Source organism: Curvibacter soli, assembly GCF_029211125.1.
Classification (GTDB): domain Bacteria; phylum Pseudomonadota; class Gammaproteobacteria; order Burkholderiales; family Burkholderiaceae_C; genus Curvibacter_A; species Curvibacter_A soli.
In genome coordinates this window covers 1-45,156 of the sequence record NZ_JARGEN010000033.1, presented here as the reverse complement: position 1 = coordinate 45,156, position 45,156 = coordinate 1, and the positions used below count along the sequence as shown (strand labels likewise).

36 protein-coding genes are annotated in these 45,156 nt (G+C 64.8%); 26 read left to right on the top strand and 10 right to left on the bottom strand.

Annotated elements, in window-relative coordinates:
* Positions 1 to 201 precede the first annotated feature (201 nt).
* From PY257_RS08355 to PY257_RS08285, 15 genes are all read left to right on the top strand, one after another.
* Positions 202 to 2,859 (top strand): CHASE2 domain-containing serine/threonine-protein kinase, encoded by a 2,658-nt coding sequence (locus PY257_RS08355; protein ID WP_275740850.1) that lies wholly within the window; start codon positions 202 to 204, stop codon positions 2,857 to 2,859.
* A gap of 15 nt (positions 2,860 to 2,874) precedes the next feature.
* Positions 2,875 to 3,660, top strand: coding sequence for a Stp1/IreP family PP2C-type Ser/Thr phosphatase (locus PY257_RS08350; protein WP_275740848.1), 786 nt, complete (start codon positions 2,875 to 2,877; stop codon positions 3,658 to 3,660).
* Between the two features lie 53 nt (positions 3,661 to 3,713).
* Entirely contained in the window at positions 3,714 to 4,358 is a 645-nt protein-coding gene (locus PY257_RS08345) for an FHA domain-containing protein (RefSeq protein ID WP_275740846.1), read from the top strand.
* A 42-nt stretch (positions 4,359 to 4,400) separates the two neighbouring features.
* A complete protein-coding gene (locus PY257_RS08340; protein WP_275740844.1) occupies positions 4,401 to 6,653 on the top strand; it encodes a CHASE2 domain-containing protein in 2,253 nt (750 codons plus the stop codon).
* A gap of 151 nt (positions 6,654 to 6,804) precedes the next feature.
* Positions 6,805 to 7,593 carry an MBL fold metallo-hydrolase gene (locus PY257_RS08335; protein ID WP_275740842.1) on the top strand — a complete coding sequence of 263 codons (789 nt, stop codon included), beginning with the start codon at positions 6,805 to 6,807 and terminating at the stop codon, positions 7,591 to 7,593.
* A gap of 208 nt (positions 7,594 to 7,801) precedes the next feature.
* Positions 7,802 to 8,299, top strand: coding sequence for a pilin (locus PY257_RS08330; RefSeq protein WP_275740840.1), 498 nt, complete (start codon positions 7,802 to 7,804; stop codon positions 8,297 to 8,299).
* Between the two features lie 53 nt (positions 8,300 to 8,352).
* Positions 8,353 to 9,222: a hypothetical protein gene (locus PY257_RS08325; protein WP_275740838.1), complete on the top strand. Its 870-nt coding sequence runs from the start codon at positions 8,353 to 8,355 to the stop codon at positions 9,220 to 9,222.
* A 78-nt stretch (positions 9,223 to 9,300) separates the two neighbouring features.
* A complete protein-coding gene (locus PY257_RS08320; protein WP_275740836.1) occupies positions 9,301 to 10,458 on the top strand; it encodes a hypothetical protein in 1,158 nt (385 codons plus the stop codon).
* 43 nt (positions 10,459 to 10,501) lie between these two features.
* Positions 10,502 to 11,683, top strand: coding sequence for a glycosyltransferase family 2 protein (locus PY257_RS08315; protein WP_275740834.1), 1,182 nt, complete (start codon positions 10,502 to 10,504; stop codon positions 11,681 to 11,683).
* A gap of 21 nt (positions 11,684 to 11,704) precedes the next feature.
* Complete coding sequence (locus PY257_RS08310; protein WP_275740832.1) at positions 11,705 to 12,997, top strand: glycosyltransferase family 4 protein; 1,293 nt, start codon at positions 11,705 to 11,707, stop codon at positions 12,995 to 12,997.
* Between the two features lie 30 nt (positions 12,998 to 13,027).
* Entirely contained in the window at positions 13,028 to 14,542 is a 1,515-nt protein-coding gene (locus PY257_RS08305; protein WP_275740830.1) for a lipopolysaccharide biosynthesis protein, read from the top strand.
* Positions 14,543 to 14,588: 46 nt separating this feature from the next.
* Entirely contained in the window at positions 14,589 to 15,485 is an 897-nt protein-coding gene (locus tag PY257_RS08300) for a GDP-mannose 4,6-dehydratase (RefSeq protein ID WP_275740828.1), read from the top strand.
* The gene (locus tag PY257_RS08295; protein ID WP_275740826.1) at positions 15,482 to 16,459 is read left to right on the top strand and encodes a GDP-mannose 4,6-dehydratase; all 978 of its coding nucleotides are present in this window, start codon (positions 15,482 to 15,484) and stop codon (positions 16,457 to 16,459) included. The genes PY257_RS08300 and PY257_RS08295 overlap by 4 nt, the downstream gene beginning before the upstream one ends.
* Positions 16,460 to 16,481: 22 nt before the next feature.
* Positions 16,482 to 17,672 (top strand): glycosyltransferase, encoded by a 1,191-nt coding sequence (locus PY257_RS08290; RefSeq protein ID WP_275740824.1) that lies wholly within the window; start codon positions 16,482 to 16,484, stop codon positions 17,670 to 17,672.
* Between the two features lie 31 nt (positions 17,673 to 17,703).
* A complete protein-coding gene (locus tag PY257_RS08285; protein WP_275740822.1) occupies positions 17,704 to 19,119 on the top strand; it encodes a mannose-1-phosphate guanylyltransferase/mannose-6-phosphate isomerase in 1,416 nt (471 codons plus the stop codon).
* A 186-nt stretch (positions 19,120 to 19,305) separates the two neighbouring features.
* Here PY257_RS08285 and moaC read toward each other — a convergent pair whose 3' ends face one another.
* The gene (gene moaC, locus PY257_RS08280; protein ID WP_275740820.1) at positions 19,306 to 19,836 is read right to left on the bottom strand and encodes a cyclic pyranopterin monophosphate synthase MoaC; all 531 of its coding nucleotides are present in this window, start codon (positions 19,834 to 19,836) and stop codon (positions 19,306 to 19,308) included.
* 112 nt (positions 19,837 to 19,948) lie between these two features.
* On the opposite strand from moaC, the gene PY257_RS08275 reads away from it, so the two are divergent.
* On the top strand, positions 19,949 to 21,487 hold the full coding sequence (locus tag PY257_RS08275; protein ID WP_275740818.1) for a M48 family metalloprotease: 1,539 nt from the start codon (positions 19,949 to 19,951) through the stop codon (positions 21,485 to 21,487).
* Here the strand turns inward: PY257_RS08275 and PY257_RS08270 are convergent.
* The 3 genes from PY257_RS08270 to PY257_RS08260 are packed head-to-tail and all read right to left on the bottom strand — an operon-like array spanning position 21,455 to position 23,095.
* Positions 21,455 to 21,808, bottom strand: coding sequence for a phage holin family protein (locus tag PY257_RS08270; RefSeq protein WP_275740816.1), 354 nt, complete (start codon positions 21,806 to 21,808; stop codon positions 21,455 to 21,457). The genes PY257_RS08275 and PY257_RS08270 overlap by 33 nt on opposite strands.
* Positions 21,809 to 21,849: 41 nt before the next feature.
* Complete coding sequence (locus tag PY257_RS08265) at positions 21,850 to 22,302, bottom strand: hypothetical protein (RefSeq protein WP_275740813.1); 453 nt, start codon at positions 22,300 to 22,302, stop codon at positions 21,850 to 21,852.
* Positions 22,303 to 22,345: 43 nt separating this feature from the next.
* Positions 22,346 to 23,095, bottom strand: a complete 750-nt coding sequence (locus PY257_RS08260) for a TerC family protein (protein ID WP_275740811.1) — start codon at positions 23,093 to 23,095, stop codon at positions 22,346 to 22,348.
* A gap of 499 nt (positions 23,096 to 23,594) precedes the next feature.
* On the opposite strand from PY257_RS08260, the gene PY257_RS08255 reads away from it, so the two are divergent.
* Entirely contained in the window at positions 23,595 to 24,041 is a 447-nt protein-coding gene (locus tag PY257_RS08255) for a DUF3717 domain-containing protein (protein WP_275740808.1), read from the top strand.
* Positions 24,042 to 24,219: 178 nt separating this feature from the next.
* Here the strand turns inward: PY257_RS08255 and PY257_RS08250 are convergent, their stop codons facing one another.
* Together PY257_RS08250 and purB are read right to left on the bottom strand one after the other, a co-directional pair.
* Positions 24,220 to 24,780 carry a YaeQ family protein gene (locus tag PY257_RS08250; RefSeq protein ID WP_275740806.1) on the bottom strand — a complete coding sequence of 187 codons (561 nt, stop codon included), beginning with the start codon at positions 24,778 to 24,780 and terminating at the stop codon, positions 24,220 to 24,222.
* A 128-nt stretch (positions 24,781 to 24,908) separates the two neighbouring features.
* The gene (purB, locus tag PY257_RS08245) at positions 24,909 to 26,288 is read right to left on the bottom strand and encodes an adenylosuccinate lyase (protein WP_275740805.1); all 1,380 of its coding nucleotides are present in this window, start codon (positions 26,286 to 26,288) and stop codon (positions 24,909 to 24,911) included.
* A 96-nt stretch (positions 26,289 to 26,384) separates the two neighbouring features.
* Here purB and PY257_RS08240 point away from each other — a divergent pair, with 96 nt between their 5' ends.
* The 3 genes from PY257_RS08240 to PY257_RS08230 all read left to right on the top strand — a co-directional run bounded on the left by PY257_RS08240 (position 26,385) and on the right by PY257_RS08230 (position 29,076).
* Positions 26,385 to 26,999, top strand: a complete 615-nt coding sequence (locus tag PY257_RS08240; protein ID WP_275740803.1) for a glutathione S-transferase N-terminal domain-containing protein — start codon at positions 26,385 to 26,387, stop codon at positions 26,997 to 26,999.
* A gap of 794 nt (positions 27,000 to 27,793) precedes the next feature.
* Positions 27,794 to 28,753 (top strand): DnaJ C-terminal domain-containing protein, encoded by a 960-nt coding sequence (locus PY257_RS08235; protein WP_275740800.1) that lies wholly within the window; start codon positions 27,794 to 27,796, stop codon positions 28,751 to 28,753.
* A 2-nt stretch (positions 28,754 to 28,755) separates the two neighbouring features.
* A complete protein-coding gene (locus PY257_RS08230) occupies positions 28,756 to 29,076 on the top strand; it encodes a chaperone modulator CbpM (protein WP_275740798.1) in 321 nt (106 codons plus the stop codon).
* Between the two features lie 102 nt (positions 29,077 to 29,178).
* Here the strand turns inward: PY257_RS08230 and glnE are convergent, their stop codons facing one another.
* Entirely contained in the window at positions 29,179 to 31,956 is a 2,778-nt protein-coding gene (gene glnE / locus PY257_RS08225; protein ID WP_275740795.1) for a bifunctional [glutamate--ammonia ligase]-adenylyl-L-tyrosine phosphorylase/[glutamate--ammonia-ligase] adenylyltransferase, read from the bottom strand.
* Between the two features lie 26 nt (positions 31,957 to 31,982).
* Here glnE and PY257_RS08220 point away from each other — a divergent pair, with 26 nt between their 5' ends.
* The 4 genes from PY257_RS08220 to PY257_RS08205 all read left to right on the top strand — a co-directional run bounded on the left by PY257_RS08220 (position 31,983) and on the right by PY257_RS08205 (position 39,812).
* The gene (locus PY257_RS08220) at positions 31,983 to 36,071 is read left to right on the top strand and encodes a YhdP family protein (protein ID WP_275740793.1); all 4,089 of its coding nucleotides are present in this window, start codon (positions 31,983 to 31,985) and stop codon (positions 36,069 to 36,071) included.
* A complete protein-coding gene (locus PY257_RS08215; RefSeq protein ID WP_275740791.1) occupies positions 36,068 to 36,889 on the top strand; it encodes a carbon-nitrogen hydrolase family protein in 822 nt (273 codons plus the stop codon). Before PY257_RS08220 ends, PY257_RS08215 begins: the two co-directional genes overlap by 4 nt.
* Positions 36,890 to 37,036: 147 nt before the next feature.
* Positions 37,037 to 39,190, top strand: coding sequence for a two-component system sensor histidine kinase NtrB (locus PY257_RS08210; protein ID WP_419095676.1), 2,154 nt, complete (start codon positions 37,037 to 37,039; stop codon positions 39,188 to 39,190).
* Positions 39,174 to 39,812, top strand: a complete 639-nt coding sequence (locus PY257_RS08205) for a response regulator transcription factor (protein WP_275740789.1) — start codon at positions 39,174 to 39,176, stop codon at positions 39,810 to 39,812. Before PY257_RS08210 ends, PY257_RS08205 begins: the two co-directional genes overlap by 17 nt.
* Positions 39,813 to 39,821: 9 nt before the next feature.
* Here PY257_RS08205 and PY257_RS08200 read toward each other — a convergent pair whose 3' ends face one another.
* Together PY257_RS08200 and PY257_RS08195 are read right to left on the bottom strand one after the other, a co-directional pair.
* Positions 39,822 to 40,526: a YiaD family glycine zipper/OmpA-like lipoprotein gene (locus tag PY257_RS08200; RefSeq protein ID WP_472924720.1), complete on the bottom strand. Its 705-nt coding sequence runs from the start codon at positions 40,524 to 40,526 to the stop codon at positions 39,822 to 39,824.
* Positions 40,527 to 40,648: 122 nt separating this feature from the next.
* Positions 40,649 to 40,804, bottom strand: coding sequence for a hypothetical protein (locus tag PY257_RS08195; protein WP_275740787.1), 156 nt, complete (start codon positions 40,802 to 40,804; stop codon positions 40,649 to 40,651).
* Here PY257_RS08195 and mltA point away from each other — a divergent pair.
* Positions 40,737 to 41,960, top strand: a complete 1,224-nt coding sequence (gene mltA / locus PY257_RS08190) for a murein transglycosylase A (protein ID WP_275740785.1) — start codon at positions 40,737 to 40,739, stop codon at positions 41,958 to 41,960. The two genes, PY257_RS08195 and mltA, sit on opposite strands and share 68 nt — an antisense overlap.
* A 77-nt stretch (positions 41,961 to 42,037) precedes the next feature.
* Here the strand turns inward: mltA and PY257_RS08185 are convergent, their stop codons facing one another.
* The gene (locus PY257_RS08185) at positions 42,038 to 42,688 is read right to left on the bottom strand and encodes a hypothetical protein (RefSeq protein ID WP_275740783.1); all 651 of its coding nucleotides are present in this window, start codon (positions 42,686 to 42,688) and stop codon (positions 42,038 to 42,040) included.
* Between the two features lie 295 nt (positions 42,689 to 42,983).
* Here PY257_RS08185 and PY257_RS08180 point away from each other — a divergent pair, with 295 nt between their 5' ends.
* Positions 42,984 to 45,014 carry a PhoX family protein gene (locus tag PY257_RS08180; protein ID WP_275740781.1) on the top strand — a complete coding sequence of 677 codons (2,031 nt, stop codon included), beginning with the start codon at positions 42,984 to 42,986 and terminating at the stop codon, positions 45,012 to 45,014.
* Positions 45,015 to 45,156 lie beyond the last annotated feature (142 nt).

The following is a 45,156-nucleotide window of genomic DNA, read 5'->3' as shown; positions in this document are numbered from 1 at the left end:
CGCCAGGCTCATTGCTCAGTGGAATCACGAGCCCGGCTCCAGGCTCATACCTCGTTGGACAAGACTGTAACTTGCCGCGCCTGTAACTGTCTGGTAACGTTTCCGACCGACGGGGGGCTCTGATCGTCGATGCCGGCAGGCGTCAAAGGAGCGCGCGCATACCCGGCACCAGTTACAGCACAAGGCAGGCGGGACGTGGGCATGACTTCATCGGCGAAACGAAGGGCTTTCTGGCGGGCCGACTGGTTTGCCGCTGCGCTTGTCATCGCCGCGGTGCTGTTGCTGCATGCGGGCTCGGATTTCACCCGGGCGCTGGAGCGGCGCTTTTACGACTGGGCCAGCACACAGACCGACCGCCAGCCGTTTCCCGACATTGCCATCATCGCGGTCGACGATCAGAGCATCGCGAACCTGGGCCGCTGGCCCTGGCCGCGCGACCTGCACGCCAAGCTGATCGACCTGCTCGCCGCCGCCCAGGCGCGCACCATTGCCTACACCGTATTCTTCTTCGAGCCGCAGACGGACCGCGGCCTGGCTTTCATCCGCAAGATGAAGGATGTGCTCGCCCCCGCGGAAGTGGCCGCCGGTGATGCGCAGCCTGCGCAGAGCGTGGCGCATCAGCTCTCCCAGGTCATTGCCGAGGCCGAATCCGCGCTCGATACCGACGCCCAGCTTGCCGACAGCATGCAGCGCGCGGGCAACGTCATCGTGCCCTCCGCTTTCGTGCTGGGCCAGCCGCTGGGGCGGCCCGACAAGCCGCTGCCGCCCTATGCGTCGCGCAGCGCCATCGAAGACCTTGCGGACTATTCCGTGCCTGCCACCAGCAGCCAGCAGCCGATCGAGTCCATCGGCAAGGCCGCCGCCGGCGTGGCGCATCTCACGCAACTGCCCGACGTGGACGGCGCCGTGCGCGAAGAGCCGCTGCTCATCAAGTACGACGGACTGGCCGTGCCTTCGATCGCTCTGCTCGCCGCCGCGCACAGCCTGAACCTGCGCCCCAACGAAATGCGGCCCGTGGCCGGAGATGCGCTGCAGGTCGGCGGGCTGCTGCTGCGTACCGACAGCGCGGCGGTCCTGCGGCCCCAGTTCTACCGCCGGGTGGACGGGCGCCCGCCGTTCACCATCGACTCGTTCTACGACGTGCTCAACGGCAAGATCGCACCCGCCAAGTACGCGGGCAAGATCGTCCTCATCGGTGCCACGGCTGCCGGCGTGGGCACGCAGTTTCCGGTGCCGGGCGGGCAAACGCTCACGCCCGTCGAAACCGTGGCGCACATCATCTCCAGCATCCGCCAGGGCCATTTTTTCGTGCAGCCGGGCTGGGGCGGCTACGCAGCGGCAGGGGCGTTCCTGCTGATCGGCGTTTATCTGCTGGTGGTGCTGCCGCGGCTGTCTGCGGGTGTGGGGGCCATCGCCACGCTGGTGCTGTTCCTGGGCTTGCTGGGGGCCGAGTTCGGCCTGCTGTCGCGTGCGGCCACCTGGCTGCAATTGGTGCTGCCCGCGACCTTGCTGCTGGCGGGCCACCTGGCGCTGACCACCAAGCGTTTTCTGGTGACCGAGGCGGGCAAGCAGCAGTCCGACCAGGAATCCGCCGAAACCAACCGCATGATGGGCCTTGCGCTGCAAGGCCAGGGCCAGTTCGACATGGCGTTCGACCGTTTCCGGCGCGTGCCGCCGAGCGACGCGTTGATGGACAACCTCTACAGCCTGGCGCTGGACTTCGAGCGCAAGCGCCAGTTCAACAAGGCACAGTCGGTGTACGAGCACATCCTGCGCCATGCGCCCAAATTCAAGGACGTGCGCGCCAAGTACAAGCAGGCACGCAGCCTGTCCGAAACCGTGGTGCTGAGCGGAGCGCGCTCCGGCGCCACGCTGCTGCAGGACGGTCAGGTCGAAAAGCCCATGCTGGGGCGCTACCAGGTGGAAAAAGAACTGGGCAAGGGCGCCATGGGCGTCGTCTACATGGGGCGCGATCCAAAGATCGGCCGCGTCGTCGCCATTAAGACCATGGCGCTCGGCGAGGAGTTCGAGGGCGAGGAACTGGTCGACGCCCGCGCCCGCTTCTTCCGCGAGGCGGAGACTGCGGGCCGCCTGCAGCACCAGAACATCGTGACCATCTTCGACGCGGGCGAGGAGCACGACCTGGCCTACATCGCCATGGAATTCCTCAAGGGCCGCGACCTCACGGAGCATTCCCGCGAAGGCAGCCTGCTGCCCGTGCCGCAGGTGGTTTCCATCATCGCCCGCGTAGCCGAGGCACTGGACTACGCGCACCAGCAGAACGTGGTGCACCGGGACATCAAGCCCGCCAACATCATGTTCGATGCGGCCACCGACACCGTCAAGGTCACCGACTTCGGCATCGCCCGCATCACCGATGCCAGCCGCACCCGCACCGGGCTGGTGCTCGGCACGCCAAGCTTCATGTCGCCCGAGCAGCTTGCGGGCAAGCGGGTGGACGGGCGCTCCGACCTTTATTCGCTGGGCGTGACGCTGTTCCAGATGCTCACGGGCGCGCTGCCGCTGCGCGGCGATTCCATGACCGAATTGATGTACAAAATCGCCAACGAAGACCCGCCGGACGTGCGGCAACTGCGCGCGGGCCTGCCGGCGCAACTGGCTGCCGTGGTGGCGTTTTCGCTGCGCAAGCAGCCAGAGGCGCGCTACCAGAGCGGGCGCGCGTTTGCCGCCGAACTGCGCCGGGCGGCACCGGACGGCGCGGCCGCTACAGCGGCCAAAGGCGGCCTCGACTATGATGCGCAACCCCTCCACACAGAGCAAGTTGCCGACTTCCAGAAAACCATCGTCGAGGTGCGGCCCCCCGATTTGCCGCCGCCTGGCGACACGGGCCCCCGCTGAGGTATACGCCCCATCATGATCTACGAGTTTTGCGCGCGTACCGACCGTGGCCTGCACCGAGCCAACAACGAGGATTCGGTTGTATTCGACACCGCCGCAGGGCTGGCCGTGCTGGCCGATGGCATGGGGGGCTACAACGCGGGCGAGGTGGCCAGCGGCATGGCCACCGCATTCATCCAGGCGGAAATGGTGCGCTGGCTGGCGCAGGCGGGGCGGCGTGCCAATATGCGCGAGGTGCGGCGCGCCTTGGAAATCTGCGTCGAAAACGCCAACCAGGCCATTCTGGGCGCATCGCTGGCCAACCCGCAATATGCGGGCATGGGCACCACGCTCGTGGTGGGCGTTTTTCAGAATGCGCGGCTGACGCTGGGCCACATCGGCGATTCGCGCTGCTACCGGCTGCGCAACGGCAGCTTCGAACAGATCACGCGCGACCATTCGTGGCTGCAGGAGCAGGTCGATGCCGGGCTGCTCACGCAGCAGCAGGCGGCGTCATCCATCAACCGCAACCTCGTCACCCGGGCGCTGGGCGTGGAAGATGTGGCATTGCTGGAAATCAACGACTATGCCGTGGAAGCCGGCGACCTCTACCTCATGTGCTCCGACGGCCTGTCCGACATGGTGAGCGACGAGGACATCGCGCGCATTCTGGCAGCCGATGGCACCCTGGAGCAAAAAGCCACGCAACTCATCGATGCCGCCAATGCCCAGGGCGGGCGCGATAATATCAGCGCTTTGTTGACGAAGGCGAAAGCGGGTTCCGGCAAGCGTGGCCTGATGGCGCGGTTGCTCGGTGCCTAGCCCGAGGCCCCGCACAGCGAAAACTCACGAAAAGCAATAAGCAGGAGCCGGTCATGCCGAAAATGGTTGTGTCGATCGACGGAGTAGTCATCAAGGACGTGGACCTGTCCAAAGAGCGGACGACGCTGGGGCGCAGGCCCTACAACGACATCGTCATCGACAACCTGGCGGTCAGCGGCGAACACGCCATTCTGCTCATGCGGGGCGAAACGGTGGTGCTGGAGGACCTCAACAGCACCAACGGCACCTACGTCAACGGCAAGACCATCAAGAAGCAGCAGCTCAACAACGGCGACGTGATCGAGATCGGCAAGTACAAGATCAAGTTCATGTCCGAGCCCGATGCCGCCAGCTTCGAAAAGACCATGATCGTCCGCCCGGGGGCGCTGCCCCCCGTGCCTGCCGCGCCGCCGCGGCCCGCGGAACACGCCGCGTCGGTGCAAGGCAACATCAAGGTCATGTCCGGCGCGGCGGCCGGGCGCGAAGTGCCGTTGACCAAGGTGGTCACCACCATCGGCAAGCCCGGCGTCGCGGTTGCGGCCATCACCAGGCGGCCCCACGGCTTCGTGCTGGCGCATGTCGAAGGCGCGTCCATGCCCACGCTCAACGGCGCAGCCATCGGCAGCGAACCCGTCACGCTCAAGAACGGCGACACCTTCGAACTCGCGGGCACGCAGATGCAGTTCGTGCAAACCTGACGCCGCCGGGCAGCCTGGCCGATTCGCCCGCATAGCTTCAACATGTTGGGCGCGCTGTCCTCGCTACTGGCACGGCATGGCATCCGCATTGCCATCAGCCTGGCTCCATTGCTGCTGGCGGTGCTGCATGCGTCGGGCGGCTACCGGCTGCAGGTACTCGAACGGCTCGACAACATCATCTACGACCTGCGCTTGCGCGCCACCATGCCCGGCACGCTCGACGAGCGCATCGTCATCCTCGACATCGACGAAAAAAGCCTGGAGCAGGTCGGCCAGTGGCCCTGGAGCCGCGACAAGCTCGCCACCCTGGTGCGCGAACTGTTCGACCGCCAGGGCGTAGCCATCGTGGGCTTCGACATCGTGTTCGCCGAACCCGACGGCAGCTCCGGCCTGCCCGTGCTGCGCCGGCTCGCACAGGGGCCGCTGCGCGAAAATCCGCAGTTCCAAACCCAATTGGCGCAACTGGCGCCCACGCTCGACCACGATGCCTTGTTCGCGCAAGCCATGCGGAACCGCCCCGTGGTACTGGGCTATTACTTCACCAGCGACCGGGGCGGGCGCATGAGCGGCGTGCTGCCCGCGCCCGTCCTGCCCGCCGGGCGGCTGCAGGGGCGGGCTTTCAGCGTGACGACGTGGGACGGCTACGGCGCCAGCATCGCCCCGATTGCCGAGGCCGCCCCGCTGGCGGGCTTCTTCAACCCCATGACCGATGCCGACGGCATCGTGCGCGCCCTGCCCATGCTGGCCGAGCATCGCGGCCAGTACTACGAAGCGCTGTCGCTCGCCATGTTCCGTTTGCTCGTCGGACTGCCCGAGGTACACCCCGGGTTCCCCGCCGCCGCGGGGGCTGGCTACCAAAGCCTGGCCTACCTGGAGCTGCAACAAGGCGGGCGCAGCCTGGCGGTGCCCGTGGGCGAGCAAGTGACGGCCCTCATCCCCTTCCGCGGGCACGGTGGCGCCAATGGCGGATCGTTTCGCTACATACCTGCCGCCGACGTATTGGCCGGCCAACTGCCCGCCGCCGCCTTGCAAGGCAAGATCGTGCTCATCGGCACCACGGCGCCGGGCCTGCTCGACCTGCGCGCCACCCCGGTCAACCCGGCCTACCCTGGCGTGGAAACCCATGCCAATGTGCTGTCGGGCCTGCTGGACGCCAAAAGCCTGGTGCGCCCCGACTACGCCATGGGCTACGAAATGGTCGCCATCGCCCTCGTCGGGCTGGGCCTGGCCCTCGGCCTGCCCTTTCTGGGTGTATTGCAAGGCATTGCGCTGTGCCTGGGCCTGGCGGGCCTGCTGGTGGCGCACAACACCTGGCTGTACCTGCGCGACGGCCTCGTGCTGCCGCTGGCAGCCACGCTGTGCCTGGGCCTGGCAGTGTTCATCCTCGACATGGGCTACGGCTACTTCGTGGAAAGCCGCTCCAAGCGCCGGCTGGCGCGCCTGTTCGGCACCTACGTGCCGCCCGAACTCGTGGACGAGATGGTCAAAAGCCCCGGCGACTACAGCATGCGCGCCGCCAACCGCGAACTGACCGTCATGTTCTGCGACATGCGCGGCTTCACCGCCATGTCCGAATCCATGGACCCGGTACAACTGCAAGCGTTGCTCAACGAAGTATTCAGCCGCCTGACGGCCGTCATCCGCGCCCGCCTGGGCACCATCGACAAATACATGGGCGACTGCATCATGGCCTTCTGGGGTGCGCCCGTGGAAACACCCGGCCACGCCGCGCTGGCCGTGCAGGCCGCGCTCGAAATGGCGCAAGCCGTGCATGCTTTCAATGCGCAAAGCGCTGCGCGCGGCATACCGCGCATCGGCATCGGCATCGGCATCAACACCGGGCCCATGTGCGTGGGCGACATGGGCTCGGACATCCGCCGCAGCTACACCGTGATCGGCGACGCCGTGAACCTGGGCTCGCGGCTGGAGGGCCTGTGCAAAACATATGGCGTCGAAATCGTCGTGAGCGACAGCACCCACGCCCAGGCCCCGGCCTACACCTGGCAAGAGCTGGACCGCGTGCGCGTCAAGGGCAAGGCGCAGGCCGTGGGCATCTACCAGCCATTGCCCGCCGCCGATGCGCAGCAGATGGAAGCCGAACTGGCCGGCTGGGCCGCTTTTTTGGCCGCCTACCGCGCCCAGGACTGGCCGCGCTGCCAAGCCCTGCTGCAGCCGCTGCGCGCCGCGCATCCGCAAAACCACCTGTACCAGCTCTACCAACAGCGAGTCCAGGCCATGTGCGTGCTACCCTTCGACCCCACCTGGGACGGCGCCACCAACTTCGACACCAAATGAACCCGATTGCTATTAAAAATATAGCTGCAACCGCAGGTAGAATAAGCGCTGGAGCCATATTTCATCATGAAATCATGGCGCCCTGGAAAGGGCGGCAGAAGCGCCCCCCTGGCCTGCCCGACATCCCTTGGCCCCAGCGCCAAGGCGCGCCATGCAAGTCCGCGTATTAGGCTGCTCCGGCGCCATCGCCCAAGGCTGCCGCACCACCTCGTTCCTGATCGACGACGCCATCTTGGTGGACGCGGGCACCGGCGTGGGCGACCTGACGCTCGACGAAATGCGGCGCATCGACCATGTGTTCCTCACCCATTCGCACCTGGACCACATCGCCGCCCTGCCGCTGATGCTCGACGCCACATCCAGCCTGCGCAGCCAGCCCGTCACCGTCTACGCCCTGCCCGCCACCATCGCAGCGCTGCGCACCCACATCTTCAACGGCCAGATCTGGCCGGACTTCAGCCGCATCCCCAGCCCGCAGGCGCCCTTCGTGCGGTTCGAGGAAATCGCCGTGGGCCAGCCGGTGCGGGCGGCGGGCCGGCAGGTGGAGGCATTGCCCGCCAGCCACACCGTGCCCGCCGTGGGCTATGCCGTGCAGGGTGACACAGGCTGGTGGGTCTTTTCTGGCGACACCGGCGGCAACCCGGCATTCTGGGCGCGCGTCAACCAGTTGCCCGTCGCCATGCTGGTACTGGAAACCGCCTTCAGCAACGCCGAAAGCGAACTGGCCCGGCACAGCCAGCACCTGACGCCCGAAACCGCCGCGCGCGAGGTGGCGCAGATCGCCGCCAGCACAGGCCGGCACTACCCCCTCTACATCACCCACACCAAACCGGCGGAGACGGCGCAGATCGTGGAACAGCTACGCCGGCTGACGGGCGGCGAGGGCGCGGCCGAGCGCCCCCTGCACTGGCTGGAGGCTGGCCAGGCGTTCAGTCTTTGACTTTAACGGGGCACAGCTACATGCGGTGACAATGATGGCGGAACAAAAGTGTCACCCGCGCGCGGCAGCGGCTGCGATACGGCGGCACGCACGCCAAAATTGCGCCCGCAGCCGCGGGACGCTGCCGGGCGCAGGCCGGGCCATGCCCTCTGGCATGAAACCTGCTCGAAGCATGGTGCCTCTACCCCCTCAACCAAGGAGTTTTCTCATGAAGCGTTCCGCACAACGAAGCCTGCAACAGGGCTTTACCTTGATCGAATTGATGATCGTCGTGGCGATCATCGGTATTTTGGCTGCCGTCGCACTGCCGGCTTATCAGGACTACACCAAGCGCGCCAAGATGTCCGAAGTCATCCTGGCGGCATCTGCCTGCCGCACCACCATCACTGAAGTGGTTCAGTCCAGCACCAATTCAACCCTGCCTGCAACCAATGGCTGGGGTTGCGAATCTTCTACTGCGGCGTCCAAGTACGTGAAATCGATTGCAACCACTAATACAGGCGCAATCACTGTCACTGCCCAAGGCTTTAACGAGCCCGCCATTGATGATAAAGTGGTGACCCTCATTCCGTACGTTAGTGATACAGCCCAATTGGCCAACACCGATGGCGGCAAGACTGTATACAAATGGATTTGCGGTAGCACTACCCTCACCCCGGCAACCACCATCCCCCCGAAGTTCTTGCCCGGCTCCTGCCGCGGCTAATACTTGGCAAGTAGCCGATACGTGCTACTTGTCTTTCAAAAATAAGGGCGCTCATGCGCCCTTATTTTTTAAGTTTCCGCGCCTATCTTCTCAATTCATTCATGAGCCGCCATTTCAAGTTTCGGCCTGCTGCATACCCAACTTGGCTGGAACTGGCTATTACATGCCTTGTTGCGTTCGTTGGTTTTGCCAGCATCCCTGTGCTGGAGGGCGAATACGGCCTATCCTGGGACGCTTTGAACCACCACATCTACCTGGGTTGGGTAGCTGAATCCCCTCGCTTCGACAAAGACTTCTACGCCGCCAGCGGGCAGAGCTACCAGTTTCCTTACCTGTATTGGCCTATCTATAAAATGGCTGTCGCCGGGCTATCTGGTGTTGCAGTAGGAATAGTCTTTGCCGCCTTCTACGTCTTGGCAATTCCACCAGTCTGGATGATCGCCCGCTCTTACATACCGGACAACACGCCTTACGGTATTGCCATGCGCGCCTGTGCCACTTTACTGGCATTTTTATCCAGCGTAACCCTCTCATTTTTAGACATAAGCTCCAACGATTTTCTTGCGGCACTGCCACTGTTGTGGAGCGTGGCGCTCGTGTCATGCACGCGGCGGCAACCTGGCCACACAGCGTCGAGCAACAGAAACAACAGAAATTTGTTGCTGGCGTCCGCCCTGCTTGCCGGGGCCTCCGTGGCCTTCAAACTCAGCAACGCGCCACTCGCCGTCTTCATGCCCATACTTTGGTACACACATGCAGACCCGCCCTTCCAAAAAAGGATGCTGACGATATTCTTATGCTGCACCGTGGCAGCATTGGCATTCGTCCTGATCTACGCTTATTGGGGATGGCTGCTGTGGAGAAACTTTGGCAACCCGTTCTACCCATTCTTTGATGGCCTCCTTCCCGTCGCGCCCGATTGAGTCCTGGCCAATGATGCTGTCCCAATGATCCGGTTCATTCCCGACACCCTTCGAGATGCGCTGTGGCGGCCCATAGCCATGGCCATGCCCGATGCGAACGTCTACACCGAAATCAGTGCGCCAGATTTCCGCTTCGCATTTCTGCTGTGCCTGTCGGCCACCTTTCTGGTGCTTTTGGCAACCCGCAAGGCCAATGACCGGGTGCGCCTGCTGCCGTCTTTGTTATTCATGCTGCTGGCTTTCATCGCCTGGATGCTCACCAGCGGAAACGGGCGCTATTTTCTTGCCATGCTCATCCTCGTCGGGCCCCTGTGCGTCGGTTTGGCGTATGCATTGCCGCTGACGCGCTTTCTGCGGCTGGCGCTCGTCATCGGAATGGTGCTTATACAAGGAATTGCCGTCGGCCTGAACACGCCTTGGGGCACATGGGCATTCACCACATGGCAGGCGCCGCCCTATTTCCAGATTTCGCCTCCGGCGGAACTGGCTGAAAAACCCGCCACCTTCGTGGGCATAGCCGGCATCTCGTATTCGCTGATGTTTCCGCTATTCCACCCCGATTCACGCTGGCTTCGCGTGGACCAAGTCCAGGACATCGTGCCCAGATCCAAAGAATACCAGCATATCCAGGCCATGCTCAAAGAATCCGTGGCCAGCAAACGCAATATCTTCGTTTTTCTGCCACTGCCGCCGCGCCATGTGGGCGACGATCTTCAGCCCAGTGCATATGCGCGCGATGAAATCAACGACAAGATAATGCAAGCCCATCTCAAGCTGCAAGATGCGCCATGCATTATCGTGCCATCGATCAGCATGGCCCGCATGTCATCGAGGATGCTGTATGGGGGCAAGCCGTCAGACCCGAAAAGGCATGGCTTCTGGTTCTGCCCGCTGGTTTACTCCGAAGATATTGCAGCCACGGCCACTCCAGCGCCCGCGCCAGGAAACGCCGCATTGCTGGCGAACCGGGTTTTTGCGGTCGTCGAAAAAATATGCCCTAGATTCTTCCCGCCCGGAGCAGTTAGCGCCGCCATTCCGGGCGGATATGTTCGCAATTATCCAGATGCGGACATGAAACTGTATGTCTTGGACAATGGCTTGACATTCTATAAATACTGGCGCGCCCTCAACCCAGAGGAAATAGGTATGGCGCAAGATATATTGAAATCCGGCTTTCAAATGGACTGCAACACGATTCGGGGCCGCTCTGGCTTGCCCTGGGAGCGGCAGTTGTAAGAAATTGCGCCGGGGTAGCTGACGCGTCCACCCCCAGCCCGCCATGCCCTTGGAACTCACCATCCTCATGCCCTGCCTCAACGAGGCGCGCACGCTGGCCACCTGCATCGCACAGGCGCAGCGTTTCCTGACGGCCAGCGGCACCAACGGCGAGGTGGTGGTTGCCGACAACGGCTCCACCGACGGCAGCCAGGCGATCGCCGCCGCCGCCGGCGCGCGCGTGGTGCATGTGGCCGAGCGCGGCTACGGCGCGGCGCTGCGCGCGGGCATCGAGGCCGCGCGGGGGCACTTCGTCATCATGGGCGACTCCGACCTGAGCTACGACTTCGCGCACCTGGACCACTTCGTCTCCGCGCTGCGCGCCGGGCAGCAACTGGTCATGGGTAACCGGTTTGCCGGCGGCATCGCACCCGGCGCCATGCCGCCGCTGCACCGCTACCTGGGCAACCCGGTCCTCAGCTTCGTTGGCCGCCTGTTCTTTCGCAGCCCGGTGCGCGACTTTCACTGCGGCCTGCGCGGCTTCGAGCGTGCCGCCATACTTGGCCTGGCGCTGCAATCGCCCGGCATGGAGTTCGCCAGCGAAATGGTGGTCAAGGCCACGCTCAATGGCCTGCGCATCACCGAGGTGCCCACCACGCTCGCGCCCGATGGGCGCGGCCGCCCCCCGCACCTGCGCAGTTGGCGCGATGGCTGGCGGCATCTGCGCTTTCTGTTGCTGTTTTGCCCGCGGTGGCTTTTTCTATACCCGGGCCTCATGCTGTTTGCGATAGGCATCATCGGCTTTGCCGCATTGCTGCACGGGCCCATCAATTTGCCAGTCGTGGGGCTTGACATCCATTCGCTGCTGTATATGGCCGCCGCCACCATATTGGGCGCGCAAATGATTCAATTTGCTGCACTGGCAAAATGGATGGAGGCCCTGTCAGGGATGAGTCCCATGCCGAAAGGGCTGATATTTTTGCGGCCCTATCTAAAAATGGAGTATGGCCTGGTTGCAGGACTGGTGCTGGTGCTGGTGGGCTTGATTTGGTCTGTTAATCTGCTATTGGCATGGCGCGACAGCGGTTTTGGTGCCATGGATCCGGCGCATACCATGCGGGTGGCCATACCAGCTGTGACCTTGATGATTCTTGGCGTGCAGGCCGCCATCACGGCCCTGTTCGCTGCAGCGCTGCATTATTTCTGGCTGGGCAGGAATCAGCAAAAAAATCATGAAAGAGTCTAGCATTTATCTGGAGCATCAGCCATGAAGCAAGGGGCGCGATGGTGGTTCGACGTGAGTTACACACAAACAGAAACTGGGAATATCGGCATTACACGCACAGTGCGCCGCTTGTACGAGGAGTTGAATGGTATTGCGTCCGTGCGCGGTGCCGATTTTCAGCCCGTGGTATTTCATGACCATGGATATCGTCATGTGGATTGGCCGCGGCACGCGGCGGAGCGCATGGCTGGCCGCGGCAAGAAAGATCAGACGGCAGCGGGAAAAGTATTTTCCTGGGTAACTGGCCCTGGCATGCGAAAGCTTGTTTTGCTTTCGCTATGGCTTTTCCCATGGAGTTTACTGTACTGGTTCTGGCGCTGGTCCAGCGGCTTATTGTTTAGCCTTCGCAGCCGAGAATATGCGCCGGCCAGTTTTCAGCCTGGAGATGTTTTATTCATTGCCGACGCATCCTGGAACTATCCTGTGTGGGTCGCCGCAAAAATGGCACGCGATCATGGCGTTCGGGTTGTATTATTGGTTTACGACATTATGCCACTGCGCCATCCAGAATTTTGTTTTGCGCTGGTTCCATATATATTCAGGACATGGCTGCTGAAGATGATTTCTTGCAGTGATGCAATAGTCTGCATTTCGCATGCCACGGAACTCGACCTGCTCAGTTGGGCGAAAGAAGGGCATGGCGCACAGCCTTTGCCACCAACTGGATGCTTTTATTTGGGTTGCGATCCAGTCACAGGTTCAGACAATGCAGTGGTGCGGGAATCAATCAGGCATTTTATGTCTGGCGATACGCCATGCTTTGCGGCGATTGGTTCCATTGAACCCAAAAAGAACTATGGCGTATTGTTGGCGGTTTTTGAAAGGTTGTGGGCGGCTGGCCATGTGCAACGCTTGGTCTTGGCGGGAAGACCCGCTGCTGAATGCAAGGAACTGGTTCAAGCACTGGTTCGCCATACAGAACAGGGGAATAGGTTGCTGACACTTTTCGATGCAACCGACGCAGAGATTATCTATATGTACAATAATGCCCGTGCTCTTTTATTCCCTTCGCTTGCCGAAGGATTCGGTCTTCCTCTTGTTGAGGCACGCACGCTGGGTTGCCCCGTTATTGCTAGTGATTTACCAGTATTTGTCGAGCTTTCAGACTCCGGCGTGACACTGTTTGATCGATTTGCGCCCGAACAACTCGAAGCGACCATCGTGGAGCAGTCATTGGCAAGTAAGCGAGGCTTGTCAGAACCAATGCCGGATTTTACATGGGCGAACAGCGCAAAAGCTTGCGTCGACTTGATTGAGAGATTATTATTGCCGTAGCAGCTTTAATCCTGGCCCAATATTTATTTTATGCGACTTGCACATAACTTGTTTGTTGGGGCGTTAGGCTCCGTGGCGCCAGCTCTGCTCGGGTTAATCATGGTGCCGGTTTATCTGCATTTTTTGGGCGCGGAACAATATGGCTTGATAGCGTTTTATTTGTTGCTTCAATCATTGGTGCAGGTGTTTGATGCGGGGATTACAACCACTGTCAATCGCGAGGTGGCTCGCTCATGCGTTGAAGGCAGTCATGCAGACATCATGACGACGGCGCGTCTTGTTCAGGCTCTGGCATGGCTGTCTTGGGGCATAGCAGCTGTTATTGCCATAAGCCTGCTCTTGCTGGCTCCGTTCGTGGTGCGAAGTTGGCTGCAGTTGCATCAGCTCTCCATGCACCAAGCGACAATGGCTCTGGCTTTGATGGCGGTGACACTTGGATTGCGATGGCCTATCGGCTTGTACCAAAGTGTTTTGCTTGGCGCGGAAAAAATCATTCGGAGTAGTCAGATCAACCTAGTAATGGTCATGCTCCTGTATGGGGGGGCTGGCCTGATCGTGGCCTGGGTCAGCAGCGATGTACGTTATTTTTTTGCCTGGAACGCTCTGGTCGGCTTGCTCCATGTGTTAACCATGCGCGCCTCGGCGGCGCAGACATTGACGCCGCCAGCAGATTTCCGTCCCCACTTTGACGTGTTGCTCAGAGTTTGGAGGTTTTCATTCGTCATGTTTTTGATTAGCATGATCGGCATGATTTATATGCAAATGGATAAATTGCTGCTTAGTCATTTGCTTACATTGGAGCAATTTGGCCAGTATGCACTGGCTAGTTTGGCGGCGAGCGGATTTTATATCATTGTCATGCCTGTATTCAATGTGGCATATCCCAGGTTCTCGATGTTGATCGCCTCTGGAAATCGCGAGGAATTGATCCATTTTTATCGGGATTTTTGTTATTTGCAGAGCTGTTTCCTTTTCCCTCTGGTGCTTGCTTTTATCATTGGTGGCGAAGCCTTGGTGCGGATATGGACGCATGACGCATCACTTGCGCTGCTGGTGGCGCCGATAATGGCATTGCTGGGTATTGGGTGCGCATTGCATGGGATGATGTTCCTGCCGCATGCACTGACATTGGCCGCCGGAGCGGTGCGGCTGGCTCTATATGTGAATATCATGGTGCTGGTACTGGCGGTGCCATTGGTATGGTTCCTGGCACTGCACCATGGCGCCCTGGGTGCGGCGGTGGCGTGGCTAGCTTTCCAGTCGGCCCATCTATTTTTTGGCAGTTGGCTGACACACCGCGTGCTGCTACCTGGAATGGAATTGCCGTGGCTGGTGTCCGACATAGGCCCGCCGTTGGTGGTGGCGGTTGGCATGGGTATGGCAATATGGTTGGCTCGCGGGGGAGCGGGCGGTGATGTACGGTTCGGGAGTGGCAATGATGCTGTGTGGACGGGCGGGGCATTGTGCATCGCGACATGGGGATTGCTGTGGCTGACGTCGTCTCGATTGCGTAGAGGATGTCGAAATTTCCTCATCAACTCATGAGGAATTGGTCCACCATCCTGTTAATGCTTATGCATCGGATTTCATTATGTGTATTTTCGCAACGGGTTTGAATGGATTTGTGGGTAGGTACTGCGCCGAAATGCTGCAAGCAAAAAACTTGGCAGTGGATGGGATTTCTGCTGATTTGCGTAATACTGATGAATTATGTGCCGCGCTTGATGCAGCACGGCCGGATGCAATAATTCATTTGGCTGCGCAGAGTTCCGTGCCTGAGGCATTTAACGACCCGTTGTCAACGTTCGATGTCAATTTCACTGGCACATTTAATTTGTTGCGCTCCTTGGAGAGGACAGGGTTTCGTGGCCGCTTGATTTATGTTGGCACGGGCGATGTCTACGGCAAAGTAAATGTCACAGATCTACCGATAAAAGAGAATATGCCTTTGAGGCCTCGCAATCCATATGCCGTGAGTAAGCTCGCCGCCGAGGCATTGTGCTATCAGTGGAGTCAAGGCGCGGCCTTTGAAATCATCATGACCCGCCCATTTAACCATATCGGGCCACGACAGGGGACGCAATTTGCTGTGGCGAATTTTGCACAGCAGATATGTCGCTACAAGAATGGTTTCGCCGGAAATACCCTAACTGTCGGCGATATCGATAGTAGACGTGATTTTACTGATGTGCGCGATGTCGTGCAGGCTTATGCTGCATTACTTGCGCATGGTATTAATGGAGAGATATACAATATTTGCTCAGGGGTGGAGCGCGAATTGCGTAGTCTTTTGACAAAAATGTTGGATCTTGCGAAAACGAGCATGGTCATTGTCGTCGATTCTGGGCGAATCAGGCCTATCGAGCAGCGCCGCGTGTGTGGGTCCAGTGCAAAATTGCAAAAACATACGGGTTGGCATCCGGAAATTTCCATCGATCAGACGCTGCAGGATATACTAGATTATTGGAGCCAATTGGAATCAGCATGAGTAAATCCGCTTTGATTACTGGAATTACGGGGCAGGACGGTGCTTACCTTGCCCGTCTTCTGCTCGATAAAGGATATACCGTTCATGGTGTCCTAGCGCGTCGTTCCACAGATACTTTGTGGCGCTTGCGTTATTTAGGTATAAAGGACGATGTGCGTCTGCTTGATGGTGACGTTACTGATCTATCCTCCATGATTCGGATTGTGGATCGATCAAAGGCCGATGAAATATATAATTTGGCAGCCCAAAGTTTCGTCGGCACTTCCTGGTCACAGCCCATTCTTACTGGAATGGTTACAGGTATTGGTGCAGCCAATTTGTTAGAAGCGTTACGCATTGTCAGTCCTGAAGCACGGTTTTATCAGGCCAGCACAAGTGAAATGTTTGGGAAAATCCAGGAGCCTGCGCAGAGCGAACGCACACCTTTTTATCCTCGTAGTCCTTATGGCGTGGCAAAGCTCTATGCGCACTGGATGACGATCAACTACCGTGAGAGTTTTGGATTGCATGCATCTAGTGGTATTTTGTTCAATCATGAGTCTCCTTTGCGCGGCATTGAATTCGTCACTCGTAAAGTAACCGATGCTGCTGTGCGCATCAAACTAGGATATCAGAAAAAACTCAAGCTTGGAAATATCGATGCAAAGCGTGATTGGGGATACGCTGGAGATTTTGTCCAGGCCATGTGGTTAATGTTGCAGCAAGATGTGGCTGATGATTATGTAATTGCAACAGGTAAAGCTGCTACTGTGCGAGATATGTGTAGGATTGCATTTTCTTGCCTCGATCTTGATTATACGCAATACGTAGAAATTGATCCTGAGCTTTTTCGCCCTGCAGAAGTTGAAGAATTGTGTGGAAATCCGTCGAAGGCTTTTGAAAGACTCGGCTGGAGCAGCACTACATCGCTGGACGGCTTGATTGCCATGATGGTGGATGCGGATTTAAGACGGATTGAACGTGAATCCTTGTAGTTCGACACCAAGAATTTCATGCGTGCATGAGTGGCTTACCGACTGGGGTGGCTCAGAGGATGTTACGCGACTTATTATTGATTGCTTTCCTCAGGCAAGCCTACTGGGCATCATTGATTTTTTATCCAAGGAAAATCGACAAAAATTAAATGTCGCAGATATCAAGACCACATTTTTACAAAATGCGCCATTGATTAAGAAAAATTTCTGGAAATATCTTCCTCTTATGCCGCTGGCAGTCGAATCCTTTGATTTAAGTGGGTCCGATATTATTATTTCTAATTCACACGCTTTTGCCAAAGGCGTTTTAACCACTGCAGAGCAGATGCATGTCAGCTATGTGCAGTCACCAATGCGTTATGCATGGGATTTGCATCATCAATATCTTAATGATTACCGGCTAGACAAGGGAATTAAATCTATCATAGCACGCTGGTTATTTTCGCGCTTGCGCATGTGGGATCGGCAAACTGCTAATAATGTAGACATGTATCTGGCGAATTCGCACCATGTGCAGCGGCGCATCTGGCGCGCGTATCGCCGACCTTCGCTTGTATTGTATCCGCCAGTCCGGACGGAGCGTCTTTTATTTCAACCAAAAAAAGAGGATTTTTATGTTACAGTGTCCCGCTTGGTTTCATACAAACGGATTGATCTGATTGTTGATGCCTTTTCGGCAATGCCAAACCGGAATTTATTTGTGATTGGTGACGGCCCAGAGCTCGGAAATTTGCGTAAGCGATGTCCCCCGAATGTTAATTTGCTTGGCTGGCAATCTGACGAAATTGTTCAAAGTTACCTCGGCGCCGCACGCGCATTCATATTTGCGGCGCATGAGGATTTTGGCATTTCGCCAGTGGAGGCTCAGGCATGCGGGACGCCAGTGATTGCATATGCTGAGGGCGGGGCCGGTGAAACCGTGCGCGACGTGAGGCGATTGGCTGAGCCCACTGGTTTGCTATTTTCCACTCAGACGGCGGCAGCACTTATAGAAGCCGTGGAGCGCTTCGATCATTTATCGGCCAATATCGATCCTGTGATGTGTAGGAAATGGGCAGAGGGTTTTAGTGAGGCGCGATTTAAAAATGCTCTCACCATGTTCATGGATGAGGCTTGGCAGTGGTGGCGAGAAGATCCTAGTTGCATGGAGAAAAAAATGCTGGAGGCGCACCTTGTCGCACCTGCATTTCTTAATTCAACATCAATGATGTAGAAAATAGCTAGTTTATTGCTGACGAATTATCATGGTTATTCCTGTTATCCTGTGTGGTGGTTCTGGTACGCGGTTATGGCCGCTGAGCCGCAAGGCGTTTCCGAAACAATTCGTGCCTCTAATCAATGGGAAAAGTCTGCTCCAAATAACGTTGGAGCGCATGGCGGCAATAAATGTGGATGATGGGCTATCGGATGTATTATGTGTCGCATTCGAAGGGCATCGCTTTCTAGTTCTTGACGCGCTGCAAACAGCGATGGTTTCGGGCGCGATTATTTTGGAACCCATAGGCAAAAATACTGCTCCAGCCATGGCCTTGGCCGCATTGTCTGTGGATCCCGATGAAATTTTACTATTCTGCCCATCCGATCATTATATTCCAGATGTAAAAGAATTCAGCACTATGATTGGACAAGCGTGTGCGGCGGCACATGCCGATTCAATAGTTGTTTTTGGAATACAGCCCACTTATCCCAGTTCCGCTTATGGTTATATACAGCGGGATGCAGTCAAAATTTTCAACGGCCACCGGGTCAGCCGCTTTATCGAGAAGCCTAATGCAATTGATGCGGCTGCTTTGATACTTGAGGGAAATGCGCTATGGAACTCGGGCATCTTCCTTTGTAGAGCAAATACATTGCTTTCTGCATTGCAGCAGCACGCCCCAGATATCCTTGAGAGTTGCAAGCTTGCCATGAAGAATGTCGCGCTGGACGAACAATTCATGCGTCCTGATCCGAATGTTTTTTCTTCTTGCCGTGCGGAAAGTATTGATTATGCAGTAATGGAGCATTGCGATAACATCATAGTGGTTCCTTTCAGAGGAGCATGGAGTGATGTAGGTAGCTGGAATGCAGTGGCGGAACTCACGCCGCCCGATGTGCGTGGCAATCGAATTGTTGGCCAGGGCTTGGCGGTTGAGTCCGATAGAACATACATTTATGCTCCCCATCGGCCAGTGGTTGCGCTTGGAACACAGGATGTCATGATTATTGATACTCCTGATGCCTTATTGGTTGTCGCCCATAATAGCGTCGAGAAGGTAAAAGGTGTTGTTGCTAAATTGGAGGCGTTGGATACCCCACAGGCTGGCCACCACCGCAAGGTTTCCCGTCCCTGGGGCTGGTATGACAGAATCGACTCAGGTGATAGGTTCCAAGTTAAGCGCATCATGGTGAAGCCTGGTGCTTCGCTCAGTTTGCAGTTGCATCATCATAGAGCTGAGCATTGGATTGTGGTGCAAGGCACCGCTGAAGTGACCTGTGGATCTGAGGTTGTTTTACTCACTGAAAATCAGTCAACATATATCCCGATTGGGAAAATACATCGACTTAGTAATCCCGGTAGAATAATATTGGAGATGATCGAGATTCAATCTGGCGGATATTTGGGGGAGGATGACATTGTGCGCCTCGATGACAAATATGGGCGCATCAGCCCAAGTTGATTTCATACGGCTTGGTCTTGGCAAGGAATACAAAACGGTCAACTGCCGTTCTAGGAAGAAGGCACTGCTCCGAGCCATGCGGGCGCCAAGATAACAGGGATACGGCCTCGGCGCGAGTGGGGTTCCGGTGGGCCTTGGAAGCACAAACAATATCCTGTCAAGAACAAGAACTAGCCGAGGGGGGACTCACCCTCCCCGTGGAGCCCCATCCTTTGCGCAGCATGGCGTGGGGTAGTTCATGAAATCCCCCGACTTGCCCCCGCGCTTTTCCAGCAAGCGCACATCCGTCATCACCATCGCCCGGTCCACCGCCTTGCACATGTCGTAGATGGTCAGCAGCGCCACCTGTACCGCCAGCAGGGCTTCCATCTCCACGCCGGTGGGGCCGACGGTTTCGGCGGTCGCAGTGCAAAAAATCGCCGCAGCGCCCGTGGAGTCTGGCGGTCCAGCATCAAATTCAATAGCAACCCGCGTCAGCGCCAGCAGGTGGCATAGCGGTATGAGTTCGCTGGTTTTCTTGGCCGCCTGGATGCCCGCGATGCGGGCAATGCCCAGCACGTCGCCCTTCATGGCTGTGCCCGTTTCGATCAGCGCCAGCGTCTCGGGCCGCATGCGGATGCGCCCGCCGGCCACGGCCACGCGGTGGGTGGCGGGCTTGGCACCTATGTCCACCATGTGGGCCTGGCCTTGGGCGTCGAAATGGGTGAGTGTGCTCATGGGTGGAAATGCCGGCTTTGCGGTTGGATGGCAGAACGTTTACGTTTGGTGGGCATCATAGGATGCAGGCGCATGGACAATCCTTGCCATCTTCCCTGTTCAAGACTCTGGCATGCTGAATAAATGGCGAAAAACGACTCTGGCGCTTATAAATAAAGCGCTGAAAGCTACATTTTTAGTAGCGTCCGTGGCTTTCCTCGCCCCTGCCATCACCCGCGCCCAACTGCCCAACATGGGCGACGGCAGCGAGCTGTCGGCCAGCGCCGAGCGCAAGCTCGGCGACCGCATCATCCGCGAGTTGTACCGCGACCCTGACTACATCGACGACCCGGTGTTGGTCGAATACGTGCAGTCCATCTGGCAGCCGCTGCTGGCCGCCGCGCGCCTGCGTGGCGAGGTGACGCCCGAGATCGATGATCGCTTCGCCTGGCAGGTGCTGCTGGGGCGCGACCGCACCATCAACGCCTTCGCGCTGCCGGGCGGCTACATGGGCGTGTACCTGGGGCTCATCGGCATGGTGGGCAGCCGCGACGAGCTGGCCTCGGTGCTGGCGCACGAAACCAGCCATATCACTCAGCGCCACATTTCGCGCCTCATGGCGCAGGAGTCGCGCCAGACGCCGCTGGTGTTGGCCGCGATGATCCTGGGCGCGCTGGCGGCCAGCAAGAGCCCCGACGCGGCCAACGCCATGATCATGGGCGGGCAGGCCATGGCGGTGCAGAACCAGCTCAACTTCTCGCGCGACATGGAGCGCGAGGCCGACCGCATCGGCTTTGTCGTGATGACGCAGGCCGGCTTCGCGCCGCAGGGCTTCGTCACCATGTTCGAGAAGCTGCAGCAGGCTTCGCGCATCAACGACAACGGCGATTTCCCCTACCTGCGCAGCCACCCACTGACCTCCGCGCGCATTGCCGACATGCGCTCGCGCATGCCGCTGGGCGTGCTGGCCGCGCAGCCGCTGGAGCTGGACCATGCCATGGTCAGTGCGCGCGCACGTGTGCTCAGCACGGCCGGCACGCCCGATGCACTGCACGCCTGGATGGCCGAGGCTGGCACTTACACCTCCACCGCGCTGGAGCCCGCGCGCAAGGCCGCGGTGCTGTATGCCGCCGCGCTGTCGGCCCAGAAGGCGCGCGACTTTGCGCGTGCGCGCGGCTGGACGGCGGAGCTTGCGGAGCTGGTGCGCTCCGATGCCCGCGCCGCGCGCATCGTGCGCCTGCTGGCCGCCGAGGGCGACATGGCCGCGGGCGACCCACGCAAGGCCCTGGCGGATCTCGGCCCCCTGCCGGCAACGGGCATGCCGCGGCCCGAACTGGTGTTGGCCGCCCAGGCGCGCGTGGCGGCTGGCATGGCCGGCCAGGCGCTGCCGGCGCTACAGGAATGGGTGGTGGCGCATCCGCTGGATGCCCTGGCCTGGCAGCAGCTCGCCAGCGCCTGCCACGCGGCGGGCCAGTCGCTGCGTGCCATTCGTGCCGAAGGCGAGGCGCAGGCGGCCCACAAGGACTACGCGGCAGCCATCGACCGCTTCAAGGCGGGCCAGAACCTTGCGCGGCGCGGCGGGCCGGGCGCGGACTACATCGAGGCGTCGATCATCGATACCCGGCTGCGCGAGATGGAGTCACTTGTTCGCGAGCAGGCTGCCGAGCGCTGACTCGATCAGCACGCCCAGCAGCGAATAGATCAGCGAGCCGAGCAGGGCCGCGCCGAAGCTGCGCACCTGGAAGCCGTCGAGCACGGCAGCAGCGGCCCAGAACATCAGCGCGTTGATGACGAAGAGGAACAGCCCGAGGGTGACGACGGTAACGGGCAGCGTCAGCAGCACCAGCACGGGCCGCAGCACGGCGTTGAGCAGGCCGATGACGAAGGCCGCGATCAGCGCCGCCGTAAAGCTGCGTACCTGCACGCCGCTGTAAACGTAGGCCACGCACAGCAGCGCCGCAGCGCTGAGGAGCCAGTTCAGTATGAGCTTCATGCGCAGCAGCATAGCACTGCCGCGCAGGCGCGCCGCGGCGGCTATTCGGCGGCCAGCACGAGCATGGCGCCCAGCCCCGCAACGGCGCCCGGCACGGCCCACGGGCTTTGCGGGGCGGCGGGCTGGTCGGGCGTGACGGGCGGCAGGTCCTGGCCAAACTTGGGGCGGCGCGCGTCGAGCACGCGCGTGGCGGCATGCTCGGCCTGCAGCTTGGCCGTCAGGTCGGTGAGCGGCCCCTTGGCGATCACGGTGGTCACCGCATGGCCGGCGGCCTGCAGCGGTGGGACGAGCAGGGCGTACAGCTTGTCGGCCCACTTCTCGCGCCAGTTTTCGCGCGCGCTGTGGCTTACCCACTTGCTGATGCGGTGCGTCATGCGCGGCGCGCAGGCCACCAGCACCCAGTGTGTGCCCGGGGCGGCGGGGCCGCCCAGCATGGGTGCGAGTTGTTGCTGCGCGTAGGCAGCGTCGTCCACGTACACGATGATCGTTTCCATGAGGGCTCTCCTTCGGGGTGGGTGGGGGATGCGGTGGGTGGCACTAGGTGGCGTGGCCGGGTTTCTGGTCGGCGGCGCGGGCTGCCTTGGCGTCCTGCCGCCGCGCCGCGTTGCGCGCGCGGCGCACCGCCAGCCATGCGCAGCCCAGCACCAGCACGATGGCGGCAATCTCCACGGCCCAGCGCAGCAGCGTCTGCGGCGCCTCCTTGGTGCCGAACAGGCCGGCCAGAAGCGGCTCGTCGACGATCATCTTGCCCGCCGTGTAGGCCAGCACTGCGGCGCCGATGTACATGATGGCCGGGAAGCGGTCCACCAGCTTCAGCACCAGCGTGCTGCCGAACACCACGATGGGGATGCTGATCAGCAGGCCGAACACCACCAGGTCGAACGCGCCATGCGCCGCGCCTGCCACGCCCAGCACGTTGTCGATGCCCATGAGGGCGTCGGCCACGACGATGGTCTTCATCGCGCCCCAGAAGGTGGTGGCGCGCTCGTGGTGCTCGCCGCTGCCGTCGTCGTGGCTGGCGATGAGCTTGTAGGCGATCCACAGCAGCCCCGTGCCACCCACGAGCATCAGGCCGGGAATCCGGAGCAGCCACACCACGCCGATCGTCATGAGCGAGCGCACGATGACGGCGCCGACCGTGCCCCAGATGATGGCTTTCTTCTGCAGGTGCGCAGGCAGCGCGCGCGCCGCCAGGGCGATCACGATGGCGTTGTCGCCCGCGAGTACGAGGTCAATGAGGACGATGGCCAGCAGCGCTGACCACCAGGGAGTGGAAAACATTTCCATGCACGAGCTCCGGGTTGCGGTTCATATCGATCAACAACCTGCCGCAAGGCATGGGGGAGGCAGCAAGCGGGCCCGGCGCCGCCGTGGGGCGGACTGCCGGGACGCGAGCGACTTCGACCAAACCTGCGTAAGGTTCCAATCGAAGGTCTTGCTCGGCATGCGTGTGATGCTTGGTACTTGGGATGCCCAACAAGCCGGAAGGTGTACTTCGTATTGACGACTTGCTGATACTTCCCGCTGCCCGTACCCCGTGTGGGCGGTACCTCCTGTGGGCGGCGGAAAGCGGGAGCTACTCCCCTTCGTGGGGCTGATTCTAGGGCATGCGGGGCATGCCGGCGGCTCATGCGCGGGAAATCACTGCGCGGGGGCCAGGCCGGTCGGGCCCAGAACGCGCCGGCATCGGGCTGCCCTTGAACTCCGAACCGATGCCCGCCTTGAAGCGATGGCGGCACGCGCATGGGGGCAAGGGCATGGGGCTATCATCCAGGCCCCTCCTGCCATGGCCGCCATCCACATCACCGACATCGAAGCCGCCATCAACCACTGGCGCGCCCGCAAGCCCTCGCCCGACGGCGTCACCCTCGCGCCCGAAATCCGCGCGCTGGCCGAGGTGTACGCACTGATGGTGTTCTGGCATGAGGACGAGGCCGACGAGCACGGCTTTCCCGCCCAGGCCTACGCGGCCTGGAAGGCGTGGTACGACACCCAGCCGGATACACCGTGCATCGCCATTTGCTCCACCAGCCAGGGCGACGCGCAATGCAAGGGCTGCGGCCGCAGTTTCGATGAAGTGCAGCACTGGCCTGCGATGAGCCCCGCGGAGAAGCGCGCCACCTGGCGTCGCATCACGCTGCATGGCGAGGCGTGGCGCTTCAACCGCTATGCCGAGCGCGCCGTGCCCGGCGAACAGCCTGCGTCCAGGGAAGAGCCGCCTTCTTCGGGCTAGTGCAGTGTTCGATGCTTGGCGGCACCAATAAAAGCAATGCGTTTTGGCGCAGGGCAAGGCGCAAACCACAGCGATAGCCGTCGCTATCGCGAGGATTTGCAACGCCGCCATGCGGCAAAAGGCGCGGTTTTATGTGCTGCTTGGCGTTGAACACTGCACTAGAACCCGCGGCACTGCGCTACTTCCAGCGCAGGCACTCGATATCCACGCTGCGCGCCGCGTCGCCGAGCGTGAGCACGCCTTCTTGCAGTGTGGCCTGCAGTTGCATGCTGCGCTGCGCCAGTGCTGCCAGCGCCTGCGCGGCCTCGGTGGGCACGCGCCATACCTGCAGGTTCTGCGGCCGGGTCAGCTTGTTGGCGATGCCCTTCCACCACACCTCGGCGGCATGGTGGAAGGCGTACACCATCACCTGGTCGGCCTTGCCGCAGGCGCGCACGATGGGCTTGTCCTCCGGCTGGCCGACCTCGATCCACAGCCGCGCGCGGCCCGTGAAGTCGCGCAGCCATACGTCGGGTTCGTCCGGGTCGGACAGTCCGGCGCCGAAGCCCAGCGTGCCGTCGCCGCCGCAGTCGTCGTTGATCCGGTGCGCCTGCAGCGCCAGCGCGGCCAGCCGTACCATCATGCGTTCATCGGTCTCGCTCGGGTGGCGGGCCAGCGTGAGCGCATGGTCGGCGTAGTAGCCGTGGTCGATGTCGGCGATTTGCAGGTTCGCCTTGAAGATGGTGGATTTGAGGGCCATGGCGGGGTCATGCAAACAGAGGAAGGGAGCTTCCATCCGTAGAAGTCGGAGCAGTCTGACGCTATTGTTTTAATAGCTGCCGCCGCAGGTAAATAAAGCGCCGGAAGCCGATTTGGCTTGAAAATTCATCACACCCGACGCGCCAGCTCCGCCGCCTTGCCCACGTAGCTGGCGGGCGTCAGCGCCAGCAGGCGGTCTTTCTCGGCATCGGGAATCGGCAGCGAGCGGATCAGGCCGTGCAGCGCCTGCGCCGTCACCGTCTTGCCGCGCGTCACTTCCTTGAGCTGTTCATACGCGCCCTGCACGCCGAAGCGGCGCATCACCGTCTGGATCGGCTCGGCCAGCACTTCCCACGAGCCGTCGAGGTCGGTGGCCAGCGCCTCGGCGTTGAGTTCGAGCTTGTTCAGCCCGGCCAGCAGCGCGTGGTAGGCCAGCACCGCGTGGCCCAGCGCCACGCCCATGTTGCGCAGCACCGTGCTGTCGGTCAGGTCGCGCTGCCAGCGGCTGATCGGCAGCTTCTCGCTCAGGTGCCGCAGGATGGCGTTGGCCAGGCCCAGGTTGCCCTCGGCGTTCTCGAAGTCGATCGGGTTGACTTTGTGCGGCATGGTGGACGAGCCGATCTCGCCGTCCTTCAGCCGCTGCGTGAAGTAGCCCAGGCTCACGTAGCCCCACACGTCGCGCGCCCAGTCGATCAGGATGGTGTTGGTGCGCGCCACGGCGTCGAACAGCTCGGCCATGTAGTCGTGCTGCTCGATCTGGACGCTGTAGGGCTGGAAAGCCAGGCCCAGGCCGAGCGGCTCGGGGGTTTCCACCACTTTCTTGCTGAACGCCTCCCAGTCGAAGTCGGGCCAGGCCGCCAGGTGGGCGTTGTAGTTGCCCACGGCGCCGTTCATCTTCCCGAGCAGCTTGACGGCGGCGATCTTCTCGCGCGCGACGGCCAGGCGCACCACCACGTTGCCGATCTCCTTGCCCACGGTGGTGGGGCTGGCGGCCTGGCCGTGGGTGCGCGAGAGCAGCGGCACCTCGGCATAGGCATGGGCCAGCTCGCGCAGCTTGGTGACTACGGCGTCCAGCGCGGGCAGCAGCACCTGGTCGCGCGCGCCCTTCAGTTGCAGCGCGTGGCTGGTGTTGTTGATGTCCTCGCTGGTGCAGGCGAAGTGCACGAACTCCGCCGCATGCTCCAGCTCCGGACGGGCCTCGAACTTCGATTTGATCCAGTACTCGACCGCCTTCACGTCGTGGTTGGTGGTCTTCTCGATCTGCTTGATGGCCGCCGCGTCGGCTTCGGAAAAATTCTTCACCAGCCCCAGCAGGTAGGTGCGCGCGCCCGGCGTGAGCGGCTTGAACTCGGCGAACCCCGCGTCGGACAGCATGATGAACCATGCCACCTCCACCTGCACCCGGCGGTGCATGTAGCCTTGCTCGCTCATCAGCGGGCGCAGTGGTGCGAGTTTGGCGGCGTAGCGGCCGTCCAGCGGCGAAATGGCGGTGATCGAAGACAGGCTCATGGCCCGGATTGTAGGCCGCGCACCCGTGCCGGCCTGCCCGCATAGAATCTGCTGCCCTTGCCCGAGAGACATCCGAATACCAGGAAGAACAGACCCATGAAACTAATCGGTTCCAGCACCAGCCCCTACGTCCGCAAAGTGCGCATCGTCATGGCTGAAAAGAAACTCGATTTCGAGTTCGTGGAAGAAAACGTCTGGTCGCCCGGCACCACCATCGGCGCGTCCAACCCGCTCGGCAAGGTGCCCTGCCTGGTGATGGAGGGCGGCGAGGCGGTGTTCGACTCGCGCGTGATCGTCGAATACCTCGACACGCTGTCGCCCGTGGGCAAGCTCATTCCCGCGCTGGGCCGCGAGCGCGTCGAGGTCAAGACCTGGGAGGCCCTGGCCGACGGCGTGCTCGATGCCGGCGTCGCCGCGCGCCTGGAGGCCACCTGGGCCGGACGCACCAGCGCCGAGCGCAGCCAGGCCTGGATAGACCGCCAGTTGGGCAAGATCCAGGCCGGGCTCAAGGCCATGAGCCAGGGCCTGGGCGAGAAGACCCACTGCAGCGGCGTGCACTTCACGCTGGCCGACATCGCCGCAGGCAGCGCCCTGGGCTGGCTGGAATTCCGGTTTCCCCAGATCGCATGGCGTGCCGAGCATGGCAACCTGGCCCGGCTGTACGACAAGCTGCTGCAGCGCCAGAGCTTCATCGATACGCAGCCTCGCTAGTTCGATGCTTGGCGGCACCAATAAACCTAGAAACGGCAGTTGACCGCTTCGCATCCCTTGCCAGGCCGCATGAAATCGAGCGTTGACGGCTTCGATGACGTTCACCTCGTGGGTGAGAGCGCTATGCACCTGCCAGCACCGCGCTCGGCGCGCCATGCGGCGTTGCTCCTCCTTGCGGGCAGTAGCCCGCCGCGTCGTCGCGCCTTGCCTGGCACCCCGATCACGGCACCGGCAGGCGCATCCAACTGCCGTTTCTAGGATAAAAGCGATGCGTCAAAAGGCGCGGTTTTATGTGCTGTCGGAAAGCCGGAGGGGGAATAAAGGTGCTGCGAAGCGCCCCAAGACGAATTGAGAGGGAGGGAGGGAGGAGAACCGTCCCGGGATTTCATCTGGTGAGAACACCGGATGGCTTCGCAGCAGAAACACTCGTTTGCCATGTACCCGGCGGGTTGCGCCGAGTACGTGGTGTAGGAGAAACCGAGTGTGCCCCAAGTTCCTTCCAGTTCGTTTCCGGTTTGTAAAGATGCCGTAAGCGTATGTGGGTTTTCAGGTGGCCTGCAGCAGCCGCTCCAGGGGCGCCTGCACCCGCACGCCGTCGGGCGCGAGCGCGCCGGCGATGCGCAACTGTCGGCGCCGATCCAAATTTGAGCCACCGTGCCGCCGGGCGGGCAGTTGCCAAAAATCATGGACGCCGCGCCAAAGACTGGAAGAATGGCCGCGGGGCCTTACATTTCTCAAAGATACGAGCCAGCCGCCTACAAGCCAGCCGCCGCTCCGGCGACGAGGAAGCACCGATGGAATTCAAGGACTACTACAGCACCCTGGGCGTGGAGCGCACCGCGTCGGAAGATGAGATACGCAAGGCATACCGCCGCCTAGCGCGCAAGTACCACCCCGACGTGAGCAAGGAAGCCGATGCCGAGGTTCGCATGCGCGATGTGAACGAGGCGTACGAAGTGCTGCACGACAAGGAAAAGCGCGCCGCCTACGACGGGCTGGCCGAGCGCGTGGCGCGCGGCGGCGGCGCCGGGCCGCAAGGCGGCTTCCAGCCGCCGCCGGGCTGGGACGAGGGCTTCGAGTTCCACCATGCGGGCAGCCCCGGCGACGAAGCCGGCTTCAGCGATTTCTTCTCCTCGCTGTTCGGCGCGGCCCAGCGGCGCGGCGCCGCGCGGCGGCAGTACCGCGCGCGCGGCGACGACCAGCACGCCGCCATCGAGATCCCGCTCGGCATGGCGCTGCAGGGCGGCGTGCGCGAGATCACGCTGCGCGCCCTGCAGCCCGACGCGCAGGGCCATCCCGCATGGACCACGCGCACGCTGGAGGTCACCATTCCTGCGGGCGTGCACCCGGGCCAGTACATCCGTCTGGCGGGCCAGGGCCAGCCGGGCCACGGCGGCGGCGAAAGCGGCGACCTGTTCCTGGAGGTGCGCATCCAGCCGCACCCGCTCTACCGCGCCGAGGGGCGCGACATCTACATGACCCTGCCCGTCACCCCCGCCGAGGCGGCGCTGGGCGCGCAGGTGCGGGTGCCCACGCCCGCGGGCGGCGTGGTGGATGTCGCCGTGCCGGCGCAGGCGCGCAACGGGCTCAAGCTGCGGCTCAAGGAGCGCGGCTTTCCCGGCAGCCCGCCGGGCCACCTGTACCTGCTGGTCGACGTGGTGCTGCCGCCCGCCGACACCGAGGCCGCGCGCAAAGCCTATGCCGACTTCGCGCGCGCCCTGCCGTTCAACCCGCGCAGCCACCTGGGAGTCTGACCATGACGACGCGCATCACCATCACTGCGGCCACCATCGTCGGCGCCGGCCAGCCGCTGGACGCGCAGGCCCTGGCCCGCGCCTGCAACACCGAAATCGACTGGGTCGCGCAGGCCGTGGAGGCCGGCATCCTGCAGGCCGAGGGCGACGCGCCCGCCGCCTGGCGCTTCCACAGCGTGGACCTGCGCAGCGCCCTGGAGGCGCGGCGCCTGCAGCGCGACTTTGGCGTGGAGCTGGAAGCCGCCGCGCTGATCCTGGACCTGGGCCGCGAGGTGCGGCGCCTGCGCGCGCGGCTGCATGCGCACGGTTTGGGGCTGGGCTGAGAACGCTGTTTTTCAGATACTCCTGGGGAGTATCAATCAAAGGCTGGCTTTCTATGGGCGGTGGTGGGCTGCATGGTGGGGAGTATATTGACAACCCATCGTTCAGCCGAACACGGTGGCCCAGAGCGCAAGCACGGCGTCGCGCTCGCAAACGAGCGCGGGCGGCTGCACGCGCGTGGGCTCCTCGTTGAGCCGTGCGCGGTGCTGGGCCTGGCGCAGCGCGCGGTAGGCTGCGGCGGCGGCCTCGCCGACGCCCAGGGGCAGCAGGCCCTGGGCGTCGGCGCGCTGCAGCAGCGCGATGTTGCCCACGTTGTCGCGCAGCGCGGGGTGCGCGGCGGATTGCGAGAGCACGAGGTACTGCACGGCGAATTCGGCATCGACCATGCCGCCGGGGCTGTGCTTCACGTCGAACCAGCCGGGCTTGACGGGGTGGGCGGCGCGCACCTTCTCGCGCATGGCGACGATCTCGGCCTTCAGCGCCTGCGCATCGCGCGGGGCGGCGATGACGGCCTCGCGCACGGCGTCGAAGCGTGTCTTGAGCGCAGGCTCGCCCAATACGAATCGCGCACGGGTCATGGCCTGGTGTTCCCAGGTCCAGGCGGTGTTGCTGCCGCGCTGCTGCTGGTAGTTGGCATAGGCCGCGAAGCTGCTGACCAGCAGGCCCGAGTTGCCATTGGGCCGCAGCGCGGTGTCGATCTCGAACAGGTCGCCCTCGCCGGTCTTGGTGGTGAGCCAGTTGATGAGGCGGCGCACGAAGGCGGCGTAGACCTCGGGGGCGCGCTCGTCGTCGTCCTCGTAGACGAAGACGATGTCGAGGTCGCTGCCGTAGCCCAGCTCCTTGCCGCCGAGCTTGCCGTAGCCGATCACCGCGAACTGCGGTTCGGCGCGGTGGCGCGCGGGCAGGCGCTCCCAGCACCAGCGCGCGGTGACGGCGAGCACGCTGTCGGCCAGCGCGCTCAGGTCGTCGGCCACCTGCTCGACGCTCAGGCGGTGCTCCACGTCGCGCGCCAGGATGCGAAAGAGCTCGGCGTGGTGGGTGCGGCGCAGCAGGTTGAGCAGGTTCTCGTCGCCGTCTTCGCCGGTGCGGGCGAGCGCGGCGCGGCGCTGCTCGATCTCGCGCGTGAACTCCGCGGCGTCGAAGCGGCCCGACAGCAGCGCGTCGCTGGCCAGCTCGTCGATCACGCCGGGGTGCAGCAGCAGGTAGCGCGCGGGCCAGCGCGCGGCGCCCAGCATGTGCAGCAGGCGCTCGTGCACCGCGGGGCGCTCCAGCAGCAGGGCCAGGTAGCTTTGGCGGCGCAGCAGCGGCTCCAGCCAGTCGGCCATGCGCACGGCGGCCTCTTCGCTCACGCGGCCCGCGCGCAGCCATTCCGCCGTGCGCACCACCAGGCGCAGCAGGCGCGCGCGCACTTCCTCGCGCAGCGCGTTCACGCGCGGGTGGCCGCGCCAGGCTTCGAGCCGCGCGCGGAAGGCGGGCGGCTGGTCGGCGATGAGCGCATCCAGGTCGGGCGGCGGCGCGCTGGCGGCCATGCCGCAGCGGCCCTTGCCGCAGCCGTTGTGGCCGCCGAGCAGGGCGTCGAACTCTTGCGCCACGCATTCGCGGTGGCTGCAGAAGTCGTCGAGGAAGTCGCTGGTTTGGCCATGGCCCATGGTGTGGGCCACCCAGGCCAGGTCGGTGTCGGCGGCGGGCAGCATGTGGGTCTGCTGGTCGTCGAGGTACTGCACGCGGTGCTCCACGCGGCGCAGGAATTCATAGGCGCGCGCCAGGCGCTCGGCGGTGTCGGCGGTCATGAGGCCCGCATGGGCCAGCCGCGGCAGGGCCTGCAGCGTGCCGCGGCAGCGCAGTTCGGGGAACTGGCCGCCGCGCACCACCTGCAGCAACTGCACGGTGAACTCGATCTCGCGGATGCCGCCGCGCGAGAGCTTCACGTCGTTGGCGCGCTCGGGCCGCCCGGCGCTGCGGCGCGTGGCGTGCTCGCGGATCTGCTGGTGCAGCGTGCGCAGGGACTCGAACACGCTGTAGTCGAGGTAGCGGCGGAACACGAAGGGCAGCACGACGGCGCGCAGGGCCAGCACGCCCGCGTCGGCGATGCTGGCGCGCGGCGCGATCACGCGGCTCTTGAGCCAGGCGAAGCGCTCCCATTCGCGGCCCTGGACCTGAAAGTATTCCTCCAGCGCGTCCAGCGATACGGCGGGCGGGCCCGAGTTGCCGTTGGGCCGCAGGGCCAGGTCGACGCGAAAGACGAAGCCATGCTCGGTGGTGTCGCCCACCAGGGCATAGATGATCCTGACCGCGCGGCCGAAGTATTCATGGTTGCTGATGCGCCCGTGCCCGCTGGCGGTGCCGGCGGTTTCGCCATCGTGGTCGTAGACGTAGACCAGGTCGATGTCGCTCGACACGTTGAGCTCGCGCGCGCCGAGCTTGCCCATGCCCACCACCCACAGTTGTGCGCGCTGGCCCTGCGGCCCCTGCGGGGCGCCGTGCTGTGCGTCGAGTTCATGGCAGGCCTGGGCGCAGGCGGTGTCGAGCGCGAACTCGGCCAGCTCGGTCATGGCGCGCACCACGTCGGCGAGCGGCGCCTGGGCGTCGCAGTCCAGCACGATCAGCCGCGCCAGCACGAGCTGGCGCAGGATGCGCAGCGCCGCAGCGGTGTCGTGGCCGCGCGCGCGCAGCGCAGCGAATGCCTGCTCCAGCGTGCCGCGCCCCGGGGCGCCGGCGGGCAGCAGCGGCAGCTCGCCGGCGTAGCGGCGCTGCAGCCGCTGCAGGCAGCGCGCGTATTGGGAAAGAGGGGGCGAAAGGGCGGCGGCGGGGGAGGCTGGCGTCCCCGGCGTTGTTACCGCTTCACCGTTCGGCGCAGAACCCGCGCCAGCAGCGCGGGTCATAATTCCTGACACATCCAAGCCCACCCATGGTTGAACCGACGACACCCACACGCCTGCTCAAAGTGTCGGCATCCGTGGCGCGGGGACTGTTGTGGTGCTTGTTGGCCGCGTGGCTGGTGCTGATCGCCGGCTGGGGGGCGCTGCATGGCTGGATTGTGCCGCGAATCGGCGAATTCCGTCCGTGGATCGAACGGGAAGCCAGCACTGCCATCGGGGTTCCCGTGCGCATCGGCGCCATCAGCGCGCGCAGCGAGGGGCTGGTGCCCACCATCGAGCTGCGCGACGTGGGCCTGCTCGACGCCCAGGGCCGCGTGGCGCTGCGCCTGCCGCGCGTGGTGGCGGCGCTCTCGCCGCGCACGCTGTGGCACCGCGGCTTCGCGCAGCTCTACATCGAAAAGCCGGAACTCGACGTGCGCCGCGCGGCCGACGGGCGCATCACCGTGGCCGGGCTCGACCTCGCGCGCGGCGGTGGCGACGATGGCCGCACCGCCGACTGGGTGTTCGGGCAGGCCGAGCTGGTCGTGCGCCAGGGCACGCTGCGCTGGACCGACGAGCAGCGCGGCGCGCCGCCGCTCGTGCTCGGCGACGTGGACCTGGTGCTGCGCAACGGCCAGTGGCGCCACGCCATGCGGCTCGACGCCACGCCGCCGCCCGAGTGGGGCGACCGCTTCACGCTCATGGGCCAGTTCCGCGAGCCGCTGCTGAGCGTGCACAGCGGCCGCTGGGGCGACTGGAGCGGGCAGTTCTACGGCCATTTCGCGCGCGTGGATGTGTCGCGCCTGCGCCGCCATGCGGACCTCGACGCGGTGGACGTGGTGCAGGGCCGCGGCGCGCTGCGCTTCTGGGCCGACGTGGAGCATGGCACCATCGCGGGCGGCGTGGCCGACGTGGCGCTGGCCGACGTGGACGTGACGCTCGCGCGCGGCCTGCAGCCGCTGGCGCTGCGCAGCGTCGAGGGCCGCGTGGGCGGTCGCCGCCTTGTGGGCGGCGTGGAGTTCTCCACCCAGGGCCTGCAGTTCGAGACCGATGGCGGCGTGCGCTGGCCCGGCGGCAACCTGTTCTGGCGCTATGCCGAGCCGGGCGGGCGCATGCCCGCGCAGGGGGAGCTGCGCGGCGACCGGCTCGACATGGGCGCGCTGGCGCGCATCGCCGAAAGCCTGCCGCTCGACGACAAGGCCCATGTCCTGCTGCGCGCCTTCGCGCCGCAGGGGCTGGTGGAGTCGGTGCAGGCCACCTGGCAGGGGCCGTGGTCGGCGCCCGCCAGCTACCGCGTCCAGGGGCGCATCGCGGGCTTCGCGGTGGCGGCCCAGCCGGCGGACAAGCCGCAGGAGCCGGGCCTGCCCGGTGTGCGCGGCGCCAGCGTCGCCTTCGACATGACGCAGGCCGGCGGGCGCGCCACGCTGGCGCTGGCGGACGGCGCGCTCGAACTCCCCGGCGTGCTCGAAGAGCCCGTGCTGCCCCTTGACCACCTCTCCGCCGAAGTCAACTGGACGCGCAAGGACGCGCAGTGGACCGTGCAGGTGCCCGCGCTGAGGTTTGCCAACGCCGATCTGCGCGGCGAGGCGCGCATCGGCTGGCACACCGCCGATCCGCGGCGTTCGCCCTCCAGGTCGATTTTTCCGGGCGTGCTCGACCTCGAAGGCAGCCTCGCGCATGCCGACGGTGCGCGCATATACCGCTACCTGCCCCTGGGCATCGACGCCAATACACGCCATTACGTGCGCGAGGCGGTGCGCGCGGGCACGTTCGCGGACGCGCGGTTCCGCGTCAAGGGCGATCTGTACGAGCTGCCCTTCGCGCGACCGCACCAGAACGGCGAATTCCACATCGCGGCCGCGGTGCGCGACGCCACCTACGCCGTCGTGCCGCCCGCCCTCCAGCAGGCGGGCGACAAGCCCTGGCCGGCCCTCACGCAACTGGCCGGCGAGCTGGTGTTCGACCGCGCCTCCCTGCGGATCGTGGGCGCCAGCGCCCAGGTGGAGGGCCATGCGGGCCTGCGGCTGGTGCGCGCCGATGCGCAGATTCCCGATCTGGAGCACGCCGAGGTGGCGCTGCGCGGCGAGCTGCACGGGCCGCTGCAGGACGCACTGGCCTATGTGAACGGCTCGCCCGTGGGCGGGATGACCGAAGGCGCGCTGGCCGAGGCGACGGGCAGCGGCATGGCCGGCTACCGCCTGCAGCTCGCGCTGCCGATCGCGCACATCGCGCAGTCGCGCGTACAGGGCAGCGTGGTGTTCTCGGGCGCCAACGAGCTGCGCATCCGGCCCGGTACGCCGCCGCTCACGCGCCTGCGCGGGAGCATCGATTTCACCGAAACCGGCTTCGCGCTCAACGGCGTGCAGGCCCGCGCGCTGGGCGGCGATGTGCGGCTCGAAGGCGGCTTGCGCGCCCCGCCCGGCGGCGGCCCGGCCACGCTGGCGCTGCGCGCGCAGGGCACGGCCACGGCGGAGGGCCTGCGCCAGGCGTCCGAGCTGGGGCTGCTGGCCCGCCTGGCGCAGCGCGCCAGCGGCGCCGCGGCCTACAGCGCCAGCGTCGGCCTGCGGCGCGGCGTGCCCGAGGTGCAGGTGGCCAGCAGCCTGCAGGGCCTGGCGCTCGCGCTGCCAGAGCCGTTCGGCAAGGCGGCGGAGGCAGCCCTGCCGCTGCGTTTGGACAACACGCTGCTGCGCGAATCGCTCGCCCCCGGCGCGCCGCTGCGCGACCAGTGGCAGCTCGAACTGGGCCGCGCCCTGAACGTGCAGTACCAGCGCGCGCTCGACGGCGGCGGCACACCGCGCGTGCTGCGCGGCAGCATCGGCGTGGGTCTGGGCGCCGACGAATCCGCGCCGCTGCCCGAAACCGGCGTGGTCGCCAACGTGCGCCTGGAACATGCGGACATCGATGAATGGAATGCACTGCTGGGGGCGGGCGGCGGTGCGGGCGCGGATGACCCGTCGGCGCAGGGTTACCTGCCCACCAGCCTGGCCGTGCGCGCGCAGACGCTGGTGCTGGGCGGGCGCACGCTGCACGGCGTGGTGGTCGGCGGCTCGCGCGAAGGCGCGGTCTGGCGCGCCAACCTCGATGCGCGCGAGCTCGACGGCTACGTCGAATACCGCCAGGGCGAAGGCGGCGCGCAGGCAGCGGCGGGGCGCGTCTACGCGCGGCTGGCGCGGCTGTCGGTGCCGCAGGGCGCGACGGGCGAGGTGGAGTCGCTGCTCGACGAGCCGTCCAGCGTCCTGCCCGCGCTCGACATCGTGGTGAACGACTTCGAGCTGGGCGGGCGCAGGCTGGGCCGCCTGGAGGTGGATGCCGTGAACCGCGGCGGCGACGCCAACCAGCGCGAATGGCGCCTCACGCGGCTGGCCATGACCACGCCCGAGGCGCAGCTCGCCGCGACGGGCAACTGGGCCTTCGTCGGCGCGCAGGGCGCGGGCCCCGGCGCGGCGCGGCGTACGGCGCTGAACTTCCGCCTCGACATCCGCGACGCCGGCGGCCTGCTCAAGCGCCTGGAAATGCCCGACGCCGTGCGCCAGGGCCGCGGGCACATGGAGGGGCAGGTGGCCTGGCTGGGCTCGCCGCTGGCGCTGGACTACCCCTCGCTGACCGGGCAGATCAACATCAACGTCGAGGCCGGTCAGTTCATCAAGGCCGACCCGGGCCTGACCAAGCTGCTGGGGGTGCTGAGCCTGCAGTCGCTGCCGCGCCGGCTGGCGCTGGACTTCCGCGACCTGTTCAGCGAGGGCTTCGCCTTCGACTTCGTGCGTGGCGACGCGCGCATCGACCACGGCGTGGCCAGCACCAACAACCTGCAGATGAAGGGCGTGAACGCCGCCGTGCTCATGGAGGGCAGCGCCGACATCGCGCGCGAGACGCAGGACCTGCATGTGGTGGTGGTGCCCGAGATCAACGCCGGCACCGCCTCGCTGGTGGCCGGCGTCATCAACCCGGCCATCGGCCTGGGCACCTTCCTGGCGCAGATGTTCCTGCGCGGCCCGCTCATGCAGGCGACCACGCAGGAGTTCCGCGTGGACGGCACCTGGGCCGACCCGCGCGTCACCAAGCTCACCGGCGCCAGCCGCACCGGCGCGCAGGGCGATGCCGCGCCCGCCGCCGGCACCCACTCCGGAGAAAAGCCATGAAAATCGCCGCCCTGCAGATGGTCTCGGGCATCGACCCCGCCGCCAACCTGCGCACCGCCCGCACGCTGCTCGAAGAGGCCGCGCGCGCGGGCGCCGAGCTGGCCGTGCTGCCCGAATACTTCTGCGTGCTGGGCCGCCAGGACACCGACAAGCTCGCGCTGCGCGAGCCTTTCGGCGACGGGCCGATCCAGGCGTTCCTGGCCCGCGCCGCGCGCGAACTGGGGCTGTGGGTGGCCGGCGGCACGCTGCCGCTCACCGCGTCGGACGACGCGCACGTGCGCAACAGCGCGCTGGTGTATTCGCCCGCGGGCGAATGCGTGGCGCGCTACGACAAGATTCACCTGTTTTGCTACCACAACGGGCGCGAGCACTACGACGAGTCGCGCGCCATCGAGGCCGGCACCGCTACGCCCGTGCAGTTTTGCATGACCGCGCGCGACGGCCGCCCCTGGTGCGTGGGCCTGTCGGTCTGCTACGACCTGCGCTTTCCCGAGCTGTACCGCGCCCACGCCCGCGCCGGGGCGGATCTGCTGCTGGTGCCGAGTGCCTTCACATACGGTACCGGCCAGGCCCACTGGGACGTGCTGCTGCGCGCCCGCGCCATCGAGAACCTGGCCTACGTGCTGGCGCCCGCGCAGGGCGGCGTGCATGAGAACGGCCGCCGCACCTGGGGCCACAGCATGCTGGTGGACCCATGGGGCGAGGTGCAGGCGCTGCGCGCCACGGGCGCCGGCCTGGTGCTGGGCGAGGCGGACGCGGCGCGGCTGGCGGAGGTGCGCGCGCAATTGCCGGCGCTGGGCCATGCGGCGCTGCTGTAGGGGGTGCGCCGCAGGCGATTTTCGACCAGGGCCCACGCAAACCAGGATGCATCAGCCGCTGCGTCCAAAGGGCGGGCGTCTGGCCTGGACCCGCTTTGCGTGAGTCGTGTCGATAATCTGCGGCACCTTCCTTTCCACCCCGCCGCCATGGACGCCGCCCACGACACCCCGCCGGGTCCCGCCGCCAGCGCGCAGGGCGCCGCCGCCGCGCCGGCCGCCGCCGTGCGCCGGCGCCGCGCGCTGAAGGACCTGCCGCTGCGCCCCTACGCCCGCGTCACCGTGCGCTGGCTCGCCGCGCTGTGGCGGCGCTGGGCGCTCTGGGGGCTGCTGATGGTGCTGGTGGGCGCGGTGCTCGTCACCCTGGTGTGGCTGGCGGGCCGCTACGAGGCCAGTCAGGTGCAGGGCAAGCTGGAGCGCGACACTGCCGACGCGGCCACGGACATCCGTGCCGCGCTGGCGCGCAACGTGGAGAGCCTGCGTGCCCTGCAGGCCGGGTCACCCGGCGCCGAGGAGTGGGAGGGCCGCGCCACCACGCTGCTGCGCGAGCACCGCGAGATCATGCGCATCGAATGGCGCAACGACGCGATGGCCGTCGTGGCGGCCGCCGACACGCCATTCCGCGCGCCGCTCTTCGGCGCGCTGCCGGGCGGCGGGGTGCCGAGCGAGGTGGCGCTGGCCTGCGGCACGGCGCGACGCTTGAACGGACCCGCGTACGCGTCCACCTATTTCATGCCGCGGCCCGACGGCCCGGACATCAAGGTCATGGAGGTCTGCGTGCCGCTCGCGGAGGCGGGGCGCATGCACGGCTTCGTGCTGGCCATGTACTCGCTGCAGGAGATGCTGGTGGACTTGGTGGGCGCGCAACTCACGCGCAGCCAGGAGATTTCGTTCACCGAGCCCGACGGCACGCGCCTGGCCCTGCACGGCGCGGCCCTGCACGGCGCGGCGCGGCGCGGCACGCGCCGCTTCACCGCGCAGCAGCTCATGGACCTGCCCGGCGCCACGCTGATGCTGCGCATGGACAACTGGCACAGCGCGCCCAGCGTGTTCCCCAACGTGCTCACGGCGCTGGTCACGGCGATGTCGATCGCGCTGGTGTCGGTGCTGGTGCTGCTGGCCAAGGACACGCGCCGGCGCCTGCAGGCCGAGCACGACCTGGCCGACGCCCTGGCATTCCGCAAGGCGATGGAGGACTCGCTGATCACCGGCCTGCGCGCGCGCGACCTGCAGGGCCGCCTCACCTACGTCAACCCGGCGTTCTGCGACATGGTGGGCTTCAAGGCCGAGGAGCTGCTGGGCCTGAGCACGCCGCTGCCCTACTGGCCGCCCGAGCATGCCGATGAATACCAGCGCCGCCAGGCCACTCGCTTCGCCGGCGCGCCGCCGTCGCGCGAGGGCTTCGAGTCGGTCTTCATGCACCGCGACGGTACCCGCTTTCCCGTGCTCATCATGGAGGCGCCGCTCATCAACGCGGACGGCCTGCACACCGGCTGGATGGGCGCCTTCCTCGACCTGAGCGAGCAGCGTCGCGTGGAGGAGCTCTCACGCGCCAGCCAGGAGCGGCTGCAGGCCACCGCGCGCCTGGCTACCGTGGGCGAAATGGCCTCGCTGATGAGCCACGAGCTGAACCAGCCGCTGGCCGCCATCGCCAGCTACGCCACGGGCTCGGCCAACCTGCTCCAGCAGGGGCCCGGGGTCGTGGCCGACCTGGAGATCGCCATGCGCCGCATCGCCGAGCAGGCCGACCGCGCGGGCCGCGTGATCCGCAGCGTGCATGACTTCGTGCGCCGACGCGACCAGGCGCGCGAATACGTGCACGCGCAGGCGCTGCTCGACGCCATCATGCCGCTGGTCATCCTGCAGGCGCGCAAGCTCGGCGTGCGCGTGCACACCCGCGTGGATGCGCAACTGCCGCCCGTGCTGTGCGACGCCACCATGGTGGAACAGGTTTTGCTCAATCTTGCGCGCAATGCCATGCAGTCCATGGACGACCCGGCCATCGTGGAGCGTCCGCTGGTGATCCAGGTGCGGCGCGCCGTATCCAACGCCACCAGCGGCTGGCTCGAATTCTCCGTGGCCGACGTGGGGCCGGGCATCTCCGACAGCGTGGCGGCACGGCTGTTCACGCCGTTCTTCACCACCAAGGCCGAAGGCATGGGCCTGGGCCTGAGCCTGTGCCGTACCGTGGTGGAGCAGCATGGCGGCTACCTGGGCTTCACAGCCAACCTGCCGCGCGGTACCGTCTTTACTTTCACCTTACCAACAAAAAAGCCTGGCAGCGCAGATGGAACCTACGCATGACGCTATTGTTTTTATAGTAGATGACGACGCTGGCGTGCGCGAGGCCCTGGCCTGGCTACTGCGTTCGCGCCATCTGCTCAGCGAGTCCTGCGGCAGCGCGGAGGCGTTCCTGGCCCGGCTCGACGCGCGCGGCCTGCCACCCCAGCCCTGCTGCCTGCTGCTGGACGTGCGCATGCCCGGCATGAGCGGGCTGGCCTTGTTCGAGGTGCTGGTGGCGCGCGGGCTGCACCAAGCCATGCCGGTGATATTCCTCACCGGCCATGCCGACGTGCCGACGGCGGTGGACACGGTCAAGCGCGGCGCGTTCGACTTCTGCGAGAAGCCGTTTTCCGACAATGCCCTGGTGGACCGCGCCGAGCAGGCGCTGGCGCAGTCGGCGCGCCATCTGGCCGCGCAGCGCCAGCGCGGCAACCTGCAGGCGCGCATGGGCGAGCTGACCGAGCGCGAGCGCGACGTGATGCGCCTGGTGGTCGAGGGCCTGCCCAACAAGCTGATTGCCGACCAGCTCAACATCAGCGTGCGCACGGTGGAGGTGCACCGCGCGCGCGTGTTCGACAAGATGAGCGTCAAGTCCGCCGTCGAGCTGGCGAACCTGCTGCGCGACGGCGGCACCGCCGCGTAGCCGGGGCGATCAGCCCTGGGCGCGCTCGCCCACGAAAATTTCCACGCGCCGGTTGCGCGCGCGGCCATCGGCGGTGTCGTTGCTCGCGACCGGCTGGGACGAGCCGCGCCCGTCGATCTGGATGCGGTTGATCGGCACGCCGCGCGCGGCCAGGTAGTCGCGCGTGCTGGCCGCCCGGTTGATCGACAGCGGGTTGTTGATGGCGTCGCTGCCGGTGCTGTCGGTATGGCCCACGATGCGCACCTCGGCATTCGGGTTGTTGCGCAGGCCGGCGGCGAAGCGGTCGAGGATGGGCATGAAGTTGGGCTCGATGTTGGCGCGGCCCACGTCGAACGAGATGTCGCTCGGAATGTCGAGCTTGAGCTGGTTGTCCGTCGTCTGCGTGACCGCCACGCCCGTGCCCTGCGTGGCCTGGGCCATCTCCTGGCGCTGCTGCTCCATGCGCTGCGACCAGATGTAGGTGCCCAGGGCGCCGACACCCGCGCCGATCACCGCGCCCGTGCCGGCATGGCCGCCGGTGGCCGCGCCCAGCACTGCCCCGGCGGCGGCGCCCACGCCCGCGCCCGTGGCGGTACGGCGCTGCGTGGGGGTCATGTCGGCGCAGCCGGCCAGCAGCATGGCGGCGGCCAGGGCGCCGATGGCGATCCTGTGGTTGTGCGTGTGCGTGTGCGTGTGCGTGTGCGTGTGCGTGTGCGTGTGCGTGTGCGTGTGCATGGCGGACTCCATTTCTTCAGACAAGTTGTATGTGCAAGGCCGCGCCGACCGGAAGCGGCAGGCACGCGGGCTGTTACAAGCCCATTATGCGAAGCGGAGGGTGTCGCACCTGCGACGGAATGTTAACGATGGTCAGTCGGCGCGCCATCCCCATCGCCATCGCCATCGCCGCCGCTGTCCGGTGGTTCGCCGCCCTTGCGGCCCGCGAACATGGTCCACCACACGATCAGCACCAGCACCGTGAGCGCGAGCAGCGCTTCAAGCAAAATCAGCCCCATGCGAAATAGTCTCCTGCGCCTTGCCGTGACGGCGCTGATTGTAGGAATGCTGGCCGCCTGCTCCAGCCCTCCCGTGCAGCAGCCCGAGGCGCCACGGGCGCCTGTCGCCGCGCCTGCACCTGCCGCCGTACCGCCGCCGCTGGCGGGCGCCGCCAGCCTGCCCCAGGGCGGCAGGAGCCGCTGGGTGCCGGTGGCGTGGTCCGAGCTGCCGGGTTTCGCCGACGACAACCTGTTCGAAGCCTGGGACGCCTGGGTCAAGAGCTGCGCGCGCCCCGCGCCCGCCTTCGCGGCGCTGTGTCCCGAGGTGCGGCGCCTGTCCATCGCCGACGCCGCCGAGCAGCGCGCCTGGATGGTCGAGCGCCTGCAGCCCTATCGCATCGAGGCCGCCGACGGCAATGCCGAGGGGATGCTGACCGCCTACTACGAGCCCGTGATCCCTGCCGCGCGCCTGCCCGGCAACGGCTTCGCGGTGCCGCTGCATCGCCCGCCCGCCACGCTGGGGAGCCGCCGTCCCTGGTACACGCGCCAGCAGATCGACACGCTGCCCGAGGCGCAGGCCGCGCTGCGCGGGCGCGAGATCGCCTGGATCGCCGACCCGGTGGAGGCCATGGTGCTGCACATCCAGGGTTCGGGGCGGCTGCGCATCGCCGAGCCCGACGGCAGCCAGACGCTGGTGCGCGTGGCCTTCGCGGCTACCAACGATCAGCCCTACCAGAGCGTGGGCCGCTGGCTGCTGGAGCAGAACCTCACGCGCGACGCCACCTGGCCTGGCATCCGCGCCTGGCTGGCGGCCAACCCGCAGCGCGCCAACGAACTGCTGTGGAGCAACCCGCGCTACGTGTTCTTCCAGGAAGAGCCGCTCAGCGCGCTGGATGGCGAATCCGGCCCGCGCGGCGCCCAGGGCGTGGAGCTGACGCCAGGCCGTTCGATCGCCGTGGACCGCCAGAGCATCCCCTACGGCACGCCGGTGTGGCTGGCCTCCGCGGGGCCGCAGGCGGCGCTGCAGCGGCTGGTGCTGGCGCAGGACACGGGCTCGGCCATCGTCGGCGCGGTGCGGGCCGACTACTTCGCGGGCTGGGGAGCGGACGCGGGCGAACTGGCGGGCCGGCTCAAGCAGAACCTGCGGCTGTGGGCGCTCTGGCCGCGCACGCCCTGACGCAGAAACGGCCACGCCCGCGCAGGGCGGGGTGGCGGGTGGCAAGAGAGCGATGGGCGGAGCGGCGCGTGCGCCGTTCAGGCCGGCTGCATGCCCGGCTGGATGCGCGGCTGCCCGGCGGTGGCGGCGGTTGCCGGGGGCTGGAAGCCGCCCGGCTGCGCCATGGCCGTGAGTTCGCGGGTCAGGTCGCGGTGGCGCAGCGCGGCGCCCATGGCGCGCATGATGTGCACGTCCTCATGGCGCAGCGCGCGGTGGCTCAGCACGCCCTGTTCGTAGCGCAGCACTTCGGGGTAGATGCGCGCCAGTTGCAGCGCGTCGGCCACGGCCTCGGCGCTGTCGCTCTCGGCGGACAGTGGGGCGCGGCTCTGGAAGGCCGCGAACCAGCGCTCGAAGCCCGCATGCTTGTCGAACAGGCTGGCGACCAGCCATGTGAGGAATAGCGTGCTGCCCCAGGTGGCCAGAATCTGCACCACGCCCAGGAAGGTGAGATGGAACGAGCGCGACCACAGTGCGTCGGCCACGATGCCGCAGGCCACGATGGCGATCACCTGCCACAGGAACACCGAGGCGTAGAACCAGCGCTTCTTGGCCTCGGCCAGCAGGTTCAGCTCTTCCTCGATGTCCTGCTCGCGCAGCGCCATCCAGTAGCGCGCCTGCTGTTCCAGCGGTTCGCGGCGGCGGGCGTTGTCGCGCAGCAGGAGGCCCAGGCCTTCGATCAGTGGCGTCATGGCAGTGTCCTTTCCAGCTTCACGGGGGTGTGAAATCCTTGCCGGGCCAGTGTAGGCCGGTCTTTTTGCGCGCGGGTTGCGGCGAAACCCTAATCTGCGTGAGACGCGGCCTACAGCCGCGGGGGGCGGGGTTTCAAGAAACTGTCACGTCCGTTGCCTAGCATCCGCCGCGGCAGTCCATTCATTCCACGGTGACCACGGTGAACCAGCAAGAGGCGCGAGACGGAGCGCCCTCGCACCGCAGTCGCATGCGTACCGTCGCCCCCGGCTGCCGATGAACCTGGAACACAGAAAAATGTCTGACATCGCTCTCCCCACTCGCCGCCGCGCCCTGCAACTCCTGGCCGGCGCCCCCATGCTGCCGCTGGGCGGCAGTCTGGCCGCTGCTGCCTCGTTGACCGCCTGCGGTGGCGACGACGACGACGACCTGGTCTTCGCCTCGGCCGAGTTCATCGGCATGTCCGCGCCCGGCACCAGCAACCCCGAAGCGCTGGCGACCACCACGGTCGGCTCCAAGCTCAAGGTGAACTTCACCGACGGCAGCAGCCAGACATACGATCTGGCCTACCAGCCCTTCTTCCTGACGGGAGATGCAGTTCCCGACGGCAAGGGCGGCAAGATCATCGCCGGCGGCTACTTCGACATCCACAACCAGCCCATCATCGACAAGAGCGTGGCCGGCAAGGAGCGCCAGTTCTTCTCTGACGCGCCTGACGGCACCTCGCTGCTGACCGTGTCCGGCGCCAAGGTCGATGGCGTCAAGGGCAACACGGTGTTCGCGGTGGTCCAGTTCGAGTACAACTCAATCGACCAGGCCGGCGCCAGCACCTACGGCACACTGCCCTCGCCGATCGCCGTGCTCACGCTCGACCAGGACCCGGCCACCGGCAAGCTCACGCTGGTCAAGTACCACAACGTGGACACCTCGAGCGTGAAGGGCCTGTGGATCACCTGCGGCTCCAGCCTGTCCCCCTGGGGTACGCACCTCTCCAGCGAGGAATACTGGCCCGATGCCTTCGACCAGGGCCTGGGCGGCCAGTCGCTGGCAACCCTGAAGGCGTTCAGCAAGACCACCTTCGGCAGCGAGACCACGGCCAACCCCTACGACTACGGTCATCTGCCCGAAGTCACCGTCAACGCCGACGGCACCGGCACGATCAGGAAGCACTACGGCACCGGCCGCTACTCGCGCGAACTGGTGCAGGTGATGCCCGACAACCGCACCGTGCTGGGCGGCGACGACTACACCAACAGCGGCCTGTTCCTGTTCGTGGCCGACAAGGAGAAGGACCTGTCGGCCGGCACGCTGTATGCGGCCAAGTACACCTCGCAGTTCACCCAGGACGCCCCCGGCAAGATCCAGTGGATCAATCTGGGCCACGCGTCCAGCGACGAGATCAAGGCATTCATCAATGACGCCGCCTTCACGGCCATCACCGCGAATGGCGACATCAAGGAAAACGGCATTTTGGCATCGACCAAGACCGACCCGCTGGATGCCAGCTTCAAGGCCATCACCATCAACAAGACGAAGGCCTGGGTGAAAATCAAGAACGAGAAGGCCGCCGCCTTCCTGGAAACGCACCGCTACGCGGCCGCCAAGGGCGCCAGCCTGTCCTTCACCAAGAACGAAGGCACCACGCTCAACATCAAGGACAAGATTGCCTACTCGGCATACGCCAACATCCAGGACTCGATGGTCGAGGGCGGTTCGGGCTACGTGGCAGCCAACAACGTGAAGTTCAAGAAGCTGGTGGCCGGTGGCGTCGTCGCGCACAAGCTCGGCGGTGGCCAGAAAGACGACACGGGCGCCGCGATCAACAGCGAATGGGTGCCGACGGAATCGTCTCTGCTGATCGCGGGCGAGGATTTCGCCTCCGGTACCGCCGACGCGCTGGGCAATACCGCCAACCCCGAGAAGATCGCCAGCCCCGACAACCTCAAGTTCTCGGAGAAGATGCGCACCCTCTTCATCGGCGAGGACAGCGGCAACCACCTGAACAACTTCTTGTGGGCCTACAACGTGGATACGAAGAAGCTGGCGCGCGTCCTGTCGTGCCCGGCCGGAGCCGAGGCCACTGGTCTGCACGCGGTCGACGAGGTCAACGACTGGACCTACATCATGAGCAACTTCCAGCACCCCGGCGACGAGTTGTATCGGTTCCAGAACAAGGCCGATAATTCCAAGTCGTCGATCACGACGGGCGGGTTGAGCGCCACGCTCAAGGACCAGATCGACGCCGTCATCAACGCCAAGTACAACGGCAAGTTCAGCTCCGCCGTGGGCTACCTGACGGCCTCGCCCAAGCAGCCGAAGCTGTCGTAGTCAAACCCACTGCATCGCGGCGCGCGAGCGCCCGGCTTACGGAAAAACCCGGCCAGTTGGCCGGGTTTTTTCCATCGTGCGCCCGGCACGGGCGCACTCCTGCGGGTGCAAGTCCCGCCGTAAGTTGATCACAGCGAACGAA

Excerpts from the sequence above, each read along its gene's own strand:
- PY257_RS08220 (WP_275740793.1), top strand. The coding sequence starts at position 31,983 with ATGGTTGAACCGACGACACCCACACGCCTGCTCAAAGTGTCGGCATCC.
- PY257_RS08180 (WP_275740781.1), top strand. The coding sequence starts at position 42,984 with ATGTCTGACATCGCTCTCCCCACTCGCCGCCGCGCCCTGCAACTCCTG.
- PY257_RS08240 (WP_275740803.1), top strand. The coding sequence starts at position 26,385 with ATGAAACTAATCGGTTCCAGCACCAGCCCCTACGTCCGCAAAGTGCGC.
- mltA (WP_275740785.1), top strand. The coding sequence starts at position 40,737 with ATGGTCCACCACACGATCAGCACCAGCACCGTGAGCGCGAGCAGCGCT.
- PY257_RS08345 (WP_275740846.1), top strand. The coding sequence starts at position 3,714 with ATGCCGAAAATGGTTGTGTCGATCGACGGAGTAGTCATCAAGGACGTG.
- purB (WP_275740805.1), bottom strand. The coding sequence starts at position 26,288 with ATGAGCCTGTCTTCGATCACCGCCATTTCGCCGCTGGACGGCCGCTAC.
- PY257_RS08195 (WP_275740787.1), bottom strand. The coding sequence starts at position 40,804 with ATGGGGCTGATTTTGCTTGAAGCGCTGCTCGCGCTCACGGTGCTGGTG.
- PY257_RS08335 (WP_275740842.1), top strand. The coding sequence starts at position 6,805 with ATGCAAGTCCGCGTATTAGGCTGCTCCGGCGCCATCGCCCAAGGCTGC.
- PY257_RS08230 (WP_275740798.1), top strand. The coding sequence starts at position 28,756 with ATGACGACGCGCATCACCATCACTGCGGCCACCATCGTCGGCGCCGGC.
- PY257_RS08265 (WP_275740813.1), bottom strand. The coding sequence starts at position 22,302 with ATGGAAACGATCATCGTGTACGTGGACGACGCTGCCTACGCGCAGCAA.
- PY257_RS08310 (WP_275740832.1), top strand. The coding sequence starts at position 11,705 with ATGAAGCAAGGGGCGCGATGGTGGTTCGACGTGAGTTACACACAAACA.
- PY257_RS08295 (WP_275740826.1), top strand. The coding sequence starts at position 15,482 with ATGAGTAAATCCGCTTTGATTACTGGAATTACGGGGCAGGACGGTGCT.
- PY257_RS08235 (WP_275740800.1), top strand. The coding sequence starts at position 27,794 with ATGGAATTCAAGGACTACTACAGCACCCTGGGCGTGGAGCGCACCGCG.
- PY257_RS08215 (WP_275740791.1), top strand. The coding sequence starts at position 36,068 with ATGAAAATCGCCGCCCTGCAGATGGTCTCGGGCATCGACCCCGCCGCC.
- PY257_RS08330 (WP_275740840.1), top strand. The coding sequence starts at position 7,802 with ATGAAGCGTTCCGCACAACGAAGCCTGCAACAGGGCTTTACCTTGATC.
- PY257_RS08210 (WP_419095676.1), top strand. The coding sequence starts at position 37,037 with ATGGACGCCGCCCACGACACCCCGCCGGGTCCCGCCGCCAGCGCGCAG.
- PY257_RS08325 (WP_275740838.1), top strand. The coding sequence starts at position 8,353 with ATGCGCCCTTATTTTTTAAGTTTCCGCGCCTATCTTCTCAATTCATTC.
- PY257_RS08305 (WP_275740830.1), top strand. The coding sequence starts at position 13,028 with ATGCGACTTGCACATAACTTGTTTGTTGGGGCGTTAGGCTCCGTGGCG.
- PY257_RS08300 (WP_275740828.1), top strand. The coding sequence starts at position 14,589 with ATGTGTATTTTCGCAACGGGTTTGAATGGATTTGTGGGTAGGTACTGC.
- PY257_RS08250 (WP_275740806.1), bottom strand. The coding sequence starts at position 24,780 with ATGGCCCTCAAATCCACCATCTTCAAGGCGAACCTGCAAATCGCCGAC.
- PY257_RS08255 (WP_275740808.1), top strand. The coding sequence starts at position 23,595 with ATGGCCGCCATCCACATCACCGACATCGAAGCCGCCATCAACCACTGG.
- PY257_RS08285 (WP_275740822.1), top strand. The coding sequence starts at position 17,704 with ATGGTTATTCCTGTTATCCTGTGTGGTGGTTCTGGTACGCGGTTATGG.
- moaC (WP_275740820.1), bottom strand. The coding sequence starts at position 19,836 with ATGAGCACACTCACCCATTTCGACGCCCAAGGCCAGGCCCACATGGTG.
- glnE (WP_275740795.1), bottom strand. The coding sequence starts at position 31,956 with ATGACCCGCGCTGCTGGCGCGGGTTCTGCGCCGAACGGTGAAGCGGTA.
- PY257_RS08185 (WP_275740783.1), bottom strand. The coding sequence starts at position 42,688 with ATGACGCCACTGATCGAAGGCCTGGGCCTCCTGCTGCGCGACAACGCC.
- PY257_RS08275 (WP_275740818.1), top strand. The coding sequence starts at position 19,949 with ATGCTGAATAAATGGCGAAAAACGACTCTGGCGCTTATAAATAAAGCG.
- PY257_RS08350 (WP_275740848.1), top strand. The coding sequence starts at position 2,875 with ATGATCTACGAGTTTTGCGCGCGTACCGACCGTGGCCTGCACCGAGCC.
- PY257_RS08355 (WP_275740850.1), top strand. The coding sequence starts at position 202 with ATGACTTCATCGGCGAAACGAAGGGCTTTCTGGCGGGCCGACTGGTTT.
- PY257_RS08200 (WP_472924720.1), bottom strand. The coding sequence starts at position 40,526 with ATGCACACGCACACGCACACGCACACGCACACGCACACGCACACGCAC.
- PY257_RS08315 (WP_275740834.1), top strand. The coding sequence starts at position 10,502 with ATGCCCTTGGAACTCACCATCCTCATGCCCTGCCTCAACGAGGCGCGC.
- PY257_RS08260 (WP_275740811.1), bottom strand. The coding sequence starts at position 23,095 with ATGGAAATGTTTTCCACTCCCTGGTGGTCAGCGCTGCTGGCCATCGTC.
- PY257_RS08205 (WP_275740789.1), top strand. The coding sequence starts at position 39,174 with ATGGAACCTACGCATGACGCTATTGTTTTTATAGTAGATGACGACGCT.
- PY257_RS08320 (WP_275740836.1), top strand. The coding sequence starts at position 9,301 with ATGGCCATGCCCGATGCGAACGTCTACACCGAAATCAGTGCGCCAGAT.
- PY257_RS08340 (WP_275740844.1), top strand. The coding sequence starts at position 4,401 with ATGTTGGGCGCGCTGTCCTCGCTACTGGCACGGCATGGCATCCGCATT.
- PY257_RS08270 (WP_275740816.1), bottom strand. The coding sequence starts at position 21,808 with ATGAAGCTCATACTGAACTGGCTCCTCAGCGCTGCGGCGCTGCTGTGC.